This window comes from Pseudonocardia sp. D17 (assembly GCF_036984265.1).
GTDB classification, from domain to species: Bacteria; Actinomycetota; Actinomycetes; order Mycobacteriales; family Pseudonocardiaceae; genus Pseudonocardia; species Pseudonocardia benzenivorans.
The window spans coordinates 2,145-58,526 of sequence record NZ_BPRG01000174.1; the positions used below are offsets into that span (position 1 = coordinate 2,145).

Annotated in this window: 53 protein-coding genes and 1 pseudogene (1 of these 54 cut by a window edge); 19 read left to right on the forward strand and 35 right to left on the reverse strand. The window is 73.9% G+C overall.

The window, feature by feature from the left end:
• Positions 1-584 (forward strand): NlpC/P60 family protein (locus PSD17_RS24685; protein WP_339124713.1); only part of this gene is annotated, 584 nt, incomplete at its 5' end.
• 457 nt (positions 585-1,041) lie between these two features.
• Positions 1,042-2,646, forward strand: coding sequence for a C40 family peptidase (locus PSD17_RS24690; protein ID WP_339124714.1), 1,605 nt, complete (start codon positions 1,042-1,044; stop codon positions 2,644-2,646).
• 35 nt (positions 2,647-2,681) lie between these two features.
• Here PSD17_RS24690 and PSD17_RS24695 read toward each other — a convergent pair whose 3' ends face one another.
• The 11 genes and pseudogenes from PSD17_RS24695 to PSD17_RS24745 form a co-directional block, all read right to left on the reverse strand.
• Complete coding sequence (locus PSD17_RS24695) at positions 2,682-3,680, reverse strand: Gfo/Idh/MocA family protein (protein ID WP_013678201.1); 999 nt, start codon at positions 3,678-3,680, stop codon at positions 2,682-2,684.
• Positions 3,681-3,768: 88 nt separating this feature from the next.
• The gene (gene thpR / locus PSD17_RS24700) at positions 3,769-4,329 is read right to left on the reverse strand and encodes an RNA 2',3'-cyclic phosphodiesterase (protein WP_103381509.1); all 561 of its coding nucleotides are present in this window, start codon (positions 4,327-4,329) and stop codon (positions 3,769-3,771) included.
• A 1-nt stretch (position 4,330) separates the two neighbouring features.
• Complete coding sequence (locus PSD17_RS24705; protein ID WP_013678203.1) at positions 4,331-5,254, reverse strand: ribonuclease Z; 924 nt, start codon at positions 5,252-5,254, stop codon at positions 4,331-4,333.
• Positions 5,255-5,258: 4 nt separating this feature from the next.
• A complete protein-coding gene (locus PSD17_RS24710) occupies positions 5,259-5,708 on the reverse strand; it encodes a (2Fe-2S)-binding protein (protein ID WP_041762953.1) in 450 nt (149 codons plus the stop codon).
• Between the two features lie 21 nt (positions 5,709-5,729).
• Complete coding sequence (locus PSD17_RS24715) at positions 5,730-6,530, reverse strand: FAD binding domain-containing protein (RefSeq protein WP_013678205.1); 801 nt, start codon at positions 6,528-6,530, stop codon at positions 5,730-5,732.
• Between the two features lie 49 nt (positions 6,531-6,579).
• A pseudogene (locus PSD17_RS24720) lies at positions 6,580-7,363 on the reverse strand (enoyl-CoA hydratase).
• Positions 7,317-9,656: a xanthine dehydrogenase family protein molybdopterin-binding subunit gene (locus PSD17_RS24725; protein ID WP_339124715.1), complete on the reverse strand. Its 2,340-nt coding sequence runs from the start codon at positions 9,654-9,656 to the stop codon at positions 7,317-7,319. Before PSD17_RS24725 ends, PSD17_RS24720 begins: the two are co-directional and overlap by 47 nt.
• A gap of 23 nt (positions 9,657-9,679) precedes the next feature.
• A complete protein-coding gene (locus PSD17_RS24730; protein WP_013678208.1) occupies positions 9,680-10,444 on the reverse strand; it encodes an SDR family NAD(P)-dependent oxidoreductase in 765 nt (254 codons plus the stop codon).
• A gap of 11 nt (positions 10,445-10,455) precedes the next feature.
• Positions 10,456-11,250: an MBL fold metallo-hydrolase gene (locus PSD17_RS24735; protein WP_339124717.1), complete on the reverse strand. Its 795-nt coding sequence runs from the start codon at positions 11,248-11,250 to the stop codon at positions 10,456-10,458.
• Positions 11,247-12,776 (reverse strand): class I adenylate-forming enzyme family protein, encoded by a 1,530-nt coding sequence (locus PSD17_RS24740; protein ID WP_339124718.1) that lies wholly within the window; start codon positions 12,774-12,776, stop codon positions 11,247-11,249. The genes PSD17_RS24735 and PSD17_RS24740 overlap by 4 nt, the downstream gene beginning before the upstream one ends.
• Positions 12,777-12,829: 53 nt before the next feature.
• Positions 12,830-13,429, reverse strand: coding sequence for a TetR/AcrR family transcriptional regulator (locus tag PSD17_RS24745; RefSeq protein WP_013678211.1), 600 nt, complete (start codon positions 13,427-13,429; stop codon positions 12,830-12,832).
• Between the two features lie 124 nt (positions 13,430-13,553).
• Here PSD17_RS24745 and PSD17_RS24750 point away from each other — a divergent pair, with 124 nt between their 5' ends.
• Entirely contained in the window at positions 13,554-14,318 is a 765-nt protein-coding gene (locus PSD17_RS24750) for an SDR family oxidoreductase (RefSeq protein ID WP_339124719.1), read from the forward strand.
• 41 nt (positions 14,319-14,359) lie between these two features.
• On the opposite strand, the gene PSD17_RS24755 is transcribed toward PSD17_RS24750, so the two are convergent.
• The 5 genes from PSD17_RS24755 to PSD17_RS24775 form a co-directional block, all read right to left on the reverse strand.
• The gene (locus tag PSD17_RS24755) at positions 14,360-14,551 is read right to left on the reverse strand and encodes a hypothetical protein (protein WP_013678213.1); all 192 of its coding nucleotides are present in this window, start codon (positions 14,549-14,551) and stop codon (positions 14,360-14,362) included.
• Positions 14,552-14,726: 175 nt separating this feature from the next.
• The gene (locus PSD17_RS24760) at positions 14,727-15,788 is read right to left on the reverse strand and encodes an alpha/beta-hydrolase family protein (RefSeq protein ID WP_339124720.1); all 1,062 of its coding nucleotides are present in this window, start codon (positions 15,786-15,788) and stop codon (positions 14,727-14,729) included.
• A gap of 62 nt (positions 15,789-15,850) precedes the next feature.
• Complete coding sequence (locus tag PSD17_RS24765) at positions 15,851-16,738, reverse strand: alpha/beta hydrolase (RefSeq protein WP_339124721.1); 888 nt, start codon at positions 16,736-16,738, stop codon at positions 15,851-15,853.
• 90 nt (positions 16,739-16,828) lie between these two features.
• The gene (locus PSD17_RS24770; protein WP_339124722.1) at positions 16,829-17,494 is read right to left on the reverse strand and encodes a response regulator transcription factor; all 666 of its coding nucleotides are present in this window, start codon (positions 17,492-17,494) and stop codon (positions 16,829-16,831) included.
• Positions 17,491-18,771 carry a sensor histidine kinase gene (locus tag PSD17_RS24775; protein ID WP_339124723.1) on the reverse strand — a complete coding sequence of 427 codons (1,281 nt, stop codon included), beginning with the start codon at positions 18,769-18,771 and terminating at the stop codon, positions 17,491-17,493. Before PSD17_RS24775 ends, PSD17_RS24770 begins: the two co-directional genes overlap by 4 nt.
• 41 nt (positions 18,772-18,812) lie before the next feature.
• Here PSD17_RS24775 and PSD17_RS24780 point away from each other — a divergent pair, with 41 nt between their 5' ends.
• The gene (locus PSD17_RS24780; RefSeq protein ID WP_339124725.1) at positions 18,813-19,688 is read left to right on the forward strand and encodes a serine/threonine dehydratase; all 876 of its coding nucleotides are present in this window, start codon (positions 18,813-18,815) and stop codon (positions 19,686-19,688) included.
• Positions 19,689-19,710: 22 nt separating this feature from the next.
• Here PSD17_RS24780 and gcvH read toward each other — a convergent pair whose 3' ends face one another.
• Complete coding sequence (gcvH, locus tag PSD17_RS24785; protein ID WP_013678219.1) at positions 19,711-20,115, reverse strand: glycine cleavage system protein GcvH; 405 nt, start codon at positions 20,113-20,115, stop codon at positions 19,711-19,713.
• A 240-nt stretch (positions 20,116-20,355) separates the two neighbouring features.
• On the opposite strand from gcvH, the gene PSD17_RS24790 reads away from it, so the two are divergent.
• The 3 genes from PSD17_RS24790 to panE are packed head-to-tail and all read left to right on the forward strand — an operon-like array spanning position 20,356 to position 22,980.
• Entirely contained in the window at positions 20,356-20,976 is a 621-nt protein-coding gene (locus tag PSD17_RS24790) for a helix-turn-helix domain-containing protein (protein ID WP_013678220.1), read from the forward strand.
• A 54-nt stretch (positions 20,977-21,030) separates the two neighbouring features.
• The gene (locus tag PSD17_RS24795; protein ID WP_339124727.1) at positions 21,031-22,029 is read left to right on the forward strand and encodes an AIR synthase related protein; all 999 of its coding nucleotides are present in this window, start codon (positions 21,031-21,033) and stop codon (positions 22,027-22,029) included.
• A gap of 27 nt (positions 22,030-22,056) precedes the next feature.
• Positions 22,057-22,980 (forward strand): 2-dehydropantoate 2-reductase, encoded by a 924-nt coding sequence (gene panE / locus PSD17_RS24800; protein WP_013678222.1) that lies wholly within the window; start codon positions 22,057-22,059, stop codon positions 22,978-22,980.
• Positions 22,981-22,995: 15 nt separating this feature from the next.
• Here the strand turns inward: panE and PSD17_RS24805 are convergent, their stop codons facing one another.
• From PSD17_RS24805 to PSD17_RS24825, 5 genes are all read right to left on the reverse strand, one after another.
• Positions 22,996-24,042, reverse strand: a complete 1,047-nt coding sequence (locus tag PSD17_RS24805; RefSeq protein WP_339124788.1) for an LLM class flavin-dependent oxidoreductase — start codon at positions 24,040-24,042, stop codon at positions 22,996-22,998.
• Positions 24,043-24,062: 20 nt separating this feature from the next.
• Positions 24,063-24,617 (reverse strand): SRPBCC family protein, encoded by a 555-nt coding sequence (locus PSD17_RS24810; protein ID WP_339124730.1) that lies wholly within the window; start codon positions 24,615-24,617, stop codon positions 24,063-24,065.
• 48 nt (positions 24,618-24,665) lie between these two features.
• Entirely contained in the window at positions 24,666-25,844 is a 1,179-nt protein-coding gene (locus PSD17_RS24815; protein ID WP_339124732.1) for a phosphoglycerate kinase, read from the reverse strand.
• Positions 25,841-26,854: a type I glyceraldehyde-3-phosphate dehydrogenase gene (gene gap / locus PSD17_RS24820; protein ID WP_339124733.1), complete on the reverse strand. Its 1,014-nt coding sequence runs from the start codon at positions 26,852-26,854 to the stop codon at positions 25,841-25,843. Before gap ends, PSD17_RS24815 begins: the two co-directional genes overlap by 4 nt.
• Before the next feature lie 93 nt (positions 26,855-26,947).
• Positions 26,948-27,730: an HAD-IA family hydrolase gene (locus PSD17_RS24825; RefSeq protein ID WP_339124735.1), complete on the reverse strand. Its 783-nt coding sequence runs from the start codon at positions 27,728-27,730 to the stop codon at positions 26,948-26,950.
• A 360-nt stretch (positions 27,731-28,090) separates the two neighbouring features.
• Between PSD17_RS24825 and PSD17_RS24830 the strand changes: the two genes are divergently transcribed.
• Positions 28,091-29,104, forward strand: coding sequence for a class I fructose-bisphosphate aldolase (locus tag PSD17_RS24830; RefSeq protein ID WP_013678228.1), 1,014 nt, complete (start codon positions 28,091-28,093; stop codon positions 29,102-29,104).
• 211 nt (positions 29,105-29,315) lie between these two features.
• Positions 29,316-30,293 carry a carbamate kinase gene (locus PSD17_RS24835; RefSeq protein ID WP_013678229.1) on the forward strand — a complete coding sequence of 326 codons (978 nt, stop codon included), beginning with the start codon at positions 29,316-29,318 and terminating at the stop codon, positions 30,291-30,293.
• A gap of 85 nt (positions 30,294-30,378) precedes the next feature.
• Here PSD17_RS24835 and PSD17_RS24840 read toward each other — a convergent pair whose 3' ends face one another.
• On the reverse strand, positions 30,379-30,942 hold the full coding sequence (locus tag PSD17_RS24840) for a hypothetical protein (RefSeq protein WP_013678230.1): 564 nt from the start codon (positions 30,940-30,942) through the stop codon (positions 30,379-30,381).
• A 197-nt stretch (positions 30,943-31,139) separates the two neighbouring features.
• Here PSD17_RS24840 and PSD17_RS24845 point away from each other — a divergent pair, with 197 nt between their 5' ends.
• Positions 31,140-32,147 (forward strand): class I fructose-bisphosphate aldolase, encoded by a 1,008-nt coding sequence (locus PSD17_RS24845; protein WP_339124737.1) that lies wholly within the window; start codon positions 31,140-31,142, stop codon positions 32,145-32,147.
• Positions 32,148-32,206: 59 nt separating this feature from the next.
• Here PSD17_RS24845 and PSD17_RS24850 read toward each other — a convergent pair whose 3' ends face one another.
• Both PSD17_RS24850 and tkt read right to left on the reverse strand, forming a co-directional pair.
• Positions 32,207-33,154: a phosphoribulokinase gene (locus PSD17_RS24850; protein ID WP_339124738.1), complete on the reverse strand. Its 948-nt coding sequence runs from the start codon at positions 33,152-33,154 to the stop codon at positions 32,207-32,209.
• Positions 33,155-33,168: 14 nt separating this feature from the next.
• On the reverse strand, positions 33,169-35,202 hold the full coding sequence (gene tkt, locus PSD17_RS24855) for a transketolase (protein WP_339124740.1): 2,034 nt from the start codon (positions 35,200-35,202) through the stop codon (positions 33,169-33,171).
• Positions 35,203-35,362: 160 nt separating this feature from the next.
• Here tkt and PSD17_RS24860 point away from each other — a divergent pair, with 160 nt between their 5' ends.
• Positions 35,363-36,034 carry a response regulator gene (locus PSD17_RS24860; protein WP_013678234.1) on the forward strand — a complete coding sequence of 224 codons (672 nt, stop codon included), beginning with the start codon at positions 35,363-35,365 and terminating at the stop codon, positions 36,032-36,034.
• A gap of 25 nt (positions 36,035-36,059) precedes the next feature.
• The gene (locus tag PSD17_RS24865) at positions 36,060-37,325 is read left to right on the forward strand and encodes a GAF domain-containing sensor histidine kinase (RefSeq protein WP_013678235.1); all 1,266 of its coding nucleotides are present in this window, start codon (positions 36,060-36,062) and stop codon (positions 37,323-37,325) included.
• A gap of 239 nt (positions 37,326-37,564) precedes the next feature.
• Here PSD17_RS24865 and PSD17_RS24870 read toward each other — a convergent pair whose 3' ends face one another.
• Positions 37,565-38,590, reverse strand: coding sequence for a class I fructose-bisphosphate aldolase (locus PSD17_RS24870; RefSeq protein ID WP_013678236.1), 1,026 nt, complete (start codon positions 38,588-38,590; stop codon positions 37,565-37,567).
• Between the two features lie 171 nt (positions 38,591-38,761).
• Here PSD17_RS24870 and PSD17_RS24875 point away from each other — a divergent pair, with 171 nt between their 5' ends.
• The 5 genes from PSD17_RS24875 (at position 38,762) to PSD17_RS24895 (ending at position 44,057) form a co-directional block, all read left to right on the forward strand.
• A complete protein-coding gene (locus PSD17_RS24875) occupies positions 38,762-40,192 on the forward strand; it encodes a form I ribulose bisphosphate carboxylase large subunit (protein ID WP_013678237.1) in 1,431 nt (476 codons plus the stop codon).
• Positions 40,193-40,206: 14 nt separating this feature from the next.
• Positions 40,207-40,632, forward strand: coding sequence for a ribulose bisphosphate carboxylase small subunit (locus PSD17_RS24880; protein ID WP_013678238.1), 426 nt, complete (start codon positions 40,207-40,209; stop codon positions 40,630-40,632).
• Between the two features lie 3 nt (positions 40,633-40,635).
• Positions 40,636-41,664: a CbbX protein gene (gene cbbX / locus PSD17_RS24885; protein ID WP_339124744.1), complete on the forward strand. Its 1,029-nt coding sequence runs from the start codon at positions 40,636-40,638 to the stop codon at positions 41,662-41,664.
• A 36-nt stretch (positions 41,665-41,700) separates the two neighbouring features.
• The gene (locus tag PSD17_RS24890; RefSeq protein WP_013678240.1) at positions 41,701-42,597 is read left to right on the forward strand and encodes a LysR family transcriptional regulator; all 897 of its coding nucleotides are present in this window, start codon (positions 41,701-41,703) and stop codon (positions 42,595-42,597) included.
• A 371-nt stretch (positions 42,598-42,968) separates the two neighbouring features.
• Positions 42,969-44,057, forward strand: coding sequence for a hypothetical protein (locus PSD17_RS24895; protein WP_013678241.1), 1,089 nt, complete (start codon positions 42,969-42,971; stop codon positions 44,055-44,057).
• A 28-nt stretch (positions 44,058-44,085) separates the two neighbouring features.
• On the opposite strand, the gene PSD17_RS24900 is transcribed toward PSD17_RS24895, so the two are convergent.
• From PSD17_RS24900 to PSD17_RS24910, 3 genes are all read right to left on the reverse strand, one after another.
• Complete coding sequence (locus tag PSD17_RS24900) at positions 44,086-45,714, reverse strand: helix-turn-helix transcriptional regulator (RefSeq protein WP_013678242.1); 1,629 nt, start codon at positions 45,712-45,714, stop codon at positions 44,086-44,088.
• Between the two features lie 54 nt (positions 45,715-45,768).
• A complete protein-coding gene (locus PSD17_RS24905) occupies positions 45,769-46,881 on the reverse strand; it encodes a flavin-containing monooxygenase (protein WP_339124747.1) in 1,113 nt (370 codons plus the stop codon).
• A gap of 129 nt (positions 46,882-47,010) precedes the next feature.
• Entirely contained in the window at positions 47,011-47,448 is a 438-nt protein-coding gene (locus tag PSD17_RS24910; protein WP_013678244.1) for a hypothetical protein, read from the reverse strand.
• Between the two features lie 153 nt (positions 47,449-47,601).
• Between PSD17_RS24910 and PSD17_RS24915 the strand changes: the two genes are divergently transcribed.
• Positions 47,602-48,507 (forward strand): YhjD/YihY/BrkB family envelope integrity protein, encoded by a 906-nt coding sequence (locus PSD17_RS24915; protein WP_339124749.1) that lies wholly within the window; start codon positions 47,602-47,604, stop codon positions 48,505-48,507.
• A gap of 56 nt (positions 48,508-48,563) precedes the next feature.
• Here the strand turns inward: PSD17_RS24915 and PSD17_RS24920 are convergent, their stop codons facing one another.
• The 6 genes from PSD17_RS24920 to PSD17_RS24945 are packed head-to-tail and all read right to left on the reverse strand — an operon-like array spanning position 48,564 to position 55,506.
• Entirely contained in the window at positions 48,564-49,475 is a 912-nt protein-coding gene (locus PSD17_RS24920) for a sulfurtransferase (RefSeq protein WP_339124751.1), read from the reverse strand.
• The gene (locus PSD17_RS24925; RefSeq protein WP_339124753.1) at positions 49,468-50,841 is read right to left on the reverse strand and encodes an LLM class flavin-dependent oxidoreductase; all 1,374 of its coding nucleotides are present in this window, start codon (positions 50,839-50,841) and stop codon (positions 49,468-49,470) included. Before PSD17_RS24925 ends, PSD17_RS24920 begins: the two co-directional genes overlap by 8 nt.
• A complete protein-coding gene (locus PSD17_RS24930; protein ID WP_339124755.1) occupies positions 50,838-52,469 on the reverse strand; it encodes an ATP-binding cassette domain-containing protein in 1,632 nt (543 codons plus the stop codon). Before PSD17_RS24930 ends, PSD17_RS24925 begins: the two co-directional genes overlap by 4 nt.
• A complete protein-coding gene (locus PSD17_RS24935) occupies positions 52,462-53,451 on the reverse strand; it encodes a branched-chain amino acid ABC transporter permease (protein ID WP_013678249.1) in 990 nt (329 codons plus the stop codon). Before PSD17_RS24935 ends, PSD17_RS24930 begins: the two co-directional genes overlap by 8 nt.
• Entirely contained in the window at positions 53,448-54,329 is an 882-nt protein-coding gene (locus PSD17_RS24940) for a branched-chain amino acid ABC transporter permease (protein WP_339124757.1), read from the reverse strand. The genes PSD17_RS24935 and PSD17_RS24940 overlap by 4 nt, the downstream gene beginning before the upstream one ends.
• Before the next feature lies 1 nt (position 54,330).
• Positions 54,331-55,506 (reverse strand): ABC transporter substrate-binding protein, encoded by a 1,176-nt coding sequence (locus tag PSD17_RS24945; RefSeq protein WP_013678251.1) that lies wholly within the window; start codon positions 55,504-55,506, stop codon positions 54,331-54,333.
• A 404-nt stretch (positions 55,507-55,910) separates the two neighbouring features.
• Between PSD17_RS24945 and PSD17_RS24950 the strand changes: the two genes are divergently transcribed.
• A protein-coding gene (locus PSD17_RS24950; RefSeq protein WP_041760171.1) for a GntR family transcriptional regulator crosses the window boundary here: on the forward strand, positions 55,911-56,382 show its 5' portion. It continues 200 nt past the right edge of the window; only the first 472 of its 672 coding nucleotides appear in the window; its start codon is at positions 55,911-55,913; its stop codon lies off the right edge, out of view.

Here is a 56,382-nt window from a genome sequence, read left to right on the forward strand (position 1 = left end):
TCGCGAGGCCCGCGGCCGACACCCCGGTCGTGCCGCTGGCGTCGAACTACGACTCGGCGGCCGACGCCGCGGTCAAGAAGGTCGCCGAGGCGGCCGACAAGCACCGCGCCGACGCCACACAGATCATCGCCGCGGCCCACGCCCCGCAGCGCGGCACCAACGCCGGCCCGGGCGGCGCCAACGCCGGTGGCGCGAGTGCCGGTGGGGGCAAGGCGTCCGTGCCCGCGGTCACCGGCAGCAGCCGCGGCGCGGCCGCGCTGAAGGCCGCGATGACCCAGATCGGCAAGCCGTACGTCTGGGGCGCCGCGGGTCCGTCGGCCTACGACTGCTCGGGCCTGGTCATGTGGGCCTACAAGCAGATCGGCGTGAGCCTTCCGCACTCGTCGTCGGCCCAGTCGACGATGGGCACCGCGGTCAGCAAGGACCAGCTGCAGCCGGGCGACCTGGTGTTCTTCTACTCGCCGGTCAGCCACGTCGGCATCTACGCCGGCAACGGCATGGTCCTCAACGCCTCGACGTCCGGTCAGCCGGTGAAGATGTCGAAGTTGTCGTCGATGCCGTTCCACAACGCGCGTCGCCTCTGAGGTCGCGGTCGCGAACGTCCCCGGCGCGTGCCGCTCGTCGCGGCACGCGCCGCCGTTCGTCGTGACGTGATCGCTCCGCACGCCACGCGGAGAGCGCTCACCCGTTGGTGGGCGTGTGATCACAACCGGTCGTCGACGTCGGCGGTATACCGCGATGACCTCCACTCGATCGTGGCGATAGGGTCCGTGCCGTCGCCCGGATCGTCACCGGGCGGTGCGCCCGGTCGGCCGTCCTCATCGCCCCGCCGACCGCTCCCTGGGCGCCCGCGAGATCCCGGGGCGGAGGTGGGCGGCGCTGCCTGCGTGGACGGCGAGGACCGCCAGTGATCGTGCGCCAGCAGGCGAACCGTCGACCCAGCGCCCCGACCCCGGGTGCGGGCGCACCTGCGACCGCGCCCACTGACCATCGACGACGACTCCGCGCGCACGAGCAGCCCGCCAGGGGCGAGGCGCGGCGATGACCTCGCACGTCGACGTGCCGATGGCCGACGGGGTACCCGTTCGCCAGGTCGCGGACCTGATCCTCTCGTTCGGCCTCGACCTGCCCGCCATCCCCGGACCCGGCCGCGCCGCCGGGCCGGACGACCGGAGGCGGCAGCGGCGGGCCCCGCGCAGCACCGCACCGCACGTCCCCGCCCCGCGCGACGGGTCCGACGGGCCACGCTCACGCGCGCGCCACCAGCTCCGGGAGGACCGGCCGCCCGCCGCAGGCCACCTCTCGACCGGACACACGTCGTCCGGACAGTCCGCCACCGGGCGGCCCTCGGGCGGCCGGCACGGCCTGCGCGAGGACCCCGTGCGCGATGAGCGCCCCGTCGACCGGACCGTCGCCGTCTCCCCCGAGATCCTCGCCAGGGCGCGGCGGATGGCCTTCGACCCGTCGCACCCGTCGGCACGCACGACCCGGGCCCGCGTCACCCGGCCCTCGGTGCCCGCGCCCCGTCCTGCGGCCGACGAGATGTGGGCCCCCACGCCGCCGCGGCCGGCGCGCGACTCCCGGGCCGAGCCCGAGCTCACGACGGCGGTACGCGCGGCCTCTCGCGCCCGGCCGCGCGACCGCCACGCCGACGCCGGGTTCGCCCCGGACCGACCCGATGCCACCGCGCTCGTCCCCGCCTACGACCCCGGTGCCGAGCCGACCACGATCCGGCCGCTCGGTCCGCCGACGGAGCTGATCGGCGAGGTCACGAGGATCGTCTCCGGCGCCGCCCTCGCCCACGAGACGGCGGTCCGCGAGTCCGCCGCGGACGAGACGGCCGTCCGCGAGATCACCGCCCCGGCCCCACTCGCGCTGCGGTCGCGTGCCCGCACCGCGCGCCCGCTGCTGCTGGCGACGGCGTCGATGGCGTCGGTCGCGGTCGTCGGCGCCGCCGCGGCGGCCGCCATGAGCCTGACCGGCGGATCCGTGACACCGACCGCGAACACCGCCGCGGCCGACCTCGACGCCCGGTTGGCCGCCGCGAAGCCCCCGACCGCCCCGACGACGGCGAGCGAGGCGCACGCCGGAGCAGCGACGACCACCGCGGGCCACGGCGCCGGCGAGGCGCCGACGTCTCGGCAGGACACCACCTCGGCGCCGATCACGTCGGTCACCGACGGGTACCGGGACGCCACGCGGACCGTCGCGAAGGCACTGCCCGCGGCGATGCGGCAGAGCGGCGCCGAGCGCGTCGCCACCCAGGCCCGCGGCGCGGCCGCCCCCGCGGTCACCGGCAGCGGCACCGCGGCCGGCGCGGTGAAGGTCGCGCTGGCGCAGATCGGCACGCCGTACCGGTGGGGCGGGGCGAGCACGTCGGGCTTCGACTGCTCGGGGCTCGTCGTCTACGCGTTCAAGCAGCTGGGCATCTCGCTGCCGCACTCGTCGTCGGCGCTGTCGAAGATGGGCACGGCCGTCTCGAAGGCGAACCTGCGGCCCGGCGACCTGGTCTTCTACTACACCCCGGTCAGCCACGTCGCGATCTACATCGGCGACGGGAAGGTCGTCAACGCGACGACCGAGGGCGAGCCGGTGCAGATCTCCGACCTCGACGACTTCCCGATGCACAGCGCCCGCCGGATCTGACCGGCGCCGGGCCCTGGCGCGTCCCAGGCCGGCCGTCAGAGCTCGGCGGGCCCCTCCTGCGGCGCGACGCCGAGCTGGGCGGCCACCGCGCCCATGACGTCCTGCACGGCGATCGTGTCGTCGAGCGGCATGACCCGGCTCTCCGTGCGGCCCTCGAGCAGGCACGTCGTGACCTCGACCAGCTCGTGGAAGTAGCCGCCGCCGGTGGCGGGCGCGACGATCTCCTCGGGGGCGTGGCCGGTGCGCCGCAGGACGATCCGGTCGGGATGGTGGAACCGCGGCGGGACGTCGATCCAGCCGTCGGTGCCGACGACCCGCGCGTGCCCCGGGGTGAGGCACTGCAACGTGGCGAACAGGGACGCCGTGCGCCCGCCGGGGAACTCCAGCAGCACGGCCTCCTCGGCGTCGACCCCGGTCGGGGTGACGACCCCGCGGGCGACGACCGAGTCCGGGTTCCCGAGCACCATCTGCGCGAACGAGATCGGGTAGACCGTCAGGTCGAACAGCGCGCCGCCGCCCGCGACCGGGTCGTAGTACCGGTCGGCCGGGTCGACCGGCTGCCGCACCCCGAGGTCCGCCTGCACGGCGCGGACCTCGCCGATCGCGCCGTCGGCGACCAGGTCGCGCAGCCGGACGATGGCGGGCTGGAAGCGCGTCCACATGGCCTCCATCGCGAACACCCCCGCGGCCCGGGCCGCGGCGACGATCTCGCGCGTCGCCGCCGGGGTGACCGTGAAGGCCTTCTCCACGAGCACCGCCTTGCCCGCGGCGATCGCCGCCAGCGCGACGGCCCGGTGCTGCGGGTGCGGCGTCGCGATGTAGACGACGTCGACCTCGTCGTCCTCGATCAGGGCGCGGTAGGAGCCGTGGGCGCGCGGGATGCCGTGCTCGGCGGCGAACGCCGAGGCCCGCGCGGCCGAGCGCGACGCCACCGCGACCGGCTCCGCGCGGTCGAGATGGACGAAGTCGCGCACCACCTTGCCCGCGATGCGCCCCGGCCCGACGACGCCCCACCTGACGGTCTCGACTGCCATGGTCCACATCCTGGCGTGTCCCGCGACCCCGGCGGGAGCCGGTCCACAGGTGTGGAGGAACATGTGGACAACTCGAACGCGTGTTCGACTATCGTGCACCGCCGAGAAGCCACTCGGACACCGTCTCGTAACGAGGCGTTCTGTTCGGGCCCTGCCCGAGGTCGCTGCGCACCAGGCACATCCGGTCGACGACGTCCTCGGGCCCGTTGCGCAGCACCGGGTCCAACTCCGCGGCCGCCGGCCGGACCGACCGGGGCGGGCGCGCGGTCGCGAGCGTGAGGTGCGGGCGGAAGGCCTTGGCGTCCACCGGGATCCGGGCGCGGCGAGCCGCCGCGGCCGACGCCTGGGCCAGGCGGCGCAACCGGTCGCGGTCACCGGCGACGCGCGCCCACAGCGTCCGGTCGCCGAACCGGCCCGCCCCGTCGACGACCGTCCGCAGCGGCGCGGCACGCCGGGCGGCCCGGCCCAGCCGTTCCTCCAGGTCGTCGCGACGGTCGTCGGCGACCTCGCCGAGGAACGCGAGCGTGACGTGCCAGCGCTCGGGGGCCACCCAGCGCAGCGCGGGGTGACCGGCCCGCGCCGGTCCGAGCGCGGCGTCGAGCGTGGCCACGGTGTCGGCGGAGGGCCAGAGCGCCACGAAGAGCCGCACGTCAGACCGCCCCTCGCCGTGGCGGCAGCGGCACCCGCGCCAGGTCCGCCGCGACGACCGTCGGACCGTCGAACACCGCGGCCGCCTCGGTCGCGAACGCCGTCGGATCGGTGTAGCGCTGCGAGAAGTGGGTCAGCACGAGAGTGCCGACGCCCGCCCGGGCGGCGACCCCGGCCGCCTCCCGCGCGGTGAGGTGCCCGTGGTCGTGGGCGAGCGCGGCGTCGTCGTGCAGGAAGGTCGACTCGATCACCAGCATGTCGACGCCCGCGGCCAGCTCCTCGACGCCCGCGCACAGCCGGGTGTCCATGACGAAGGCGAACGACTGCCCGCGCCGCGGGACGCTGACGTCTTCGACCCGCACCGTGCGCCCGCCGACGGCGAGCGTCCCCTCCCTGACCAGCCGCGACACGTCGGGGCCGACGACACCGGCCGCGGCGAGCCGGTCGGGGAGCATGCGCCGGCCGTCGGGCTCGTCGAGGCGGTAGCCGTAGGACTCGACGGGATGGTCGAGCCGGCGGGCCGTCAGCGTCCCGAACGCGCCGGTGGCGATCGGCCCGTCGCCGCACACCGGCCGCTCCTGCAGGTCGGCGACCTCGTGGAAGGGGGTGGCGTGGCGCAGCCGGGCGAACCAGTGCGCGCCCGAGGCCGGGTAGTGCGCGACGACGGGGTGCGCGACCGCGTCGAGGGAGAGCCGCTGCACGACTCCGGGGACGCCGAGGCAGTGGTCGCCGTGGAAGTGCGTCAGGCAGATGCGGGTGATCGCGCTGCTCGGGACGCCGGCGAACAGCAGCTGCCGCTGGGTGCCCTCGCCGGGGTCGAACAGCAGCCCTTCGCCGTCCCAGCGCAACAGGTAGCCGTTGTGGTTGCGGTGCCGCGTCGGGGCCTGGCTCGCGGTGCCCAGGACGACCAGCTCGCGTGCCGACACCCGGTCAGCGTAGGCGGGCCGCCTCCTCGACCGCGTCGACGATGCCCATGTAGCCCGTGCAGCGGCAGATGTTGCCCGACATCTCCCGGCGGATCGTCTCGCGGTCGGGCTCCGGGTGCGTGTCGAGCAGGTGCAGTGCCGTCATCAGCATCCCCGGCGTGCAGAACCCGCACTGCAGCCCGTGGTGGGCGACGAACGCCTCCTGCAACGGGTGCAGCGTGCCGTCGTCGGACTCCAGTCCCTCGACGGTGCGCACCGTCGACCCGTCGGCCTGCACCGCGAACATGAGGCACGAACGGACGGGCTCGTCGTCGACGAGGACGGTGCAGGCGCCGCAGACGCCGTGCTCACAGCCGACGTGGGTGCCGGTCCGGCCGCACTGCTCGCGCAGCACGTCGGCGAGGGTGTGCCGGGGCTCGACGGTGAGCTCGACCCGCTCGCCGTCGACGACCATCGTGATCTCCACGCTGCCTCCTCAGATCCCGGCCGACGCCAGCGCGCGTCGGGCCATCTCGACGGCGACGCCGCGGCGGAACTCGGCCGAGCCGTGCAGGTCGCCGGTCGGGTTCAGCTCGTCCCCGACGAGTTGGGCGACCCGTTCCACCGGCTCCCCGATCGCGGCCTCCGCCGCCCGCGCGCGCAGCGGGACCGCCCCGACACCCCCGACGGCGATCCGCACCTGGCCCCGCACCTCCGCGACGACGACCGTGACCAGCGCGAAGTCGCCGTGCCGGCGGGCGAACCCGGCGAATCCCCAGCGCGTCGGAACCGGGACGTCGAGGCCGGTGATCATCTCGTCGGCGTCGAGGGTCGTCATGAGCGGGCCGGCGAAGAGATCGTCGGCGGCGACCCAGCGGTCGCCCCGCGCGCCGGCCGCGGTGACGGTCGCGCCCGTCGCGACGGCGACGACGGGCAGCTCCGCGGCGGGATCGGCGTGGGCGATGCTGCCGCCCGCGGTGCCGCGGGTGCGGATCGCGGCGTGCCCGATGTGCCGGGCGGCCTCGGCGAGCAGCGGGTGGGCGCTCTGCTCGGCGAGCGTCCGGTGCCGCACCAGTGCCCCGACGTGCACAGTGTCGCCGTCGCGCTCCACGGCGGCGAGCCCCTCAACCCTGTTGATGTCGACGATGACCGCGGGACGCGCCATCCGCAGCGCCATCACGGGCACGAGGCTCTGGCCGCCCGCGAGGATCTTGCCCTCGCCGTCGGCCGCGACGAGCGCGGCGAGCACCTCGTCCACCGACGTCGGCCGCACGTACTCGAACGGCGCGCACTTCATCCCGACCTCCCCCGTGAGCGGCGATGGTCGCTATCGCGACCATCGCGACTCACAACCCCTTGAACTGCGGCTTTCGCTTCTCCAGGCGTGCGGCCCGGCCCTCGGCGAAGTCATCGCTGGTCCAGCACGCCTCGAACGACCTGGTCAGCTCGGCCGCCGTCGCCGCCTCGAACTCCGGCTCGAACACGGCGTTGAGCACCTGCTTGGAGTACGCGAGGGTCAGCGGCGCGAGCTCGGCCATCTGCTCGGCCCAGGCGATCGCGTCGTCGACGGTGCCGAGCCGGTCGGCCAGCCCCAGCGCGTGGGCCCGGTCCGCGTCGATCTTCTCCAGGCCCAGCAGGGCGGCGCGGGCGGCGCCGTTGCCCGCGAGCAGCGCGAACCGGCGGATCGTCCACGGGTCGACGGCCAGCGCGTTGCCCGCGGTCGGGATCGCGAAGGCGGCACCCGGCGCGGCGACGCGCACGTCGCAGGCGATCGCGAGCTGGGTGCCCGCACCGATGGCCGGTCCGTTGACCGCGGCGACGACCGGGACCGGCAGCGCGGCGAGCGCGTGCAGCATCCCGTAGAGCGATTCGCGGAACGTCGCCGTAGACCGCGTCGAGGTCGGCGCCAGAGCAGAACGACGTTCCCTCCCCGGTGACGACGAGCGACCGCGCCCCGTCGGCCACCGCCGTGGTCGCCGCCTCGCGGATCAGGTCGCACAGCTCGATCGTCAAGGCGTTGCGCTTGGCCTGCCGCTGCAGCGTGACGACGGCCGTCCGGCCTCTCACCGACAGATCCACGAGCTCAGTCACTGTGTCGTCCTCCGGGTTCGACGGGGGTCTTCCCGGCATCCTCTGCGGCCCGGCGCGCCGCCGTCCACACCACCGACGGTGACAACGGCAACTCGTCGATCCGCACGCCGAGCGCGTCCGACACCGCCCCGGCGAGCACGGCGTTGGGGCCGAGCGTGCCGCCCTCCCCGACGCCCCGCACGCCGAGCGGGTTGGCCGCCGGCCGGGCCACGTGCCCGATCGTCAGCTCGGGGATCTCCGCGCTCGTCGGCATGAGGTAGTCGAGCAGGGTGCCCGTCGACAGGTTGCCGTCGGCGTCGTAGACGAGGTGCTCGTACAGCGCGCCGCCGATGCCCTGCGCGATCGACCCGGCGATCTGGCCGTCGACGATCTGCGGGTGCATCGCGCGGCCGGCGTCCTCGACGCAGGCGTAGCGCAGGATGCGCACCGCGCCGGTCGTCCGGTCGACCTCGACGGCCGCGACCTGCGCCCCCGCGGCGAAGGCGCCGCGGACGGGGTCGTAGAACTCGGTGGCCTCGAGCCCCGGCTCGATGCCGTCGGGCAGCCGGTTGGACTCCAGGTAGGCGACGCGCGCGACCTCGGGCAGGCCGATCGTCGTGTCCGGGGAGCCGACGACGGCGACGACACCGTCCTCGATCTGCAGGTCCGCGGGGTCGACCTCCAGCAGCCCGGCCGCGAGCCGCAGCACCTTCGAGCGCGCGGCCAGCGCCGACCGGTGTGCGGCCCCGCCACCGATGACGGCCTGGCGCGACGAGAACGCGCCGAACCCCCACAGCGACGCGTCGGTGTCGCCGATCCGGACGTCGACGTCGTCGTAGCGGACGCCGAGCGCGTCGGCGACGATCTGCGCGACGGTCGTCTCCAGGCCCTGGCCCTGCGACGTGACGCCGGAGAACACGGTGACCCGGCCGTCGGGGTTGACCCGCACGGTGCAGGCATCGTGCCCGGTGCGGAACGGCATCCGCGGACCCGCCGACGCGGCCCGGCCCAGCCCCGTCAGCTCGTTGTAGCAGGCGAACCCGATCCCGATCGGCGACTCGCCGGCGCCGCGGCGGCGCTGCTGCTCGGCGCGCAGCTCGTCGTAGCCGACGGCGTCGAGCGCCTTCGTCAGGCACTCGTCGTAGTGCCCGGAGTCGTCGACGAGCCGCGACGGCATCCGGTACGGGATGTCCTCGGGACGGATCACGTTGCGCCGCCGGATGTCGACGCCGGTCATGCCGAGCCGCGCGGCGGCGTCGTCGAGCAGCGTCTCCATCGCGAACACGCTGGCGGGCCGAGCGACGCCGCGGTACGGGCCCGACGGCGCGGTGTTGGTGGCGACGCCGCGCACCGTGGCGCGGTAGTGCTCCAGCTTGTACGGCCCGGTGAGCAGGCCGCCGGCCATGAGCGGCTCGATGCCGGCCGTCCAGGGGTAGACGGAGTAGGCGCCGACGTTGCACGTCACGTCGGCCCGCAGCGCGAGCAGCGTGCCGTCGGCGGCGAAGCCCGCGGTGAGCAGGTAGCGGTGGTCGCGCGCGTGGGTGGCGGCGGCGAGGTGCTCGACCCGGTCCTCCACCCACTTGACCGGCGTCCCCGGCAGCTGCAGCGCGATCGCGCACAGCGCGACGTCCTCGGGGTAGAGCACGGCCTTGACGCCGAACCCGCCACCGACGTCGGGCGCGACGACGCGGACGTTGCCCTCGGAGAGCCCGAGCAGCTCGGCGATCATGTTGCGCACCAGGTGCGGCACCTGGGTGCCCGACCAGAACGTGAGCCGACGGTCGGCGGGATCGAACAGCGCCACCCCGGCCCGGCACTCCATGGGGTTGCCGGCGTGCCGGTTGGTCACCAGCTCCCGCTCGACCGTCAGGTGGGCCCCGGCGAGCACGCCGTCCACGTCGCCCGCGTCGAACGTCCGCTCCAGCAGGACGTTGTCGGGCGCCTCGTCGTGCACGGCGGCGGCGCCCGCGTCCCACGCGACGGTCACCGGGGGCAGTGTGGCGTAGTCGACGTCGACCAGCTCGGCGCCGTCCTCGGCGCGGTAGCGGTCGGCGGCGACGACGGCCGCGACCGGCTCGCCCGCGAACCGCACCTTGCCCTCGGCGAGCGCGGGCTGACCCGTCTCCACATACGACGGCAGTGCGCTCTGCGCCCGCAACACGATCCCGCCGAGGTCGGCCTGGGTGAAGACGCGGTACCCGGCCTCGCGGGCGGGCCCGGCGTCCAGCGAGACGATCCGCGCGTGCGCGACGGGGCTGCGCACGAACGCGACGTGGCGCATCCGCGGCAGCTGCAGGTCGCCGACGAACCGTCCGCGCCCGGTGACGAGCCTGCGGTCCTCCTTGCGCGGCACGGAGGTTCCGAGCGGGGAGCCGTTCACGGCATCGCGTACCCGCCGTTGACCGACACCACCTGGCCCGTCGTCCACGACGACAGCGGCGAGGCGAGCAGCAGCACCATCGGCGTGACGTCCTCGGGGCGGCCGAGCCGGCGCAGCGGGTACATCGCGAGGATCTTGCGCATCTGCTCGTCGTCGGCGTTGCCGGAGTGGGCGTCGATGTTGTCGGTGCGGACGAGCGCGAGCGAGACGGCGTTCGCCCGGATTCCGTAGCGCGCCAGCTCCTTCGCGAGCGAGCGGGTGAGTCCGACCGTCGTCGACCGGGCGGTCGCGGTGACGAGCAGACCCGACTCGCCGACGCGCCCCGAGTCGCCCATCAGGTTCACGATCGCGCCGGCCTTGCGCTCGGCCATGCACGTCGCGACGGCGTGGGTGACCTGCAGCGTCCCGGTGACGGTGACGTCGACCTGCGGTGCCCAGTCGGCCGGCGTCGACTCCAGGAAGCGTTGCTTGCGCGTCGCCGCGGAGTTGTTGACCAGGACCCCGATGGGGCCGACCTCGGACTCGACGCGCTCGACCATCGTCGACACCGCCGCCTCGTCGCGCAGGTCCGCGCCCACGGCCAGCGCCTTCACCCCCAGCTCCGCGGCCTCGGCGGCGGCCTTCTCGGCGCCGTCCCCCGAGGTGTGGAAGTGGAAGGCGACGTTGGCGCCCTCCGCGGCGAACGCCATGCCGATCGCGCGGCCGAGCCCCTGGCCCGCACCGGTGACCAGCACCGTCGTGCCGGCGAGTCCGAGATCCATGCTGATCCTCTCTAGAGCGCCCGGAACCTGCGGTCCCCGTCGACCGTCACGACGCGGCCGAACCGCAGTCCCGGGAAGTGGGCGCCGACGACCAGGTCCGGGCGGTCGCGGACCTCCTCGGCGACGGCGTTGCGCGCGGCGCTCGCGGCGACGGGATCGACGTCGAACACCGCCTGCCAGTCGGGCTCGGCGAGCTCGACGACGGAGTGCACGACGTCGCCCAGCAGCAGCGCGCGCTGCCCGTCGTCGCCGGAGAGCACGTAGACCGTCGACCCCGGGGTGTGCCCGGGGGTGTGCCGGGCGTCGAGGCCGGGGGCGATCGTCACGTCGGAGTCGAAGGGCGCCAACCGGTCCCGCAGGGGCGCGAGCTTGCGGACCGCTCCCGGGGCGGCGTCGTCGGCCTCGACGAAGTGCGCCCAGTCGGCGGCGTGCACGCGGTAGGTCGCGTTCGGGAAGACGATCTCGCCCTTGCGCGTCGCCCAGCCGACGTGGTCGAAGTGCAGGTGCGTGAACAGCACGTCGGTGACGTCCTCGGGCCCGATCCCGTACGCGCGCAACGAGTCGAGGAAGTCCCCGCCGGTGTAGCCGTCGTTGCTGATCCCGCCGACACCGACGTCGACGAGCACGACCCGGTCCCCGGTCCGGACGAGGAAGCCGCCGAGGTCGAAGTGCAACCTGCCGTCGGCCTCGACCTGGCCCGGATGGCAGGCCCAGGGATCCTCGACCCCCGGTCTGGTGAGCGCGTCCTTCGACTCGTGGCCCACCCCGTCGAGTACGGGCCGGACGTCGAGCGATCCGATCTTCACGAGGGCTCCCCGGTGAGTCGCTGCTGCAGGCGGAACCTGAGGATCTTCCCCGAGCCGGTGCGCGGGATGTCGGCGGTGACGACGAGCCGGTCCGGCACCTTGAACGACGACAGCCGGTCCCGGCACACGGCCAGCACCTTCTCCGCGTCGAACGCGGCCGGGTCGCGCGGCACGACGAACCCGACCGGGACCTCGCCCAGCCCGGCGTGCGGGGCGCCGACGACCGCGGCGTCGGCCACCTCGTCGCTCGCGAGCAGCGCGTCCTCCACCTCGGCCGGGTACACGTTCTCGCCGCCCCGGATGATCATCTCCTTCGTCCGGCCGGAGATCCGCAGGTAGCCGTGCTCATCGCGGCGCCCGAGGTCACCGGTCCGGTACCAGCCGTCGACGAGCACGGCGGCCGTCGCGTCGGGCAGCTCGTGGTACCCGGGCGTGACGTTCGGGCCCTGCACCCACAGCTCGCCCTCCTCGCCGGGCAGCACGTCGCGTCCGGTGGCCGGGTCGACGAGCCGGACGGTGAGCCCGGGCAGCGGCAGCCCGCACGAGCCCATGACGCGGGTCCCGGTCGGCCAGTTCATCGTGACCATCGTCGAGGTCTCGGTGATGCCGTAGCCGTCGAGCAGCGGCACCCCGAACGTCGCCTCGAACTCCGCGTTGAGCGCGGCGGGCATGATCGCGCCGGCCGACATGCAGACCCGCAGGTCGGTGGCGCCGAGTCCGGAGTCGCGGGCGCGGTCGAGCAGGTAGTGGAACATCGTCGGGACGCCGGGGAAGACCGTCACCGGACCCTCCGGGCCGGGCTCGCGCAGGCGCCTGAGCACCGACTCGACGGAGAAGCGCGGCAGGAGCCGTTCCGACGCACCGGTCGCCGCGACCGCGAGCACGCACAGCACCAGCGCGTAGGAGTGGAACAGCGGCAGCGGCGAGAGCAGCACGTCGCCGGGGCCGACGCCGAGGATCGGCGCGAAGCACGCGGCGACGACCCACAGACAGCCGCGCTGGGTGAGGTACACGCCCTTCGGGCGACCGGTGGTGCCGGAGGTGTAGAGCATCCAGGCCGGGTCGTCGAGGGCCAACCCGTCGCGCGGGCGCACGTCGGTGGGTTCGAGGAGCGCCTCGTAGGACTCCCCGACGACGATCAGCCGCACGTCCTCGCCGACGAGGGTCCGTGCGGTGTCGACGTGCGCGGCGTCGGTGATCACGAACCGCGCGCCGCTGTCGGCGAGCATGTGCGCGACCTCGAGTGCCGCCGACGCCGGGTTCACGCAGACGGCGATCCCGTCGGCCCGCGGCACGGCGAGGTAGGCCTCGACCGTCTCGACGGAGTTGTCCAGGTACAGCAGCACGCGGTCGCCGGGATCGAGCCCGAGGCGCTGCAGGTTGCCGGCCAGCGCGGCGGTGTTGCGCGCGAGGGTCGCGTAGTCGTCCGCGCGCCGGTCGTCGACGAACGCCGTCACGTCGGGCCGGACGCGGGCGTGCTCGGCCAGCAGATCCGGCAGGGGCCGGATCAGGTCCGTACGCAGCATCGCGCCTCCTCGACGGGTGCGCCTCCTCGGGGCGCGGCCGACGTTAGCTAACGCTAGTTAGTCGCGCAACCACGGGCGACGCTCACCGCGAAGTCCGCGTACTGGTCGGCGACCTGGTCGGCCGAGAGCGGACCGTCGTCGGAGAACCAGCGGGCCACCGACACGCACATCTCCCGGATCGCGAACGACGCCAGCCGCGGCGACTCGACCATGAAGACCCCGGCCTCGACGCCGTCGGCGATCAGACCGCGGATCGCGTGCTCGTGCTCGCGGCGACGTTGCTGCAGCTCCGTGCGGTGCGGCTCCTCGAGGCTCCCGGTGTCCCGGTTGACAACGAGCGCCTCGCGGCGGTGCGTCGCGTGCCGGTGCGCGTAGACCCGGGTGGCCCGGCGCAGCCGCTCGACCGGGTCGTCGACGTCCTCGACCGCCTCGTGGAAGTCGGCCAGCACCGCGGCCGTCGTCCGGTCGACGATCACGCGCAGCAGGTCGTGCTTGGAGCGCATGTGGTTGTAGAGGCTCGGCGTGCGGATGCCGAGCGCCTCGGCGATCTGGCTCAACGCCGTCCCGTGGTAGCCGCGTTCGGCGAACAGGGTCAACGCCGTGTCGACGACGGCCTCGCTCGTCACCGTCGCCCGCGCCTGCGCCGCCGTCACGCCCCCACGGTAAACCCGATCCGCGACCCACCCCGTGCGTGGCGATGGTCGCCATGGCGGCCATCGCCACTCACGACCGCTCCCGCCGTCGCGGACGTCGTCACCTGGGACCTACGTTGCTCGCATGACCGACCCGGAGAAGCCCGCCCGCATCGCGCTCGTCACCGGTGCGGGCGGTGGCATCGGACGCGCCGTCGTCGCGACCCTCGCCGCACGCGGCCACGCCGTCGTGGCCTCCGATGTGGACGCTCCCGACGCGCCCGGGGCCGCCGCGAACGTCGCGCTCGACGTGACCGACACCGCGGGTGTCGAACGGGTGGTCAACGACGTCGAGACCACGCACGGCCCGATCGACGTGCTCGTCTGCACCGCCGGCATCATCCGGCCCGCACGGCTGCTCGACACCACCGACGACGACTGGGCCGCGGTGCTCGACGTCAACACCACCGGGGTGCTGCGGATGCTGCGGGCCGTGGGGCGGCGGATGGCCGGGCGGCGGCACGGGTCGATCGTGGTCGTCGCGTCCAACGCGGGGAGCGTGCCGCGCACCGGGATCGTCGGCTATGCGACGTCCAAGGCCGCGGCGATCCACCTCACGCGCTGTGCCGGGCTGGAGCTGGCCGAGTTCGGCGTGCGCGCCAACGTCGTCTCGCCGGGCTCGACCGACACGACGATGCTGCGCGCCCTGCCCGTCGCCGGCGCCGTCGACGACGCCGCCGAGAAGGCGATCGCGGGCTCGCTGCCCGACCACCGCGTCGGCATCCCGTTGCGCCGCGTCGCCGATCCCGCCGACATCGCGGAAGCCGTCGCCTACCTGGCCTCCGACGCGGCCCGGCACGTCACGATGCAGGAGCTCTACGTCGACGGCGGCGCGTCGCTGCAGACCTGACCGGACCCGCGCCGAACCACCGGCGGGAGACCGCCGACGGGTCAGCCCTGCCCGGGGGCCTTCAGCCCGAGCATCGCGAGCAGCTCACGGCAGTCGTCGGCATCGGTGGCCTGCGCGGCGACGACCCGCACCGCCTGCCGGTCCTGGGCCGCACAGCTGTCGCGGAGCGCGATCTGCGCGTCGGCCCACTCGCCTGCCGCGACACGGTTGCTGTGACCACGCAGTCCTGACATTCGGTATGTCCTTCGCGGGCGGGGCCGCCGCAGCGACCGATGATCCAGACGGCGATCCGGGCCGGAAGACCGGCACCGGGGCGTTGCCCGCCCGACTGACCTCTCCACCGTAGCCCGGATCGCACCCGCGTGCCGGAATGCGCGGATCGGACCGGTCGAACGGTCGCCCGTGGACTCACCCGTCGATCGCCCGGCCGACCGCCGTGACCGTCGCGGCTGCCGGTTCCGGGACCGCGCCCGCGTCGACGAACCCCTGCGCGAACCCGCCGCCATAGCGGTGCCCGTGCCCCGCCGGGACGTCCTGCGCACCCGGCAGACTGCCCGTGACCTGCCAGAACGTGACGATCGGCAACCAGGGTCCCGGCCCGTCGGGCGCGACGAGCAGCCGCGGCGACCAGTACCCGACGGGGTCGTCGGCGTTGAGGATCGTCGTCGCGTGCGGCGGCGCCGGCCGGTTCGCGCTGCCCGGCAGGCCCGCGAGCAGGGTCGCGTCGGCCCGGTCCGCGACACCCGCCGCGGCGATCGCGCCGAGGCTCTCGCCGAACAGCACGAGCCGCGGGCGCGGTCCGGCGGGCAGCGCGTCGAGCGCGGCACGGACGGCGGTGACCAGCGCCGCGGCGGACCGCTCGGCCGGCCCGGTGCCCTCGAGGTACTCGACCCAGCTCGGACGGTCCGCGTACTGCACTGCGACCGTCGCGACGTTCCCGCCGGTCAGGTACTCCACCGTCGCGACCGCGGCGGGATCGACCCAGCCCGACCCGGTCGGCGCGGCGACGAGGATCGTCGAGCGGGTGAACCCGCCGTCGCGCCGCAGGTCGTCGACGGCCGCGGCGGCCCGGGCGGCGTCGGTGCCGCCGTCGCCGAGCGAGGCGTAGGCGCGGATCGGCTCCACCGCGGGGGCGCCGGTGACCTGGGTGATCCGGGCGGGTGCCGTCGCCCCGGCGACGAACTCGGCGCCGGCGACGGAGAGCCCAGGAGGCGCGGGCGGCGCGGCGGGCGCGTCCGGCGTCCCGGCTCCGACGAGCGGCGCGGCGGCGAGCACGGCGACGCACAGCGTGGCGTGCAGCCGCCGCGACCGCAGCCGGATGACGAGGTGCACGACCATGGCCGGGATCGCGAACAGCAGCCGGATCTGCAGCGCGACCAGCACGGCGACGACCAGCCGCAACGCCACGCCGGGATCGAGGACGTAGGGCATCGCGAGCGACGCGACGCCCCCGGCCGCGCCGGCGACCACGCCTGTCGCACGGAGCGTGGGCCGCGCCGGCCGAGGCAGGGGCCGGCCGAGGGGCAGCGCGGTCACGCCGCCACCGCCGCGGCGGGCGACGACGTGACCGTCGCCTCCGGCGAGGACGCGACCGCCGCATCCGGCGAGGACGCGACCGCGGCGACGGCGTCCAGCGTCGCGCTGCCGGGAGCCAGGTAGCGGTCGTGCGCGGTGACGCCCGTCGTCGGCAGCAGGGTGGCGCCGAACGACGGTGAGGCCGGGTCGGCGCCGTGCCCGAGGTCGCCGATCTCGATCGACGGCACCCACCGCATCCAGTCCGCGGGAGCACGGGCGGCGAAGACGTGCGCGCGGGTGTGCAGGTCCGCAACGTCGTCGGCGCGGGCGCCGGGGCTGGCGAGCAGGACGAGGTCGTCGGCGTCGAGGTCCGGCGCGGCCAGTGCGGCGACGACCGCGCCGTAGCTGTGCGCGACGACCGTCAGGTGCGGCGGGCCGGCGACGTGCGCGGCGCGCACCGACTCGACGAACGTGTCGAGCGCGGGGGCGGCTGCCCGGGCCAGCGCGCCGGACGCGGCGTCGAGCCCGAGCCCCTGCGGCGTCCGGTACCCGACCCAGACGACGACCGCGGTGTCCGGTCCCGCCGCCGCCCGCAGCGCGCGGGCCCACGAGAGCGGCTTCGCGATCGAGTGCAGATCCGTGTCGGAGCCCGGGACGATCACGGCGACCGACCGCGCGGTGGCCGGGTCCCCGAGCGCGACGACGGCGAGCCCGCGCCCGGCGGGGTCGCAGCCGAGGACCCGGAGGTCGTCACCCTGGGTGTTCGCGGCGGCGAGGGACGCGGCACATCCAGCGTCCCGCGGAACGGCCGCGGCCGGCGCCGCCGACGCGGGCCACGCCAGCGCCACGAGCAGCCCGAACAGGATCGCGGCGGCGGCGAAGGGGTACAGCCAGCGGAAGGTCACGCTGGTCGACGCTAAGAACGAAACGGTCCGGGATCGTCACGCTACGGAGCCGTCTTCGACCCCCTACCGGGGTCCCGTGGGAGTGGGGTCCTACCCCTGCGGTCGCACGAGCCCGCACTCGTAGGCGACCACGACGGCCTGCGCCCGGTCGCGGAGCCCGAGCTTGCCGAAGATCCGGCTGACGTGCGTCTTCACGGTCTGCTCGGCGAGGACGAGGACGTCCGCGATCTCGGTGTTCGACAGTCCGCGGGCGACCAGACCCAGTACCTCGGTCTCACGGTCGGTCAGCGGCGCGAGCCGGTCGGGGCGCGGTCCGGCGGCGGCCGGGTCGGGCCGGGCGGCGACGAAGTGGGCGATGAGCCGCCGCGTCACCTCGGGCGCGAGCAGGGCCTCGCCCGCGGCGACGACGCGCACCGCGTGGAGCAGGTCGGTCGCGGGCGCGTGCTTGAGCAGGAACCCGCTCGCGCCTGCCGCGAGCGCGTCGAAGATGTAGTCGTCGAGGTCGAACGTGGTCAGGACGACGACCTTCGGCGGGTCGGGTTGTGCCAGCAGCAGCCGCGCCGCCTCGAGTCCGTCCATCTCCGGCATCCGGATGTCCATCAGCACGACGTCCGGATGTCGCGTCGCGGCGACGGGCAGCGCCGCCCGGCCGTCGCCCGCCGTGCCGACGACCTCCATGTCCGGCTGGGCGTCGAGCAGCGCGGCGAAGCCCTCCCGCACCATCGCCTGGTCGTCGACGACGAGCACCCGGATCACGGCCGTCCCCCGATCGGCAGCTCGGCACGCAGCCGGAAACCCGCGTCCACCGGTTCGGCGTGCAGGGTGCCGCCGTGCACCTCGACACGTTCCCGCATGCCGCGCAGGCCCTGCCCGCCGCCGGGGACGTCGGGCCCGGTGCCCGCGTCGTTCTCCACGACGACGACCAGCACGTCGGCCGAGCGCGCGACCCGGACCCGCACCGGCGCACCTGCCGCGTGCTGCGCGGCGTTGGCCAGTCCCTGCTGGACGATCCGGTAGACGGTGAGCCCGAGCGGCGCCGGGACGGGTCCGCCGGGGTCGATCTCCCAGCTCACGTCGGCGCCGGCGGCGCGGGCGTCGGACAGGAGCGTCTCCAGCTGGTCGGTGCCGGGCTGCGGCGCGCGCTCGGCCCCGTCGGCGTTGGACGAACGGAGCACCCCGAGCAGGTTCTGCAGGTCCCCGAGCGCCTCCCGCGCCGCCGCCGCGACCTCGGCGAGCTCCGCGCGGGCGTTCTCGGGCAGCTCACCGAGCCGGTAGGGCGCGGTCTCGCAGCGCACCGCGATCATCGACATGTGGTGGGCGACGACGTCGTGCATCTCCCGCGCGATCCGCGCCCGCTCGGCCAGCGCCCCGCGTTCGGCCTGCGCCTCGGCGACCCGGATCCGCTCCGCCTCCAGCGCCCGGCGGGCGTCCCAGCGCGCCCCGAAGGCCATCCCGACGGCGACGACGACCGCCACGACGAGCACCGAGCCCCACAGGTACGACGCCTCCACGGGCCACGGCGAGACGAGGGTGAGCACACCGAGCAGCGCGACCGTCAGCCCGCCGACGGCCAGCGACACCCCGGCCGGTCCGGCCCACGCCGCGAGCAGCACGACCGGGACGACGAACAGCCACTCCCACACCTCGAGCACCGGCACGCTCGGCACCGGCGGCCCGACGAGGAACGGCAGGACGAGCACCCAGGCGGCCATGAGCCGCCACGCGTCCAGCGGCCGGCGGTTGACCAGCCACAGCGCGGCGACGAACGGCAGCAGCATGAGGAACGCGAGGCCGCCGACCATGCGGGCGTCGTCGTTGAAGACCGCCCCGGCCGCGGCGCCGGCGACGATCAGCCCGTAGACGACGAAAAGCACCGTCAGCCAGCGGGTCAGCCGCCGCCCGCGCGGGTAGGGCCAGCGGGCGTCGGATCGCGGCCCCTGCCAGATCACGGCCGCGACGGCCCGACCGGCGACGCGCAGGATCCGCTCGCCGACCTTGGCGGCGGGCGACGGCGCGCGGTCGTCCGTGGTCATCGTCGCCGAGACTAGCGACGGGCGAGGTCCATCATGGGGACGTGAGTCCTTCTCCCGCCGACGTGGCCGCCGCCGCGACCCGTGTCGCCCCGCACGTCCGTCGTACGCCGCTGTTCGCCACCGAGGTCGACGGCCGCCCGCTGCTGCTCAAGCTCGAGCACCTGCAGCGCAGCGGTTCGTTCAAGATGCGCGGCGCGACGAACGCGCTGCTGTCGGGTGAGCGCCCCGACCGGGTCGTGACGGCGTCGGGCGGCAACCACGGGCTCGGGGTCGCCACCGCGGCCGCCCGGCTGGGCGTCCCCGCGACGGTCTACGTGCCCGAGTCCGTGCCCGAGGCCAAGGCGCGACGCATCGAGGCGGCGGGGGCGAAGCTCGTCCGCCACGGCGACACCTACGCCGAGGCCGCCGCGGCCGCGCTCGCCGAGCAGGGCGGCCGCTACCTGCACGCGTACGACCAGCCCGAGGTCGTCGCCGGCCAGGGCACCGTCGCCGCGGAGATCGTGGCCGACGCGCCCGACGTCGACGCGGTCGTCGTCGCCGCGGGTGGCGGCGGGCTCGCGGCCGGGACCTCGCTCGCGATCGGCGGTCGGCGCATCGTCACCGTCGAACCCGAGCACTGCCGGGCGGTCCACGCGGCACTCACCGCCGGGGGACCCGTCGACGTCGGGGTCGACTCGGTCGCGGCGTCGGCGCTGGGTGCGACCCGGATCGGCGATCTCGCGTTCGCGCTGCTCGACGCGGCCGACACGGTCCCGGTACTGGTGTCCGACGCCGAGATCCTCGCCGCGCGCGACCTGCTCTGGAACGAGTTCCGGCTGCGCGTCGAACCGGCCGCCGCCGCACCGTTCGCGGCGTGGCTGGCCGACCGGATCCCTGCCCGGAACCCGTGCCTGGTGCTCTGCGGCGCGAACGACTGACCCGGGTCCCGCAGGTGCCGGGTCAGGCGTCCTCGGCGTTGGCCGCGCGGTAGGCCTCGGCGGTCATCAGCTCGCCCAGCGCCGTCACCTCGACGGCGAACAGCCAGCCCTCCCCGTAGGGATCGGTGCCGACGACGGCCGGGTCGTCGACGAGCGCGGTGTTGACCTCGGCGATCGTCCCGGTCGCCGGGCTGAACAGCTCCGAGACCGACTTCGTCGACTCGATCTCGCCGCACGGCTCGCCGGCGGTGACCGCGGCGCCGACCTCCGGCAGGTCGACGTAGACGATCTCGCCGAGTGCCTCCACCGCGATGGCGGAGATGCCGACGCGGACCGGGCCGGCGGGTGCGTCGGAGCCGGGGGCGGCGGCGATCCACTCGTGCTCGGCGGTGTAGCCCAGCGAGTCGGGGAGCTCGATCTCGGACAAGGCGGTTCCTCTCGGGCGCGGACGAGTGCGGCGGCGATCCTACGAGACGGGACCGGTGTCGCGGGTCGGGCGTGCGTCGCGGCGACCGCATGGTCGAGGCCGCCGTCGTGGAGCGGGCGCAGACCTGTCCGCGTCCCGGCCTCGACCTGCGGTCACGCCGCGCGGGGAGAAAAGTCGTCCACGATAGGTGGAAGGCGTTTATGATGCTGGACGACCTGCGAGCGACGGAGGACTCACACCATGGCCACCCCGGACGTCCGCGCCGACGGGAAAGCCGACGTCGCGAGCTGGGAACCGATCGTCGGCGCCATCGGCCCGAAGGTCCGTGAGGTCCGCCAGCTGCTCGGCCTTTCGCTGCAGCAGCTCGCCGGGCGTTCCGAGGTCTCCGCCGCCGCGATCCACAAGGTCGAGCGGGGCGACATGGTCCCGACGATCACCACCCTGCTCAAACTCTCCGCCGCGCTCGGCCGCCCCATCGGGTTCTTCGTCGACGACGCCGACTGGGCGGGACCGGTCGGCGTCCACGTCCGGGCCGGCGAGCGTCCCGCGGCGCCGGGCGACTGGGCACCCGCGGCCTCCGGTGTCGACGCGGCCGCGATCGCCCTGCCCGGCGAGCGGCTGCGCGGCGCCGGCGTGTGGGCCGAGATCGAGCCCGGCGGTGGCAGCGGCGACGCGCGGTCCGTCCGTACCGGCGAGGAGCTCGTGCTGGTCACGGCGGGTGTGCTGGCCGTCGACGTGGCCGGCGAGCGCTACCGCCTCGAGGCGGGCGACTCGCTGCACTTCCCGGCCGACCGCCCGCACAGCTGGCACAACCCCGGCCCGGAGACCACGACCGCCGTCTGGTGGCTCCTGCGCGGCTGACGCGGGCCCCCGAGAACGCCGAAAACCGCCCCGAGAAGAAGGCACGATACGTACGTGACGCAGTCCGACACCCCCACCGACGCACGCGTGCTCGATGAGCTCGTCGAGTCCGTGCTGGCCAATCCGGGCCTGCACGCCAAGGCCGACATCGCCGTCGTCGGCGACGTGCTGGGCAGGACCGACTGGGTGGCCGGGCCGGGCGACGACGGCGCCGTCCTGCCGCTGGCCCCGACCGTCGGCTCGGACGCGGGTGTCGTCGTCTGCGGCGAGGCGATCTTCCCCCCGTTCGTGAAGGCCGACCCACGTGGCGCGGGCTTCGCCGCCGTCCTCGCCAACGTCAACGACATCGCCGCGATGGGCGCCGTACCGATGGGCATCGTCGACACGATCGCGACGAGCCCCGAGGCCGGCCGGCTCGCGCTCGCCGGCATGCGTACCGCGGCCGGGCTGCTCGACGTCCCGATCGTCGGCGGCCACCTCACCGCGCACGACGGCGAGCCCGCGATCTCGGCGTTCGCGGTCGGGTCGGTGACCGACCCGGCGCTGGCGCTGTCGGTCACGCGGGCACAGCCGGGGCAGTCCCTCGTCGTGGCGGCGGCCACCGTCGGCACGATGAACGCCACCTTCCCGTTCTTCCGGGCCTTCGAGGAGCGCGGCGACCGGTGCGCCGGCGACGTCCGGCTGATGCCGCGGCTGGCCCGCGAGGGCGTCGTCGTCGCGGCCAAGGACATCTCGATGGCGGGCCTGGTGGGGTCGCTGGCGATGCTGCTGGAGGCCCGCGGGTTGGGCGTGACCGTCGACGTCGACGCCGTGCCCGCCCCCGCCGACGTCCCGCTCACCCGGTGGTTCAACTGCTTCCCCAGCTTCGGCTTCCTGCTGTGCGTGCCACAGGGCCGCGAGGACGAGTGCCTCGCCGCGTTCGCCGGGCGCGACCTGTCCGCGGCGGTCGTCGGCACCCTGGACGACACCGGTGAGCTCGCTCTCCGACGCGGTGACCAGCGCCGTCTCGTCATGCAACTGAACGAGTTCCTCGTCACCGGGCTGCCCCGGTAGCCCCTGCTCGCGCACTAGGTTGGCGCGGTGAGAATCCTCGTCCTGGGTGCCGGTGCCATCGGCGGCTACTTCGGCGGCCGGCTGGCCGCTGCGGGTCGCGACGTCACCTTCCTGGTCCGTCCGGCCCGCGCCGCCCTCCTCGCGCAGAACGGGCTGCACGTCCGCAGCCCGCACGGCGACTTCGCCGTCGCCGCCCCGACGACGGTCACCGCCGACGCCGTGCGGGACCCGTACGACCTGGTGATCCTCGGCGCCAAGGGCTACGACCTCGACTCCGCCGTCGACGCGATCGCGCCCGCCGTGGGCCCGGACACCGCCGTGCTGCCGCTGCTCAACGGCATGCGCCACATCGACGTCCTGGACGACCGCTTCGGCCCGGAGGCCGTACTGGGCGGGACGTGCCTGGCGCCCCTCGTGCTGCGTGCCGACGGCTCGATCGACCACCTCGGCGAGCCGCACACCCTGACCCACGGTGAGCTCAAGGGCGGCACGTCCGCCCGGTCCTCGGCCATCCAGGAGGAGCTCACCGGGGCCGGCTTCGACGCGGTCGAGTCGGCCGACATTTTGCAGGACATGTGGGAGAAGTGGGTCTTCCTCGCCTCCGCCGCCGGCATCACCTCGCTGATGCGGGCACCTGTCGGCGACATCGTCGCCGCAGGCGGGACCGCGCTGGTCGAGCAGCTGATCGCCGAGGTCGCGGGCATCGCCGAGGAGCAGGGCCGGCCGCCGCGGGCGGCCGCACTGGCGCAGACCCGCGCGGGCCTCACCGCGCCCGGCTCGCCGATGACGGCGTCGATGATGCGCGACATCGACGCCGGCCACCGCACCGAGGTCGACCACATCATCGGCGACCTGCTGGCGCGCGCCGGCGACCGCCCGGTCGACCTGCTGCGGACGGTGTTCGTGCACGTCAAGACGTACGAGGCGCGCCGGGAGCGCGAGGCGGGCTGACGCCCCGGCGACGGTTCAGCCGATCCCGCGCACGAGCTCGACCGCGCGGGCGAGCGTCGTCAGGCGGGCATCGAGATCGTCCCCGGCCGGGTAGAGCCGGACGGTGTCGACGCCTGCCGCGCGCCAGACCCGCAGCCGCGCCCTGACCATGTCCTCGGTGCCGATCAGCGTCGTGGCCAGCACCATCTCGTCCGTGACGAGTGCGGCGGCGCCGTCGCGGTCACCGGCCTGCCAGCGCTCGTGGACCCGTGCCGCGACGTCGGCCCAGCCCTGCCGGCCGTACGCGGCGTTGTAGAAGTTGGTCGACGACGAGCCCATGCCGCCGAGGCTGAACGCCAGGCCGCGCCTGCGGTCGGCGACGATCGCGGCGAGCTCCTCCTCGTCGGCCGCGAAGCAGACCTCGGCGCCCTGACAGACGTCGAGATCGGCACGCGTGCGCCCGGCGGCGGTGAGCCCGGCGTCGAGGTGGGCGAAATAGGCCTCGGCGGCGCCCTCGGGGACGAAGCTCGTCCCCAGCCAGCCGTCGGCGAGCTCACCGGTCAGCGCGAGCATCTTCGGCGACATCGTCGCGAGGTAGAGCGGGATGTCGGGGTTGGGCCGCGCCGAGAGCCGCATCGGCCGCGACTCGCCGGGCAGCGGGATCGTGTGCGCCGCACCGTCGTAGCGGATCTTCTCGCCGGCGAGGGCGCTGCGCAGGATCTCGATCGTCTCGCGGGTGCGGGTCAGCGGTCTCGCGAACGGCACGCCGTGCAGGCCCTCCATCACCTGCGGTCCCGACGTGCCGAGCCCGAGTAGGAAGCGGCCGTCGGACATGTCGGCCAACGTCAGGGCGGCCTGCGCGAGCGCGACCGGGGACCGGGTGCCCACCTGCAGGACCCCGGACCCGAGCAGCAGCCGGTCGGTGCGGGCCGCCAGATAGCCCAGCACCGAGACCGCGTCCGAACCCCAGGCCTCGGCGACCCTGCAGACGTCGAGCCCCAGCTTCTCGGCCTCGACGACGAACGTGACGGTCTCCTGGAACGACGCCGCCCCGGACCCTTCGACCGTCGTCGCGGTACGCATCCGCGACGACCGGCGACCGGTCACCTCGCCGCCTCGGCACGCTCCTTGACGGCCGCCAGCGTCCGGCGGATGCCCGCCTCGAACTCGCGGAGGCGCACGAAGACGATCTTCTGTTCCTTGTCGGGCATGGCGTCGATCGCGAAGCTGAGCCCGGAGCGGCCCGGGCCGAGCTGCACCCACTGGCTCAGCCGCGTGCCGGCGCCCTCGGGCCGCAGCGTGAACCGCCACCGCGCCGAGGGGTCGTCGGGATCGGTGACCGCCCAGGCGAGCGTCTCCGGCGCGGTGCACTCGACGACATAGGACGTCGTCGACCATTCGCCCAGAGCGTCGTGCTTGCTGTACCCGACGAACCGCGCACCGACGGCCGGTCCGGTCGCGCCGTCACACCACTCGACGGCCCGCAGCTCCTCGCTCATCGAGGGCATCTCCTCGACGGCGGCGACGATCTCCCACACCCGCTCCGGCCGCGCGTCGATCCAGATCTCGTCCTCGACGGTAGGTGTGTCGGCATACCTGGCACCGGTCCATCCACGGCTTGCGACGCTAGCCCGTGGGCGCGCACCCGACCAGGCCACCGGAGAGTGGCGTCACCGGCCATGACCGGTGACGCCACGCACGGGTGGTCAGGCCCCGAGGACCGCCAGCCCCGGCAGCGTCCTGCCCTCCAGGTACTCCAGCGACGCGCCGCCGCCGGTGGAGATGTGGGAGAACCCGTCCTCGGGCAGGCCCAGGGCGCGCACCGCGGCCGCGGAGTCGCCCCCGCCGACGACGCTGAACGCGCCGGCGGCGGTGGCGTCGACGATCGCCTGCGCGACACCGCGGGTGCCCTCGGCGAAGGGAGCCAGCTCGAACACGCCCATCGGGCCGTTCCAGAAGACCGTCCGCGCCCCGTCGAGGGCCTTCGTGAACACGGCGACGGACTCGGGGCCGACGTCGAGGCCCATCCACCCGTCGGGGATCGCGTCGACCGGGACGACGCGGGTGCGCGCGTCGACGGAGAACGCGTCGGCGACGACGACGTCGACGGGCAGCACGATCCTGCCGGAGTCCAGCAGCGCCCTCGCGTTCTCGACCTGCTCCTCCTGCAACAGCGAGGCACCCACCGAATGCCCTTGCGCGGCGAGGAAGGTGAAGCACATCCCGCCGCCGACGAGCAGGCTGTCGACCCGCGGGAGCAACGCCTCGATGACGGCCAGCTTGTCCGACACCTTCGAGCCGCCGAGCACGACGGCGTACGGCTGGGCGGACCGCTCGGTCAGCCGGGCGAGGACGTCGGCCTCGGCGGCGACGAGGGTGCCGGTGTAGGCGGGCAGCCGGGTCGCGACGTCGTAGACCGACGCCTGCTTGCGGTGCACGACCCCGAACCCGTCGGAGACGAAGGCGCCGTCGGCGCCGGCGAGCGCCGCCAGCGAGTCGGCCAGCGCACCGCGCTCCGCGTCGTCCCTGCTGGTCTCGCGGGGGTCGAACCGGATGTTCTCCAGCAGGACGACGCCGCCGTCCTCGATCGGGGGGACGGAGTCGAGCATCGCCAGCACGACCGACGACCCGAGCAGCTCCGCCAGCCGCGCCGCGACCGGTGCGAGCGAGAGCCGCGGGTCGGGACCGCCCTGCGGCCGGCCCAGGTGCGCGGTCACGACGACGCGCGCCCCGGCCCCGGCGAGCGCCGAGATCGTGGGGACCGACGCGCGGATGCGGCCGTCGTCGGTGATCCGGTCGCCGTCGAGCGGGACGTTGAGGTCGGAGCGGACCAGGACGGTCCGACCCCGGACCCCCTCGGCCAGCAGGTCGTCGAGCGACCTCACAGTGCCGAGCCGACGAGCGCGGTGACGTCGACGAGGCGGTTGGAGTAGCCCCACTCGTTGTCGTACCAGCCGACGATCTTGACCAGGTTGCCCGACACCTTGGTCAGGCCCGCGTCGAAGATGCAGGAGTGCGGGTCGGTCACGATGTCCGACGACACGATCGGGTCCTCGGTGTACTTCAGGACGCCCGCGAGCGGGCCCTCGGCCGCGGCCTTCATCGCGGCGTTGACCTCCTCGGCGGTGGTGTCCCGGCCGACGGTCGCGGTGAGGTCGGTGGCCGAGCCGGTGGGGATCGGCACCCGCAGGGCGTAGCCGTCCAGCTTGCCCTTGAGGTGCGGCAGCACCAGCGAGATCGCCTTGGCCGCACCCGTCGAGGTCGGGACGATGTTCAGCGCGGCCGCCCGGGCCCGGCGCAGGTCCTTGTGCGGGCCGTCCTGGAGGTTCTGGTCCTGGGTGTAGGCGTGGATCGTGGTCATGAGGCCACGCTCGATGCCGAGCAGGTCGTCGAGCGCCTTCGCCATCGGCGCCAGGCAGTTGGTGGTGCAGGACGCGTTGGAGACGACGACCTGCGAGCCGTCGTAGTCGCCGTCGTTGACGCCCTTGACGATCGTGATGTCCTCGCCGGTGGCCGGAGCGGAGATGACGACCTTCTTCGCGCCCGCGTCGAGGTGCTTGTCCGCGCCCTCGCGCGTGGTGAAGATGCCGGTCGACTCGACGACCACGTCGACGCCCAGGTCCTTCCACGGCAGCCGCGCGGGGTCGCGCTCCGACAGCACCGCGAGCGGCCTGCCGTCGACGACGATGTCCTCGCCGGAGGTGCCGACCTCGTGGGGCAGCCGGCCCAGGATCGAGTCGTACTTCAGCAGGTGCGCGAGCGTCGCGGTGTCGGTGAGGTCGTTCACCGCGACGATCTCGATGTCACCGGTGCCCGCGGTGCGCCGGGCGTCGACCGCCCGCCAGAAGTTGCGGCCGATGCGACCGAAGCCGTTCACGCCAACCCGAAGCGTCACGCTCACTCCATTCCTGTACCGGCGGCCGCACCCTGCGGCCGGGGTGAATCCGTCCGGCCACGCCGTCGGTGACGACGCCCGCGGCCGGCATGGTCAACGGGCCCGCCACCACGCGGTGTGCACGTCGATCGCGCGCTGCGCGGTCAGCGGCCCGGAGCCGCCCTGCGCGGTCCTGTCGCCGGGACCGCCGCCGGGGCTGCCGTCATAACCCGGCAGCACCAGCGCGGCGCCGGTGAAGTCCTGGCCCACGGTGTAGCCGTTGGTGACGACGACCGTCGCCAGTCCCGCCCCCGTCGCCGCGCGGACGCCGACGCCGGAGTCCTCGACCGCCAGCGCGGCCGAGGCGTCGAGCCCGAGACCCTGCAACGCGAGGAGATAGGCCTCGGGGTCCGGCTTGAGCCGCTCGACCTCGTCGCCGGTGACCACGACCTCGACGACGTCGCCGAGCAGGTGCCGCACCAGCGGGACCGCCCAGTCGCGGCGGCCCGTCGTGGCGACGCCGATCCGGACGCCGGCGGCGACGAGGCCGTCGACGAACGCGGTCAGGCCCGGACGGGGCACGAAGGCGCCCGCCTGCACGCGCTCGACGAAGAGCGCCGTCTTCGTCCGGTGCACGTCGAGCGCGGTGGCGGCGGCGTCGTCGGGGTCCCACCCGCGGCCGGTGAGGTCGGCGGCGACGCGGCGGCGGCCGCCGGTGATCCGCAGGAGCGAGCCGTAGTGCTCGACGTCCCACTCGACGTCGATCCCGTGCCGGACGAACGCCTCGTTGAACGCGGGGCGGTGCCCGTCGCGTTCGGTGTCGGCGAGCGTGCCGTCGACGTCGAAGATCACCGCCTGCAGTCCGCCGACCGCCGCCACCCCGTCCGTGCCCCCCACCGCAGCCCCACCTCCCGCGCACCGCGCACACCTGTCCGGCGGGCCCGTGACAGGCCCGGCACCGGCACGGAGTGTTCGTGCCGGCCCCGGACGACCCATCCCCCACGAGGGGGGCGGATCGGGTGCGGTGGCGCCCCGGCGGCCGGACCTCCCCCGGTTGCCCACGCCTATCCCCCGCCCGGGGGGTGCGGCTCGACCGGGGCAGGCGCGACCCTGCCCGTTCCGGATGTGGGAGCACCGCGGCCGTCGCCCCGGCGCGGGCGTCCCCGCGGCGGCGCACGCGATCGACGCGAGGCACATCGAGGCACGTGCGCGGCGGCCGGTGGCGATCCGCCCGCGATCGTTCGACGGAGGTGCGGCATGGACGCGTTGCGACGGCGGACCCGGCGGATGTTCGCGTTCCGCAAGGCCGTTCTCGCGCTCGACACCGACCCGGCACGGCTCAACCGCCGGTTCAGCGCGGTCGGTGCCGAGTCCGGTCCCACCGGTGCGGCCGCCTACCGGGACATGGTGCTCGGCTCCCCCGACCTGTCGACGACGGCCAGCGCCGTCGTCCTGCCGCCGGAGGCGTTCGGCGCCGCCGCCGCGACGTCCGACCGGCTCGGCACCGCTCCGGCGGCCACGGGCGCCCGCAGCCGCGGTCTGCTCGACCGGCTCCGCGCGGCCGGGGTGCTGGTCGGGGTGCGCGCCGACACCGGGGCGGAGCCGCTGTCGTCGGACCGCGAGGAACGCATCACCTCCGGGCTCGACGGGCTGGCCGACCGGCTGCGCCGGCTGCAGGCGCTCGGCGCGACGTTCGCGGTGTGGAGCATGTCGTCGGGCTCGGCGATCGACTACGGCGCGCTGCGGACGTTGACCGTCAACAGCCAGGCCGCCGCGCGCTTCGCCTACACCTGCCAGACCGTCGGTGTCGTGCCCGTCGTCCGCGTCGGTACCCGGATGCGCGATGGCACACCTGCGCAGCGCAGCGCCGCCCGTGCGGCCGCGCTGCTCAGCGTCTGCGGCCACCTCGAGGACATCGAGGTCGATCTGCCGTCCGTCGTCATCAGCACCGAGGCCGAGTACGTCGCCGGCACCGACCCCGTCACCGGAGGGCCGCTCGTCGCGCTCCCCGGTCGCCTCGGTGGCGTCGCGCTCACCGCGGGCGACGCGTCGCTGCACACCGCGGCCGCAGCGGTCGGGGCCGTCCGGGAGGCCGACCCGCCGTGGCCGGTCACGTTCTACCTCGGCCGCGAGGTGACGCGTCCGGCCCTGTTGGCGTGGCGCGGACGCGGCGGCTCCGTCCGCGCCGGGCAGCAGGCGCTGCGCGACGGGCTCGCCACCGCCTGCTCCTCGCTGGGCGCCCGGCCGCTCGCCGCGGTCCCCGGCTCCTAGGGACCGCTCGTGTGGTCCGGCTCCTGAGGACCGCTCGTGGGTCCCCGGCTCCCGGGGACCGCGCGTGTGGTCCACGCAACATCCCTGCAACGACGCAGGCCACTCTGCATCTCAACGACCCCGTACGCCAGGGCCGGCTCGACCCGAGCCGGGAATGCCGGACCGACCGGGCCACGCCCGGCACGCCGGTCACGGAGGAAGAAGGAACCGCATGTCGAGGACCGCAGTCGTCGCCCTCGGGGGGAACGCGTTCACCCGCGAGGACCAGCAGGGCACGTTCGCCGAGCTCGCGGAGAACGCCCGCGCCATGGCCGAGACGGTGCACGCGCTGCGCCGCGCGGGCTGGAACGTCGTGATCGTGCACGGCAACGGCCCGCAGGTCGGCAACCTCGCCATCCAGCAGGAGGAGGGCGCGTCCGTCGTCCCGGCACTGCCGCTGTCCGCCCTCGGCGCCATGACGCAGGGCCAGCTCGGCAGCCTGATCTCGATCTCGCTGCGGCAGACGGCCCGGGCGGGCGAGGACATCGACGTCGCGACGATCGTCACGCACGTCGCCGTCGCCTCCGACGACCCCGCGTTCGACGACCCGCGCAAGCCCATCGGCCCGTTCTTCCACGGTGACGCCGTCACCGAGGCGGTCGAGACCCGCGGCTGGACGATGGTCGAGGACTCCGGCCGCGGCCACCGCCGCGTCGTCCCCTCCCCGAAGCCGCAGGCGATCCTCGAGGCGGCGTCGATCCGCACGCTCGCCGACGCCGGTGTCGTCGTCGTCGCGGCGGGTGGCGGCGGCGTCCCCGTCGTCGACGAGGGGAACGGGCTCGCCGGGGTCGACGCGGTCATCGACAAGGACTACGCGGCCCAGCAGCTCGCCAACCAGCTCGGTGCCGACGCGCTCGTCCTCGTCACCGGTGTCACGAACGTGATGGTCGACTTCGGCAGGCCGACGCAGCGCGCCCTCGACGAGATCGGGGTCGACGAGGTCGAACGCCACCTCGCCGACGGCCAGTTCCCGGAGGGTTCGATGGGCCCGAAGGTGCGCGCCGGTATCGCGTTCCTGCGCAACGGCGGCTCGACCGTCGTCGTCACCACCCCGGAGTTCGCGGCCACCGCACTGGCCGACGACGAGAGCTCCCGGATCGGCACCCGCATCGTCGCCGACATCGTCGGGGCACCGGCGGCCGAAGCCTGATCCGTTTTACATCGCAGTAACTCGGCAGAAACAAAAGGAGGGGCCCGCGCAATTCGCGCGGGCCCCGTCCTTGCCGCTCAACCGATCACGGAATGGCGGTGCCGGTGGCGAGGAAGACCACGGGCAGGAAGAACGTGTAGAGGGCGGTGAGGAGCAGGATTCCGCCGAGGGCCTTGGCGCCGAGCTTGCCGTAGACGGTCGCGGCGACCGCCAGGAACGCGACGACCCACACGACGAGGATGGAGCGGAACAGCCAGCCGCCCTGGAAGGGAGCGAAGTTCCACCAGAAGAGCGGAACGATGCCGACGGGGATCGCCAGGTTGGCGATGGGGCGCAGGTCGAGACCGAGGAAGGCCGCGGTACCGACCGAGGTGAAGAACAGGCCGTAGAAGCCGACGAGGCCGCCGAGCAGCACGGGGACCGAACCGCCGCCGCCGCCGGCAGCACCGAGGTCGGCCGAGGTCCGCTGGGTGACGATGTAGACGGCCGAGATGAGGTCGACGACGCCGGCTGCGATGGCGATCGCACCCACGGTCTTGAGCGGGTTCGAGCCCGAGTCGTCCGCCTTTGCGCCCCAGCCGAGGAAGAAGCTGGAGATGACAAAGAGCGCACAGCCGGTCACGGTGAATACGAGAACGATGGGCGGCATGGCCTCCCCTTCGGTGCGAGGTGTCCTGAACGTTCGCTGAACGTGTCGGATCGTAAACGCGAGCCGTACTATAGTCCACAATTGCAACTTTGCGTTACTGAACCGTGACGGGTCTCCGAGAACCCGAAGATCGGCCGGACAACCTCTCGCATCCGCCTCGTTGTCCGCAATTCCACGGTCGTGTGGTGATCCGGATCATGTCCTCACCACGCGTGTTCAACACCTTCCGGGAGGCCCAGATGGGTGACGTCTTCACACCGCCAGGACCAGCGCCGGCTCCGACGCGTGGCCTGCTCGCGCTCGATCAGCCCGACTCGAATCTCGCCGAATTGTTCCGTGCCGGGAGCGTTCCGATCTCGACCTCGACCGCGGCCACATTCCGCGACGTCGTCCTCACGACGCCCGGGCTCGACCGCGCGGTGGGCGGGGTGCTCGTCGATCCCGTGACGTTGCACGGGTCGGGCGCGTCGCGAACTGCACTGCGCCGCAACCGAATTCCGATCGGGGTACGGATGGGCGACGGCACTCGCCGCGGCCACGACATCGCCGGATCCGTCGACGACCTGGACGACGAGATCGCCCGGCACGTCGCGGCGGGCGCGAGCTTCGCGCGCTGGCAGGTCGTCGTCTCCGGCGCGGGGGCGCTGACCGAGCTGCGGGCCACGGCACGGCTGGTGGCGGGGTGGTCCGCGGTGTGCCTCGGCCGCGGTCTGGTCCCGCTCGTCGACGTCGTCGTGCGACCGGGGTCGCGCGACGACCTCGCGACGGTCGGGTCGGTGCACACCGCGGCGGTCTCGACCGTGCTCGACGCCGTGCGGGTCACCGGCGTCGACACCGCGCGGATCGTGCTCGGCTGCACCCTCGTCGCACCCGGCGACCGGCACGTCGCGACCGCCGACGACATCGCCCGCGCGACGCTGGGCAGCCTGCGCGGCGCGGCCGCGGTCCCGCTCGCCTGCGTCGTGTTCACCCCGGCCGGCCGCCCCGACCGGCTGACGGCGCACCTCGCCGCGACGACCTGGCTGAACCCGCCGTGGCCCATCGGGTTCTGTCTCGGCCGCAGCACGCTGGTGCACGTCGCCCGGACCTGGGCCGGCCGGCCCGACCGCGTCGCCGCGGCACGCTCGGAGCTGCTCGGCAGGCTCGGGACACCCACCGCGGTCGGGCGGGCCGCCCGGACCGAGATCACCCGCCGGGCGGGCTGACCTCGACGAACGCCCCGGACGGCAGTCGCGTCCGGGGCGTTCGGGAGCCGGCGGGCGGTCTAGCGGCTCGCCTCGACGAGGTGGTGCAGCAGGAGCAGCTGGGTGATCGCGAGCGGCTCGCTGCGGCCGGCGCTCCCCAGCCGTCCCAGGCACTCGGGGGCGCCGGACATCGGTTCGCCGATCGAGGCCCAGATCGCCTTCTCCACCGCGACGCTCTCCTCCCGCTCGACGTACCCGTGCACGTGCAGGGTGTCGACGGGCCTGCCGTCCGTGTCGCGGTCGAGCCGCAGGTGCACGGCGCGGTGCACGCCCGGTTGCGCGATCTCGTCGAGGTCGGGATGGCGGATCGTCGGACGCAACAGCAGCTCGGCCGACAACGGCACCCCCGGGTCGTCGCGCCCCTCGACCGGGGCGAACCGGACGACGATGTCGGCGTGCCTGCGCTGCGGCCGGATGTAGGCCTGCGACTCCGGCTCACGCCGGTCGAGCTCGGCCAGCACCGCGGCGGCGTCGTACCCGCGGCCACGCGTGTCGCGCTCGACCTTCCACCCCCGCCGGGTCGGCTCGTCGGGATCGAGGAAGACGGTCACGTCGAAACACGCCCTGGCCAGCTTGCTGTGCAGCGGCAGCAACCCCTCGACGATGATGAAGTCGTTGGGCTCCACCAGCTCCGGGCGGGTGAGCCGGCCGGTCGCGTGGTCGTAGACCGGCTTGAGGACCGGCTGGCCACTGGCCAGCAGCTGCAGGTGCTGCTCCATGATGCCGAGGTAGTTGCAGTCGGGATGCAGCGCCGTGAACGGCTTGTCCCTGCGCTCCTCACGGTCGTAGCGGTGGTAGTCGTCGGTGCACAGCGACACGCACCGCTGCGGGCCGATGGCCTCGACGAGCCCCGCGGCCAGCGTCGTCTTGCCCGCCGCGGAGTCCCCGGCGATGCCCAGCATGACGGGCCGCCGGTTGACCGGCGACCGGCCGGCCGCCCTGGTGATGCGCAACGTCTTGTCCGGCACCGAGATGCCGCCTCCTAAGCTCCCGCTTCCGCCGCGGCCAGTGCGACCCGGGCGACCGCGGTCGCGGAGAGCCCCAGGTGGTCGGCGACCTCGTGGCCCGGGCCGCTCTCGCCGAACCGGTCGATGCCGACGACGGCGTCACGCGGTCCCGCCAGCGCCCGCCACCCCGTCGTCACACCGGCCTCGATCCAGACGACCGGCGCATCGGGCAGGGCGAAGCCGCCGTCGCGGAGCGACGCCTCGAGCCGCTCCCGCCAGGGCACCGAGACGACCGTCGCCTCGACCCCGCGGGCGGCCAAGAGCTCGGCGGCCACCAGTGCCAACGACACCTCCGAGCCGGTCGCCGCGAGCACTACGGCCGGGGTCCCCGCCGCCGTGCGGACGACGCGGGCGCCGTGGGCACGCACGTCGTCGAGCCCGGCACCGCCCAGGTCGGGCAGGTCCTGGCGGCTGAGGATCAGCGCCGTCGGGCCGTCGAGCCTGCCGGCCGCGATCTCCCAGGCCACCGCGGTCTCGGCCGAGTCGGCGGGGCGCAGCACCGTGAGGCCGGGGATGATCCGCAGCGACTCGATGTGCTCGACCGGCTGGTGCGTCGGGCCGTCCTCGCCGACGTGCACCGAGTCGTGGGTGAGGATGTGCACGACCGGTTGCTTCATCAGGGCGGCCAGCCGCAGCGCCGGACGCAGGTAGTCGGCGAACACCAGGAACGTGCTGCCGAAGACGCGCAGCCCACCGTGCAGCGAGATGCCGTTCATGGCCGCCGCCATGCCGTGCTCACGGATGCCGAAGTGGATGGTGCGGCCGGACGCGTCGTCGGCGGTGACCGCGCCGCCCGGGATGGCGGTGTTGGTCGACGCGGCCAGGTCGGCCGAGCCGCCGACCAGCGCCGGGTACACCGCGGCCAGCGCGTTGAGCGCCGCGCCGGAGGCCTTGCGGGTCGCCGTCCGTCCGGTGGCCGTCGCCTCGTCGGCGAGCGGGGCCAGCGCCGCGGCGGCCTCGTCCGCCACCGGGATCCGGCCCAACGGGAAGGCCGCCGCGGTCTCCGGGTTGGCGGCCGCCCACTCGGCGTGGGTGCGGGTCCAGTCGAGCCGGGCCTTCGTCCCCACGGCGACCCGCTCGGCGGTCGCGAGCCGGACCGCCGTCGGGACGTGGAACGGGGTGTCCGGCCAGCCGAACCGCTCGCGCATCGCCGCGATCGTCTCGGCGCCCAGCGGGCTGCCGTGCGCCTTCGACGTCCCCTCGACGCCCGGGGCGCCGTACCCGATCGTCGTCTTCACGGTGATGAACGTGGGCCGGTCCTCGGTGGCGGCCGCCTCGGCGAAGGCCCGGTCCAGCGCCGCGACGTCGTTGCCGTCGTCGACCCACAGGGTGCGCCAGCCGTAGGCGGCGAACCGGGCGGCCGCGTCGTCGGTGCAGCTCTGCCGGGCGGACCCGTCGATCGTGATGTCGTTGTCGTCGTAGACGACGGTGAGCCTGCCGAGCCTGAGCTTCCCGGCGAGGGAGGCCGCCTCGTGGCTGATGCCCTCCATCAGGTCGCCGTCGCCCGCGAGGACCCACGTCCGGTGATCGACGACGGTGTGCTCGGCGGTGTTGCAGCGCGCGGCGAGCATCCGCTCGGCCACCGCCATGCCGACGGCCGTCGCGAGGCCCTGGCCCAGCGGGCCCGTCGTCGTCTCGACGCCGACGGTGTGCCCGTACTCGGGGTGCCCCGGGGTGCGCGAGCCGAGCCGGCGGAACCGGGCGAGCTCGTCGATCGGCAGGTCGTAGCCGAAGACGTGCAGCAGGCCGTAGAGCAGCATCGAGCCGTGGCCCGCGGACAGCACGAACCGGTCGCGGTCGGGCCAGTCCGGGTCCGCGGGGTCGTGCTTGAGGTGGCGCGACCACAGGGTCCAGGCCGCGGGTGCGGTGCCGAGCGGGAGGCCGGGGTGACCGCTGTTCGCCGCCTGCACCGCGTCGGCCGCGAGGAACCGCAGGGTGGCGACGGCGAGCTCGTCGGGGTCCGCCGACCGGCCGGCGCGCTCGGCCGTCACGCTGGGGGCGGTAGTCATGCCGCAACCTCCGCTGGGTAGGAAGGCACGCGGCGCGAGCGGCGCCACGTGCCCGGGATCGGGAGCCGACGCTAGGACCGCCGTCACGCCCCGCCCTCCCCGACGCGGGGGAAGTCAGGGTTGAAGCCGGGGACCGGTCCGGAGCGCCTAGAGTTCCTGCATGAGTACGCCCACGTCAGGAGGTCCGCTGCGGATCGTCCTCGTCGACGACCACGAGATGGTGATCGCCGGCCTGAAGGCGATGCTGGCGCCGTTCCGCGGCCGCGTCCGCGTGGTCGGCGAGGCGATCGGGGCCGACCAGGCGGTGTCGACGGTCGCGAGCCTGACACCCGACATCGTGCTCTGCGACGTCCGCATGCAGGGCGCCAGCGGTCTCGACCTGTGCCGCACCCTGCGCGAGCGCGATCCGGAGGCGAAGGTCGTCCTGCTGTCGGTCTACGACGACGAGCAGTACCTCTTCCAGGCCCTGCGAGCCGGCGCCTCGGGCTACCTGCTCAAGAAGATCAGCGGCGAGGAGCTCGTCCGGCAGCTGGAGCTGGCGCACACCGGCACCACCGTCATCGACGCGTCGCTGGCCGGCCGGGCCGTCGACACCGCGGCGCGGCTGCAGAGCGACGAGTTCTGGCCCGGCGCCCGGCAGGGCCTCACCCACCGCGAGTCCGAGGTGCTGTCGTTGATGGTCACCGGGCTGTCCAACCGGGGGATCGCGACCCGCCTCGTCGTCAGCGACGAGACCGTCAAGAGCCACCTGCGTTCGATCTACCGCAAGCTCGGCGTCGGCGACCGGACGGCCGCCGTCGCGACGGCCCTGCGCGAAGGGATCTTCCAGTGACCGTGCCGGCGAGCGGGCGAGCCCGATGAGCCCGCTCGGCCGCGAGCCCGGGCACGCCCTGCTCAACCCCTACGGCGACGGCACGGTCCTGGGCCTGACCTCGCCCGAGCGCGCCAACGCCCTGCTGCTCGGCATCATCGAGGCCGCGTCCAGCGGACCGCACGTCGAACCGCTGGCGGCGGCCGTCGCGCGGCTGATCACCGACGCCACCGCGACCGACGTCTGCTTCGTCCACGTCCTCGACGACACCGAGCGCTCGCTGACCCTCGCGGGTGCGACGCCGCCGTTCGACGAGCACGTCGGGGCGATCCACCTGCCGATCGGCTCCGGCGTCGCGGGCTGGGTCGCGAGCCACCGCGAGCCCGCGGTGATCGTCGAGCACAAGGAGGCGGACCCGCGCTACGTGCCGATCCCGGCGCTGCGCGGCACCGACTACACCTCGATGGCCTCGGTCCCGATGGAGACCGGACCGTCGGGCCTGGTCGGGGTTCTCAACGTCCACACCGTCCGGCGACGGGAGTTCACCGACCGCGACCTGCAGCTGCTCGGGGTCATCGGGCGGCTCGTCGCCGGCGCCCTGCACCAGGCCCGGATGCACCGCAAGCTCGAGGCCCGCGAGCGGGCGCACGAGCGTTTCGCCGAGCAGGTCATCGCGGCGCAGGAGGCCGAGCGCCGGCGCCTCGCGGGCGACATCCACGACGGCATCTCGCAGCGCCTGGTGACGTTGTCGTACCACCTCGACGCCGCCGGCCACAGCATGCAGTCCGACCCCGGACTCGCCGCCGAGCAGCTCGGGCTGGCCCGGGACCTGGTCGATCTCACTCTCGACGAGGCGCGTGCCGCCATCGGCGGCCTGCGCCCGCCCGTCCTCGACGACCTCGGGCTCGCCGGTGGGCTCGCCAGCCTCGCGAGGTCGTTGCCGCACTTCGAGATCGAGCTCGAGCTCGACGACGAGCGGCTCCCCGAGCACGTCGAGATCGCGCTGTACCGGATCGCGCAGGAGTGCCTGCAGAACATCACCAAGCACGCCCGGGCGACGCTGGCACGCGTGCGGTTCCGGGTGCACCGCGGCACCGCCTGGCTCGAGGTGATCGACGACGGCGTCGGGTTCGACGTGCCCGGCACACCGCCGGGCAGCAGCGGCTCGGGGGGCTACGGCATGCAGTCGATGACCGAGCGCGCCGAGCTCGTCGGCGGGAGACTGCGGGTGATCTCCCGGCGCGGCTCGGGGACGACGGTCATCGCCACCGTCCCCCTGTCCTCCCAGGACGCCGCCACCGACCGCGCCTGACCCCCTGCTCTGCTGCGCCCGGGCACCGACGCCGACGTCGCGCCCAGAACCTCGGCCGCAACCCCACCGCTCCCCCGAGCCCCTGCGACGACCGTCAGGTTGCGCCCAGGTTCTCGCGCGCAACCCCACCGCTCCCCGCCGCCCGCAACACGACGGTGAGGTTGCGCCCGGGATTGCGCGCCCCGACGCGACACGGCCGGCCCCCGGAGCAGGGACCGGCCGTGTGCTGGAGCAGCGGGTCAGGCGGGCTGGAGCTCCGCGCGGCGACGCACCGCGGCGGCGTTGGCGGCGACCCGCGCGGCCAGCGCGTTCTGCCCGTCGACGACCTGCTCGTCCTTGCCCACCCACGCTGCGAGGGCCGGGTCGACCAGCGCGCGGCCGAACGAGAACGTCAGCGGCCACGGGGTGGCGATGGCCTGCATGGCCTCGAGGTTGGCGGTGGCCCGCTCCGGCGACTGCCCACCTGAGAGGAACGCGACGCCCGCGAGCTCGGCCGGCCACGCGCGCAGCACCTCGACGGTCGCGGCGGCGACGACCTCGGGCGCGGACGGCACGGAGGTGCCGTTGCCCTCGACGACCATGTTGGGCTTGAGCACGATGCCCCCGAGGTCGACGCCGAGCAGCGCAAGCTCCTCGCGGACCGCGGCGTGCACGTCGGCGGTGACCTCGGCGCAGCGCTCGATCGAATGGGTGCCGTCCATCAGCACCTCGGGCTCGACGATCGGCACGATGCCGGCGGCCTGGCAGGCGGCGGCGTACCGGGCCAGCGCGTTGGCGTTGGCCCGGACGGCACCCGCGCTCGGGGTCGCGTCGGAGATCACGTACACGGCGCGCCACTTGGCGAACGCGGCGCCGATCCCGGCGTACTCGGCGAGCCGGGCGGGCAGCCCGTCGAGCCCCTCGGTGATCGTCTCGCGCTCGAGACCGCCGGGCAGCGGCTTGGCGCCGGCGTCGACCTTGATCCCGGGCAGGATGCCGAGCGCATGGACGGCCGTCGCGAAGGGTGTCCCGTCGGCGAAGGTCTGCCGCAGGGTCTCGTCGCAGAAGATGATGCCGGACACGCCGTCGGCCAGCCCGGGCGTGGCCGAGAGCAGCTCCCGGTAGCGGCGCCGGTTCTCGGCCGTGGCCTCGACGCCTGCCTTCTCCAGGCGCGCCGACATCGTCGCGATGCTCTCGTCCGCGGCGAGTACGCCCTTGCCGGGCGCGACCATGCGCTCCGCGATCTGCCTGCACGCGCTCGTCGGTTCGCTCGCGAGCTCACTCATGTCGAAGTCCTCCCGTTGTGGCACCGGCGGGCACCGTAAGAGCGCGTCGAGTGCGCACGACTCCCCCGCGAGGTGGAGAGCGGGGGTGGGCGTCGATACTTGAGTATTTACTTCAGAATCAACTGATAACTCTTGATAGACAGATTCACGATCGTCGACCAGGCTCAGGGCATGGCAGATCGCTGGAACGCAGGTGTCATCCCCTACGCGGAGATGGGGTACTGGCAGCCCGACTACGAGCCGAAGGACACGGACATCCTGTGCGCCTTCCGCATCACCCCGCAGGACGGGGTCCCGCCGGAGGAGGCCGGCGCGGCCGTCGCCGGTGAGTCGAGCACCGCGACGTGGACGGTCGTGTGGACCGACCGCCTCACCACCTTCGAGCACTACCAGGCGAAGTGCTACAAGGTCGACCCGGTGCCGAACACCCCCGGTCAGTGGATCGCGTACATCGCCTACGACATCGACCTGTTCGAGGAGGCGTCCATCGCCAACCTCACCAGCTCGATCATCGGCAACGTCTTCGGCTTCAAGCCCCTCAAGGCGCTGCGCCTCGAGGACATGCGCATCCCCACCCACTACGTGAAGACGTTCCAGGGCCCCGCGCACGGCATCGTCATGGAGCGCGAGCACCTGGGCAAGTTCGGTCGGCCGATCCTGGGCGCCACCACCAAGCCGAAGCTCGGCCTGTCGGCCCGCAACTACGGCCGCGTCGTGTACGAGGCCCTCCGCGGCGGCCTGGACTTCACCAAGGACGACGAGAACATCAACTCGCAGCCGTTCATGCGCTGGCGCGACCGCTTCCTGTTCTGCATGGAGGCCGTCAACCGCGCCCAGGCCGCGACCGGCGAGATCAAGGGCCACTACCTCAACGTCACCGCCGGGACGATGGAGGAGATGTACGAGCGGGCGAACTTCGCCGCCGAGCTCGGCTCCGTCATCGTCATGATCGACCTGACGATCGGCTACACCGCGATCCAGTCGATGGCCAAGTGGGCCCGCGACAACAACGTGATCCTGCACCTGCACCGCGCGGGCCACGGCACCTACACCCGCCAGAAGAACCACGGCGTCAGCTTCCGCGTGATCTCGAAGTGGATGCGCCTGGCCGGGGTCGACCACATCCACGCGGGCACCGTCGTCGGCAAGCTCGAGGGCGACCCGATGACCACGGCCGGCTTCTACGACACGCTCCGCAAGGACAGCATCAAGGCCGACCTGTCGAAGGGCCTGTACTTCGACCAGGAGTGGGCGTCGATGCCCGGCGTCATGCCGGTCGCGTCCGGCGGCATCCACGCCGGCCAGATGCACCAGCTCATCCACTACCTGGGCGAGGACGTCATCCTCCAGTTCGGCGGCGGCACGATCGGGCACCCGATGGGCATCGCGGCCGGCGCCGAGGCGAACCGCGTCGCGCTCGAGGCCATGATCAAGGCCCGCAACGAGGGCGTCGACTACTACAAGGAGGGTCCGGAGATCCTCAAGAAGGCGGCCTCCCGCAACCGCGCGCTCGACACCGCGCTCGCGACCTGGGGCGACATCACCTTCAACTACGAGTCCACCGACACCCCCGACGTCGTCGCGACGCCGACGAACGCCTGATCGGAGCCACGACGATGCGGATCACGCAGGGCACCTTCTCGTATCTCCCCGACTTCACCGACGAGGAGATCACCGCCCAGATCAACTACGCGCTGACCAACGACTGGCCGCTGTCGGTCGAGTTCACCGACGACCCGCACCCCCGCAACACGTACTGGGAGATGTGGGGGCTGCCGATGTTCGACCTGAGGGACCCGGCGGGCGTGCTGATGGAGGTCAACGCCTGCCGGGCGGCGAACCCGAACGCCTACGTGCGGCTCAACGCCTACGACGCGAGCCTCGGCCGGCAGACGACCGCCCTGTCGTTCATCGTGCAGCGTCCCGCCGAGGAGCCCGGCTTCCGCCTGGACCGCGCGGAGGGCAGGGGTCGCGCGATCGGCTACACGACGCACTCGTACGCGACCGAGCGCCCGGTCGGCGACCGCTACACCCAGGGCTGAGCCGTGCCGACCGGAACCGATACCGACCGCAAGTCCTTCGGATTCACCCCGGGAGCGGGATCCGGTCCGCAGCTGGCGCCGGACGTCTCCGACGAGCCCGCGGTCGAGCACCTCCCGCCCGACACCGTGGTCGACCTGGCCGCGCTCCATGCGGAGTCGGGGATCGACGAGGTCCTCGGCAAACTCGACCGGGAGCTCGTCGGGCTGGCACCGGTGAAGACGCGCATCGCGGAGATCGCCGCGCTGCTGCTGGTCGACCGCACCCGGGCGAGGTTCGGCATCACCGCCCCGCAGCCGACCCTGCACATGAGCTTCACCGGCAACCCGGGCACCGGCAAGACCACCGTCGCGATGCGGATGGCCGACCTGCTCCACCGGCTCGGCTACCTGCGGCGCGGCCACCTGGTCGCGGTCACCCGTGACGACCTGGTGGGCGAGTACGTCGGCCACACCGCGCCGAAGACCAAAGAGGTCATCAAGCGGGCCATGGGCGGCGTGCTGTTCATCGACGAGGCGTACTACCTCTACAAGGTCGAGAACGAGCGCGACTACGGCGGCGAGTCCATCGAGATCCTGTTGCAGGTCATGGAGAACAACCGCGACGACCTCGTCGTGATCCTGGCCGGCTACAAGGACCGGATGGACACGTTCTTCGCCGCCAACCCGGGCATGCAGTCCCGGGTGGCGCACCACGTCACGTTCCCGGACTACACCGTCCCGGAGCTGGAGCAGATCGGTGTCCTGATGACCGAGGACATCGGCTACACCTTCTCCGCCGAGGCACGTGAGGTGCTCAACCGCTACCTGGAACGACGTGTCGGTCAGCCCTGGTTCGCCAACGCCCGCAGCGTGCGCAACGCCGTGGAGCGGGCCCGTCTGCGGCAGGCCAAGCGCCTGCTGGAGACCGGCGACGCCAAGGTCGACCTCAAGGCCCTCACCACCATCGAGGCGTCCGACCTGCTCGCGAGCCGGGTCTTCGACACCGCCCCCGACGAGGTGCTGACGGCCGAGGAGTTCGGCGTCAGGGGCTGATCCCCCTGCGTCCCGCACGATTGCCATGATGACTCGGTGACGACGAACGCACGCCTGCGTGCCCTGGTCGAGCTGGCCGCGACCGGCTCGGTCCGCGCAGCGGCACAGCGGCTCGTCGTCACCGAGTCGTCGGTGTCCTCGGCGATCTCCGCGCTCGCCGCCGAGATCGGGGTTCCGCTCGTCGACCGCGACGGGCGCGGCGTGCGGCTCACCCCCGCGGGCGAGCGCTACGCCGACTACGCCCGCCGCATCCTCGGACTGCACGCCGAGGCCGTCACCGCAGCCCGGGGCGAGGCGGACCCCGAGCACGGCACCGTCCGCATCGCGGCGGTGACCACCGCGGGCGAGCACATGCTCCCCGCACTGCTGACGTCGTTCCGCAGCCGCTACCCGCACGTCGCGCTGGGCCTGGAGGTCGGCCCGCGCGGGGTGGTGTGGCCGATGCTCGCCGCGCACGAGGTCGACCTCGTCGTCGCGGGCCGCCCGCCCGACGGGCTCGACGCACGGGTCCGGGCCGTCAGCCCGAACACGCTCGTCGTCGTCGGGCCGCCGGCGCTGCGCGACGACTTCGACCCCGGCCACACCACGTGGTTGCAGCGCGAGAGGGGTTCGGGCATCCGCGCGACCGCGGTGTCGCTGCTCGACACCCTCGACGTCGCTCCCCCGCAGCTGTCCCTCGGGTCGCACGGCGCCGTCGTCGCCGGGGCCGTCGCCGGCCTGGGCGTGACGCTGGTGTCGCGGCAGTCGGTGCGGCGCCATCTGGAGTCGGGCGCGCTCGTCGAGCTGCCGGTGCCCGGCACGCCGATGCAACGCGCGTGGCACGTGGTGAGCCAGCCGACGGCGACCGCCGCGACGAACCTGCTCGTGCGGCATCTGCTGACGCACCGCGACCTGGGCTGGCGGCCGGCCGACCGGCCGGCGGGCGACGACTGACCTGCGGGCGGGACCGGGCGGCCCACCGCTCGTGACGAAACTGCCGATCATTGTTTCGTCACGTTCCCGCTCCGTGAAACCCGCACGTAGATCGTTACGCTCGGCAGCCGGTTCACCACGGCAACGATCGTTGACAGAGAAATGAACTGCGGAATATCGTGTTCCCCGCTGCAACGGCCGCAGCCGGCGGCCGGAGGCGGCTCGACGAACCGGCCGCACGATCCCGCCCACCGACGGGCTCACATCTTCATGGTCCCGAGCGGGCCGGCAGCGGCCCGACCGCCACGGCACATCCCCCACGATCGCGGCGCGACCCGGGGCGCGCGTGCCGGCGGAGATCTCCACGCGTACCAGCCCGAGAGGAGACGACGATGTCTGCAGGGGTCCACCTGGTCGGAAGTGTCCCGCTGGAGTCCACCGAGGCGGTCTTCCGCGCTGCCACCACCGCACTGGGGGACCTGATCGGTCGCCTTCCCGACGGCGAGACCGGCGACCGCACGGGCTGGGTCGGCTTCCAGCTCCCGCTGTTGCAGAACCACCCCGACTTCGTCATGGCACCGCGCCCCGGGGCCGAGAGCGCCGACGACGTCGAGAAGGCGATCCGGGCCGAGAGCGAGGACTACGAGGTCCCGGTGTTCCGGCTCAGGGACGGCGCCGATCCCGCGCGCCTGACCTTCGGCGACCTCGGTTACGCCCGGGCCGCGCTGGACTCCTGGAAGGTCTTCAGCGCGATGCAGGACGCCGGGGAGATCGGTGCCGGGGTCCGGTTCCAGGTCTGCCTGCCCACACCCCTCGCGCCGCTGCTGCTGTTCGTCGACGAGCGCGACCACCTCCGCGCCGAGCCCGCCTACCGGGCCGCCATGCTGCGCGAGCTGGACGCGATCTGCGCGGCCGTCCCGCACGAGCGGCTCGCGGTGCAGTGGGACGTCGCGCCCGAGCTCGCCCTGATCGAGCGCGCGTGGCCCTCGGTGTTCGGCGAGGACGTCGAGCGGGAGGTCGTCGACCGGGTGGCCGCCGTCGGTGCCGCGGTTCCGGACGACGTCCAGCTCGGGTTCCACTTCTGCTACGGCGATCTCGGCCACCAGCACTTCGTCGAACCCGCCGACATGCGGATTCTGGTCGATCTGTGCACCGCGGTGCGGCGCGGCGTCCCGCGTCGGATCGACTGGGTGCACATGCCCGTGCCGCGATCCCGCGACGACGACGCGTACTTCGCGCCGTTGCGGGATCTCGAGCTCGACGGCGCCACCGAGCTCTTCCTCGGGCTGGTGCACGCCACGGACGGTCTCGACGGGGCGGCGCGCCGGATCGCCGCCGCGCGCCGCGCGACCACGACCGAGTTCGGCGTCGGCACCGAGTGCGGGTTGGGTCGTCGGGCCCCCGAATCGGTCCCCGCGCTCCTGGACCTGCACCGCGCCGCGGCCGGCCTGGCGGCCGAGGCCCGCGCCGGGCGTCGCTGAGAGCCTCCCGGCCGCGGGCGTGCCGGCCTCACAGCAGCCGGTGCTCGAACGCGAACGCGGCAGCGGCGGTCCGGCTGCCGACGTCCAGCTTGACGAACATGTTGGACAGGTGCCGCGCCACGGTCTTCTCGGCGATGACCAGTTCCGCCGCGATCTCCGCATTGCTCCTGCCCGCCGCCACGAGCCGGAGGACCTCGAGCTCGCGAGGGCTCAGCCCGCCGGGGACCGCGCTGCGGCCCAGCAGTTCCGCGGCCTCCTGCTCGGCCGGTCCCGCGCCGAGCTCGGCGAAGGCGTTCCGCGCGGCCGTGAGCTCGGCCGCGGCCGACTCCTCGTCGCCGAGCAGCGCCAGCGCCCGTCCGATCAGCACCCTGCTCCGCGCCAGGTCGTACGGGGCCACCAGGCGGGCCCAGCCGCCGGCGGCCCGGCGCGCCGCGCCCAGCGCCGTGGCCGGGTCCGCACGGGCCAGCGCGACCGTGCCCACGGCGTGGCAGGCCGCCGCCTGGAGGGCCGAGCATCCGAAGGAGTCCCCGATGGCCGTCAGCTCCTGCGCCAGGGGTTCGGCCTCGTCGGCCGCGCCGCCGTCGACCAGGACGTCGACCGCGGCCGCGAGCAGGCCGGAGCGGTGGACCGGCGAACGCTGCTCGGCCAGCAGCCGACGCATCGTCGCCACCGCAGGCTCGGTCCGGCCGCGCGCGAGCCACAGCAGCGCCCGCCCGGGCTGCGCCTCGTTCCCGAGCCGCACCGCCTCCAGGTAGGCGTCCTCCGCGGCGTCGTAGTCCCCGAGGATGCGCAGCACGTCGCCGCGTTCGCGGTGGGTGAGGCCGACCGCGGGGTGCCCGCCCGCCTCCGCGTACCTGCGCGTCGCCCGCTCGAACTCGTCCAGCGCGTCCTCATACGCGCCGTGCAGCCGCATCAGCTGCCCCCGGTGCACCGCACACTGCCCGGTGAAGGCGACCAGACCGGGCTGGGCGTCGCACCACGTGGTGAGGGCATGGGTCCACTCGCCTGCCCGGCCGAAATCGGAGATCTCCTGACAGGCCTCGATCACCGAGCAGTAGACGATGCCGGCGTAGATGGGCGACACCTCACCTGCCACCACACCCACCATCGCCTCGTCCAGCAGCCGCAGCCCGTCGGCGACGCGTCCGGAGTAGATCGCCATCCGGCCCTCGCCGTGCAGGCCCAACGCGAGGAGGTCGGGATCGTGGAAGCGCCGCCCGTACTCGACCACCCGGGGCCCGACGACGAACGCCTCGTCGAACCTACCGGCGACGACGTGGCCGAAGAACATCATCTCGAACAGGTACCCGCGCTCGACGACGTCGCCGTCCACGTCGTCGAGCAGGCGTTCGGCGCGGCCGACCCACGCGTTCGCGATCGCGATCTCCCCACCGAGGAACAGCACGGTCGCCAACCAGAGCGCAGAGCGCACCGCGGCCGGCGAATCCGCCCGGTCCAGGTTGGCCTGGAAGGCCCGCTGCAGCGCCTGGATGCAGTCGTTGCGCCGACCGAGCAGGTGGGCGACGGTGGCCAGTGCCGCGAAGTCGTCGGCCGACAACTCCCTGTCACCGGCGTCGGACAGCCCGCCGTACGCCGCCACCCAGTCGCGGCGCTCGAAGGCCTCGCGGGCCCGGATCAGCTCGTCGACCACGCCCATCGCGCATCATCTCCGCCACCGACGATGGTGACGTGAACCACGTCGGATGTCGACTCATCCCGCGGTTCGTGCGGCGACCGGGCTGCGGTTCCGGCTGCGTTCCGCGATCGCCCTGGCGACGTACCCGGCGTCGCGGCCGACGCCCGGCAGGATCATCGAGCTGAACGCGTACTGGAACGACAGGCCGCAGAAGAACAGCCCCGGTGCCGCCTCGACGACCCCGCGGTACTCTGCGGGCCAACCGTCCTCCCCGAACACCGGCAGGTCGATCCAGTCGAACACCTGTCGGAAACCGGTGCACCACACCACGTTCGCCACGTCGAGCACGCGACCGTCGTCGAGCTGCGGCTTCCCGTCCACGACGCCCGTCACGCGGCCCTCGATCCGCTCCACCCCGCGCGCGGCGAGATGGTGGCGCTTGACCCGCAGCATCGGGCCCCCGTGCTTGCGCTCCTCGTGCATCTCCTTGCGTCCCATCGGCGTGCGCCGGGTGAGCACGTGCCGCCACACGAACAGCAGCACCGGGAACGCCAGCCGGATCCGTCGCGAGTTCCACTCCAGCGGGATCTGCCCGCAGTCACGGCCGACCAGGATCGTGGGCCGGTCGGCTGCGACCTCGAGGGCGACGTCGCAACCGGAATGGGACGCCCCGACCACCAGCGTCGGTCCGGCGGCGAGCTGGGCGGGGCGGCGGTACCGGCTCGAGTGCAGCTGCCGGATCGCCGGGTCCAGCTCCTGCGCGAAGGCCGGTACGTCGGGTGTGCGCCCGAACGTCCCGGTGGCCACGACGACGTTGTCGCACGTGATCGTCTCGGCGCCGAGGTGGGCGACGAACCCGCCGCCGTCCCGGGCCTCCAGCCGGTCGACCCTCGTCTTCGTGCGGACCGGGAGGTCCGCGTGCAGCGCGTACTGCTCCAGGTAGTCGGCCACGTCGTCCTTGCCGGGACAGGACCAGGGCTCGCCAGGGAACGGCAGGCCGGGCAGCCCGTTGTACCTCACGGGCGTGTAGAGCGTGAGGGTGTCCCACTGCTGCCGCCAGTTGTCACCGACCCGGTCGTTCCCGTCGACGATCAGGAACTCCCGGCCGCGACGACGCAGCTGCCAGCCCGTGGCGAGCCCGGCCTGACCGGCGCCGATGATGAGGGTCTCGATGTGTTGGGTGTTCACGGCACGCCTCCTTCGTCTCGCCGGGGGACGCTAGGAGCGCGCGGGGTGCGTGAGCATCGGGCACGATGCCCAACCGCGGCGGGCGGCCGATGGGTCGATCGACGCATCCCGTCCGGGCCGCCGAGTCGTTCAGCCGTCGCGCGGGGCGCGCTCCAGCAGGAGGCGGACCGCCGCCCTGGCGAGCAGGAGGGTCACGACGAGCAGCGTCACCGAGAAGAAGCCGCCGAGGCCGACCCGGTCTCCGAAGACGAGATCGACCGCCTCCAGCACGAGGAACTTGCTCCCGAACGCCACGGCCCAGACCATGACCCCGGCGACGACCTTGCCGGTGCGTGTCGACGCGGCCCGGAACCGCCCGACGACCCGCTTCTTGGCCACGAGGACGACCTCGAGGACCACCTTCAGCAGTACCGCCGTGAGCAGGGACAGCGTGAAGGTCTCGCTGATCACGCCCGGGAGGTACTCGACGAAGAGGTTCAGGACGACCGTGTAGACGAACAGGTCCACCACCGCCCCGACGACGGCACCGTCCACACGCGACAGGCGCGTGTCGGCCTGCTCGGCCATGGGTCACCACCAACGTCTCGTGGTCGCGTCCCGGCACCCCGGCGGTCGGCGACCCGTGGTCGAGTTGCGGGCCACGTCACGCGCGACCCGGGAAGGACGATATGCCGTCCGCCTCGCCACCGGCGAGATCACGACCTAGGCTCGCGCTCCACGATGACCGGAGCCGTCCGCGGAACCGCCCGCCTGCTGCGGCAGCGGGCCACCGGGCTGCGCGACCGGTGGCCGGCGCTGGACCACCTGCGCCGCACCGGTCGCCGCTACTTCGCGCAGCGGGGCAACCACCTGGCCTCGGCCGTCGCGTTCACCACCGTCGTCGCGGCGGTGCCGCTGCTGATGGTGCTGTTCTCCGCCGCGGGCTTCCTGCTGTGGCTGCGCCCCGAGCTCGTGGCCGACCTGGAGTCGTGGGTCCTCGGCGGGTTCCCGGCCCCGGTGGCCGCGGCCGTCGGACCCGTCGTCGAGAGTGCCGTGACGAGCCGGGCACCCGTCGCGTCGATCGGGACGGTGGCCGCGGTCTGGGCCGGGAAGACCTGGGTCACGGTGCTCCGTGAGGCACTGGCCGCGATGTGGGAGATGCCGCCGCGCCCGCCCGCGTCGGTGCGCCGGGTCCTGCGCGACCTCCTCTCGCTACTGGCCCTGATCATTGCCGTGTCGACGTCCATGGCGCTCATGGTCAGCGCCACCGGCGGGCTCGGCGCGGTCCTCCGCCTCGTCGGGCTCGCCGACCACGCCGCCGCGTACGCCCTGGTCTCCGGGGTCGGCGTCGTGCTGGGGTGGGCGATCGGCTGGGGCGTGCTCGTCTGGCTGCTCGGCAGGCTCCCGGGACACACGCTGCCGTTGCGGACCGTCGCGCCGGTCGCGGCGATCGGGGCACTGCTGATCGAGGCCCTCACCGTCGTGACCACGCTGACGATCGGCGCCACCGCGGGCTCGGTCGGCGGTGTCGTGTTCGGCGGCCTGCTCGCCGGGCTGGCCTTCCTGTTCGCCGGTGCCCGCATCGTCCTGTCCCTGGCGGCGTGGCTGGCCACCGCGGAGCCCACCGCGTCGGGTCCTGGTCCGTAGAGCGCCGCGCGTTCCCGCCGGGCACGGCCGGCGCGCTGACCACCGACGTCGGGACGTCAGGAGGCTCCGCCCGTGTCGAGCGGCCGCTCGGGGTCGGCGGTCCACTCCTCGAGCGAACCGTCGTAGATCCTCAGCCCGGTGTACCCGGCGCCGGCGAGGCCCAGTGCGAGCCCCGCCGCGGAGACCCCCATGCCGCAGTAGAGCGTGATCGGTTGCGGGCCCGGCGGACCGAGGACGGGTTCGGCGACGGCCCGGACGAGGTCGGCGTCGGCGAGCCGGCCGGCCTCGTCCCGGACGCGGTGCGCGGGCAGGTTGACGCTGCCCGGGATGTGGCCCGGCCGGGGGTACCGGGTGGGCTCGACCCCGGCGAACTGGCCTTCCCCGAGCGCGCACACCAGGGTGCCCGGTCCCCCGTCGACGACCGTCCGCACGTCGTCGATCGTCGCCCAGCCGCGGGCGGTGCCCGGCAGCACGAGCGGGGCGGATGGATCGGCGACGGGTTCAGCGGGCCCGCTCACGACGTCGAACCCGGCCGCCCGCCACGCCGCCAGGCCACCGTCGAGGACGGACGCGGGCACGTCGAAGCCGCGCAGGATCCACCACAGGCGAGCGGCCCAGGACCCGTCGCCGGAGTCGTAGCAGACGACGCGCGCGCCGGGCCGCACGCCGACCGCGGCGAGCGCCGCCCCCATCCGCGGTGCGGCGGCGACCGACAGGTGGAAGCCCGCACCGGGATCGGACAGCGCGTCGACGAGGTCGACGTGGCGCGAGCCGGGGATGTGCGCGGCCTCCCACAGCGCGGCGCCGGAGTCCAGCGGGTAACGCCGCTGCGGGGTCGGCGGACCCAGCTGGGCGGTCGCGTCGAGGACGACGACGTCGCCTGCCGCGACGTCGTCGGCCAGCGCGGCGAGCTCCGACGGGTCGAGGGTCGGCCGGGTGCCCGGTCCGCGGTCCCGGCTCTCAGCCACGGCGGTACTCCGTCGCGGGGTGTCCCGGCATGGTCCGGGCGTGGCCCGGCCCGTAGAGGTGCTCGCGGAACGTCGCCCCCTCGTAGGAGCTCCACACCCGGCCCCGCCGCCGCAGCTCCGGGACCACGAGGTCGACGAAGTCGGGGAACGTCACCGACGAGAGCGTGTCGGAGATGTTGAAGCCGTCGACGTCGGCCTGCTCGACCCACTCCTCGAGCTGGTCGGCGACCGTGGTGGGGGACCCGACGAACAGCGCGCCCATGCTCGACACGCTGAGGAACTCCCCGATCTCCCGCGGCGTCCACTTCCGGGTCGGGTCGGCCTTGGTGAACACCGACAACGAGCCCTGGATCCCGTCGCTCTCGACGTACTCCAGCGGCTCGTCGGGATCCAGCGCCGCCATGTCGACGTGCACCAGCGCGCTGAACCGGGCCAGGTTCGCCTCGGACCGGCTGTGCGCCCGGTACTCGTGGTACTTCTCCCAGGCCAGCTCGTCGGTCTCGGCGGTGACGACCGTCGAGAGCGGGAAAACCTTCAGGTCCCCGGGTGGCCGGCCGGCCTCCACGGCCGCGGCGCGCAGCTTGCGCACGGCGTCGCGGACCATGTCCATCCGCGGGAACGAGACGAACACGCCCTCGGCGTGCCGGGCGGCGAACGCGACGCCCGCGGTGGAGCTGCCGGCCTGGTAGAGCGCCGGGGTGCGCTGCGGGGACGGCTCGCAGATGAAGATCCCGGGCACGTCGAAGTACTTCCCGTGGTGCTCGATCCGGCGGACCTTCGCGGGGTCGACGAAGACGCGCCGCTCGCGGTCGTGCACGACGGCGTCGTCGTCCCAGCTGCTCTCCCACAGCTTGTACACGACGTCCATGAACTCGTCGGCGATGCGGTACCGCTCGTCGTGCGGGATCGGCTTCGACATCCCGAAGTTCTCCGCCTCGCTGCGCGACGACGACGTGACGATGTTCCACCCGACGCGCCCGCCGGTCACGAGGTCGAGCGTCGCGAACTTGCGGGCCAGGTCGAACGGCTTCTCGTACGTCGTCGACGCCGTGACCGCGAACCCGAGGTGCTCGGTCGCCGCCGCCATCGCCGAGACGAGCAGCATCGGGTCGATGATCGGGATGCCGAGCGCCTCGCGCAGGGTGACGTCGGTGGAGCCCTGGTAGACGTCGATGACGCCCTGCGCGTCGGCGATGAACAGGGCGTCGAAGCAGCCGCGCTCCAGCGTGCGTGCGATGCCGGTCCAGTAGTCCAGGCGCCCGTAGTCGCGCACCGCGTTGTCGGGGTGGGTCCACAGGCCGAGCGCGGTGTGGCCGATCGTCGCGGACTTGAAGCCGTTGAGCATGATCCGTCGGTTGCTGGTCATGACGAGAGGTGCTCCTCCTCTATGAGCGACGGCCCGGTGCGGGCCGGGGCGGTCGCGGCGAGGAAGACCTCGTGCGCGGCGGCGCCGTCGAAACGTTCGGTGGGTCCGCTCCAGACCGGGGCACCCGCGCGCAGGCCGAGGATCGTCGAGCACGTCGCCCGCACGAGGCCGAGGTTGTGCTCGACGACGACGACCGCGACGCCGTCGGCGCGCAGCCTGGCGAGCGCGTCGGCGAAGGGAGCGACGAGCACGGGCGCCAGGCCCGCGGTCGGCTCGTCCAGCAGCACGACGCGCGGTCCGGCCACCAGCGCCCGCGCGATGGCGAGCATCTGGCGCTGTCCGCCCGAGAGTGCACCCGCGGGGTCCTTGCGCCGGTCCGCGATCTCGCCGAACAGGTCGCCGACCCGCTCCATCGCCTCCGCGAACGACTGTGCCCGGGAGCCGGCGAGCCAGCCGAGCCGCAGGTTCTCCTCGACGGACAGGTCGACGACGGCGGTGAGCGTCTGGGGGACGAACCCCAGCCCGTGCCGGAACCGGTGCGGGGTCGCGGTGCCGTCGAGCCGTTCCCCGGCCAGCCGGACGCTGCCGGTCGCGGTGAGCAGCCCGGCGACGCCGCGCAGCACCGTCGACTTCCCGGCCCCGTTCGGCCCGACGATCCCGAGCCCGTCGCCCGCGGCGACCGTCAGCTCGACGCCGTCGACCGCAGGCACCGCACCGTAGAAGACCCGCAGGTCGCGGACCTCCAGGACGGCCGTGCGGTCGGCGTGCACGTCGGGCGGCGCGGACACCGGGGTGTGTGCCGCCACGGGCGGACGCGACGGACGCGCGTCGTCGAGGCCGCCGCCGATCTCCAGCTCGATGTCGCCGATGTAGCGGCGGACGACCTCCGGGTCGGCGAGGGTCTCCTCGACCGGTCCCGCCGCGAGGACCCGTCCCGCGTCGAGGACGACGACGCGGTCGGCCAGCAGCCGGACCTGCGCCAGGTCGTGCTCGACGAGCAGGACCCCGACCCCGTCGTCACGCAGGTTCGCGACGAGCGACGCGACGACCTCGCGGGCGGTCCGTGACAGGCCGGAGAACGGCTCGTCGAGCAGCAGGATCCGCGCACCGGACGCGAGGCTCCTGGCCATCTCGACCAGCCGTTGCTGCCCGAGGCTGAGCTCGCCCGCCCGCATCCCGGCCCTGTCCGCCAGACCGACGCGGGCCAACGCGTCCTCGGCGGCGCGGCGCCGCGCACCCGCCCGGCGGCGGCTCGTCGGCAGGCCGAGCGCCTCCAGCCAGGCCCCGCGTGGCGCGGGCACGCCCAGTTCGACGTTCTCCCGCGCGCTCAGGTCGGGGACGAGACGCGCCGTCTGGAACATCCGCACGATCCCCAGCCGGGCCCGGGCCCGTCCCGGAGCGCCGTCGAGCCGATGAGAACGTCCGTTCTCGACGACGGTGACCGTCCCGGCATCCGGCCGGACGGCGCCGCTGAGCAGGTTGAGCAGGGTGCTCTTGCCCGCCCCGTTCGCCCCGACGACGCCGACGCACTGCCCCTCGGCGACCTCGAGGTCGACACCGTCGACGGCCCGCAACGCACCGAACGCGACGGCGAGGCCCTGCGCGTCGAGCGTGGTCCGGTCAGCCATGACGCCTCCGTCCCACCCGGGCGACGAGACCACGGACGAGCTGGTGGATGCCGCCCGGCAGGAAGAGCGCGACGAGCGTGACGAGCACGCCGTACACCGCGAGCCGGTACTCGTCGAGGAACCGCAGGTACTCGGGAGCGGCGATCACCACGATCGCGCCGACGACGGGGGCCCACCGCCAGCCGCGCCCGCCGATGATCGGGATGACCAGCAGGCTGATCGCCGCCGTCGTCGAGAACTGGTCGGGGAAGGCGCCGCCGGCGAGCTGCGCGACCAGCGCCCCACCGACCGCGGCGGAGACCGCGCTGAGCACGAACGCCGCGACCCGGGTCCGGGACACGTTCACGCCCAGGGCGTCGGCGACCGGCGGGTCGAACCGGCCGACGATCATGGCGAGCCCGAGGGGCGACGTGCGCAGCGCCTCCTGCAGGTACAGGAACACCGCGAGCAGCAGGACGGCCGCGGCGAAGATCGACGACACCCCGGTGAGACCGAAGAGCTTGAGGTAGCCGGCCCCGGTGATGCCGGCGTCACCGTTGGTCACCGACGTCCAGTTCCGCATCACCACGGTGCCCAGCGCGCCGAGCGCCAGGGTGCCGACGGCGAAGTAGTAGGCGCGCAGCCGCAGCAGCGCGAGCCCCGCCAGCACGGCGATGACGACCGCGACGACGACGCCGGCGAGCAGCGCGACGAGCGGTCCACGTGGCACCGCCAGGATCGCCCACGCGTAGCCGCCCGCCGCGAGGAACAGCGAGTTGCCGATGGAGACGACGCCCGCGAAGCCGACCAGGACGTTGAAGCCGACCGCGGCGATCGCGTACGCCGCGACCAGGGTCAGGACCCGCAGGTCGAACGGCCCCGGGCGGACGACCAGCAGCACCACCGCCCCGACGAGCAGCACGATCGCGGGCTGGGTCCACCGCCAGTGCCGCGTCGTGCGCACGCTCGGCGCCGGCCGGGGCGGGGATGCGACGACCGTCATGCGACACGCACCGTTCGGGTCCGGCCGAGCAGCCCACCCGGGCGCAGGATCAGCACCGCGAGCAGCACGACCGGGGCCACGGCCTGCCTGAGCGTGTCGTTGAGGTAGCCGCCCGCGAGCGCCTCGGCCACCCCGATCAGCAGACCACCCACGACCGCGCCTGCCGGGCTCGCGAGACCGCCGATGATCGCGGCGGCGAACCCGTTGACGCCCAACGGCAGCGCGGCCTCCGGCGCGATCGGGACGACGGAGGCGACGAGCACCCCCGCGACCCCGCCGACGAGCGCGGCGATCGTCCAGGCGACGACGAGCATGCGCCCGACGCGCACCCCCGCGTCCCGCGCGGCGGGCACGCTGCTCGCGACCGCGCGCAGCTGCAGGCCGACGTCGGTGTGCCGGTGGAACCAGTGGACCGCGCCGAAGACGAGCGCGGCGCCGGCGAGCAGCAGCGCGTAGTGCGCCGGGACCTGCAGGTCGCCGATCGGGATGAACGCCCCGGCCAGCGGGCTGTCGAGGCGCTGTGGCTGGCGTCCGAACCAGATCCCGCTGAGGGTCGTCATCGTGGTCGCGACCCCCAGCGTCCCGATGATCACGACGTCGACGTCGACCCGACGGTGGCGCATCGGGAGGGTGAACAGGCCGCCGAGGACGAGCCCGGCGGCCGCCACCACGACGACCGCGGCGGCCAGCGCGGGCAGGTAGCCGAATCCCGCGCCGACCACGTTCACCGCGACCAGTGCGCCGAGCACCATGAAGTCGCCCTGCGCGAAGTTGGCCAACCCCGAGCCGGCGAACAGCGTGACGATCCCGAGCCCGGACAGCGCGTACACGGAACCGACGCCGAGCCCGATGACCACGAAGTACGCCGCCTGGGTCATGTCAGGAACCGTCGGCCAGCCGGACGGTGCCGTTGTCGTACTGCTTCCACACGAGGTTGCCGCCGACGAGTCCGACGTGGTTGGTCGGGCTGTACTCCCAGACACTGCCGATCCGTCCGGACAGCAGGTTCGGGTTGCGGTAGGTCTCGAGGTGGTCGCGCAGCTTCGCCCGGTCCGGGCCGACCGCACGGATTCCGTCGACGATGACCGTCAGGATGTCGTGGGCGGAGAGGGCGTCGCTGGGCACGGTGCCGCCGAACTCACCGGACCACTTCTCGACGATGGCCTTGACCTGTGGCTTCTCGCGGTTCACCGCGTCCTGGAAGAAGATGTTCGTCGCGGCAGGTCCGGCGAGGCGGGCGACCGCGGGGTCGGCCGCGGAGGCCGTCCCGACGATCGGCAGGCCGAGGCCGACCTGCTCGGCGCCCTTGGCGAGGGTCGCATAGGGCGGCCCGACCGTCCAGGCGATGACGTGGTCGGCGCCGGACTGCTTGGCCTTCAGCAGCACCGCGGACAGGTCGGTGGCGTCGACGGCGAAGGTGTCGGACAGCACCGGGGTGAGCCCGGCGGCGGCGAGCCCCTGCTCCAGGACCGGCTTCGCACCCGCCCCGAAGGCCGTCGTGTCGGTCAGCAGCGCGGGCTTGGTCAGGCCCTGGCTCTTGAGCCGGGCGACGATGCCGTCGATCTGGCCGAGGTCGGTGGGCCCGGTCTGGAAGACCCACGGGTTGTTCTTCTTCGTGATGGCGGAGCTGATCGCGAAGGCGAGCTGCGGGATCTGGGCGCGGGCGACCGCGTCGGACTGCGCGAGGACCACCGGCGAGTTGTAGGTGCCGGCGATGGCGACCGCGCCGTTCTGGACGAAGCGGTCGACGAGCGCGACGCCGGTCGTGGGATCGCCCGCGTCGTCCTGGATGTCGAGCGCGATGGGAGTGCCGTTCACCCCGCCCGCGTCGTTGATCTCCTTGGCCGTGAGCTCGAAGCCCTTGCGCATGCTCTCGGCCGGGGCCGCCGAGGGACCGGACAGGGGCAGGTCGATGCCGATCGTGATGGCGTTGCCGGGCGCGGCGGCCGCCGGCGTGGGCTGGGTGGACGCGTCGGTGCCGGTCGAGCACGCGGCCAGGACGGCCGCGGCCGTCAGCACGGCGGCCGCGAGGCCGGTTCGTCGGAGGGGTCGCACGGGTGACGTCCTTCGGAGGGGAGGGTGACCGTCGAGGCCGCTGCCTGCTGCCGGTCGGGGACACACGCGACGGCGGCGCGCACGCTCTGGGGCCGTCCGGTCGAGGTCGAGACCGGGGCGGCCGCGCCGCGGCCACCGGACAGGGGTGATCAGCGGCGGTGCGGGCGCGCCCGGCGACAGGACGCGCCCGGCGCGAAGCCGTGGTGGGCGAGGCGGCACCGGCGGAACGGGCGCGCGGGTCGCCCGACGCTGCGCACCACGGTCGCCTCCACGGCCCGGGACTCTAGGAGAGGATGAATCCGGTTGGCAACGCTTTGTCCAATTTCTGTGCTCTGTGTATCCACGCGGATACGTCACGGCGAGCAGCTGCGGCCGGCGCGCGCATCATCTGTCACAATGCCCCGGTGAGCCGGCACGGGGAGGCGGGGACGGATCCGGAGCCGACGGGTCGCGCCGCCGACTCCGACGGTCGGCCGTACCGGTTGCTGCGGCAGGAGATCCTCGACGGCGCCATCCGCCCGGGCGACCTGCTCCTGGAGACGGCGCTGAGCACCCGCTACGAGGTCTCGCGGACCCCGATCCGGGTCGCGCTGGTCCGCCTCGAGCACGACGGGCTCGTGGAGCGGGCGAGCCGCGGCTTCCGGGTCCGTGTCGGCAGTGCCGAGGACGTGCTCGACATCTACGAGGCGCGGATCGCGCTGGAGTCGACCGCGGCGGCGGGCGCCGCGCTGCGTCGCACGGACCTCGAGCTCGCGCGCCTGACGCACCTGCACCAGGAGTCCGTCGGGGCCGACGTCCCGGTGGCCGCCGACCTGCATCGGCAGTGGCACGAGGTGCTGTGGACGGCCAGCCACAACCTGGCCATCGCGTCCACCC

What these genes read in the sequence shown, in the direction of transcription:
- PSD17_RS24790 (WP_013678220.1), top strand. Translation starts at nt 20,356, where the DNA reads ATGGCCACCCCGGACGTCCGCGCCGACGGGAAAGCCGACGTCGCGAGC.
- PSD17_RS24880 (WP_013678238.1), top strand. Translation starts at nt 40,207, where the DNA reads ATGCGGATCACGCAGGGCACCTTCTCGTATCTCCCCGACTTCACCGAC.
- PSD17_RS24930 (WP_339124755.1), bottom strand. Translation starts at nt 52,469, where the DNA reads ATGGCTGACCGGACCACGCTCGACGCGCAGGGCCTCGCCGTCGCGTTC.
- tkt (WP_339124740.1), bottom strand. Translation starts at nt 35,202, where the DNA reads ATGACTACCGCCCCCAGCGTGACGGCCGAGCGCGCCGGCCGGTCGGCG.
- PSD17_RS24830 (WP_013678228.1), top strand. Translation starts at nt 28,091, where the DNA reads ATGGACGCGTTGCGACGGCGGACCCGGCGGATGTTCGCGTTCCGCAAG.
- PSD17_RS24710 (WP_041762953.1), bottom strand. Translation starts at nt 5,708, where the DNA reads ATGGTCGTCGACGGCGAGCGGGTCGAGCTCACCGTCGAGCCCCGGCAC.
- PSD17_RS24910 (WP_013678244.1), bottom strand. Translation starts at nt 47,448, where the DNA reads ATGGCCGAGCAGGCCGACACGCGCCTGTCGCGTGTGGACGGTGCCGTC.
- PSD17_RS24730 (WP_013678208.1), bottom strand. Translation starts at nt 10,444, where the DNA reads ATGGATCTCGGACTCGCCGGCACGACGGTGCTGGTCACCGGTGCGGGC.
- PSD17_RS24940 (WP_339124757.1), bottom strand. Translation starts at nt 54,329, where the DNA reads ATGACCCAGGCGGCGTACTTCGTGGTCATCGGGCTCGGCGTCGGTTCC.
- PSD17_RS24690 (WP_339124714.1), top strand. Translation starts at nt 1,042, where the DNA reads ATGACCTCGCACGTCGACGTGCCGATGGCCGACGGGGTACCCGTTCGC.
- PSD17_RS24805 (WP_339124788.1), bottom strand. Translation starts at nt 24,042, where the DNA reads ATGCGTACCGCGACGACGGTCGAAGGGTCCGGGGCGGCGTCGTTCCAG.
- PSD17_RS24925 (WP_339124753.1), bottom strand. Translation starts at nt 50,841, where the DNA reads ATGACCAGCAACCGACGGATCATGCTCAACGGCTTCAAGTCCGCGACG.
- PSD17_RS24895 (WP_013678241.1), top strand. Translation starts at nt 42,969, where the DNA reads ATGTCTGCAGGGGTCCACCTGGTCGGAAGTGTCCCGCTGGAGTCCACC.
- PSD17_RS24750 (WP_339124719.1), top strand. Translation starts at nt 13,554, where the DNA reads ATGACCGACCCGGAGAAGCCCGCCCGCATCGCGCTCGTCACCGGTGCG.
- PSD17_RS24870 (WP_013678236.1), bottom strand. Translation starts at nt 38,590, where the DNA reads ATGAGTGAGCTCGCGAGCGAACCGACGAGCGCGTGCAGGCAGATCGCG.
- PSD17_RS24840 (WP_013678230.1), bottom strand. Translation starts at nt 30,942, where the DNA reads ATGCCGCCCATCGTTCTCGTATTCACCGTGACCGGCTGTGCGCTCTTT.
- PSD17_RS24715 (WP_013678205.1), bottom strand. Translation starts at nt 6,530, where the DNA reads ATGAAGTGCGCGCCGTTCGAGTACGTGCGGCCGACGTCGGTGGACGAG.
- PSD17_RS24845 (WP_339124737.1), top strand. Translation starts at nt 31,140, where the DNA reads ATGTCCTCACCACGCGTGTTCAACACCTTCCGGGAGGCCCAGATGGGT.
- PSD17_RS24775 (WP_339124723.1), bottom strand. Translation starts at nt 18,771, where the DNA reads ATGACCACGGACGACCGCGCGCCGTCGCCCGCCGCCAAGGTCGGCGAG.
- PSD17_RS24755 (WP_013678213.1), bottom strand. Translation starts at nt 14,551, where the DNA reads ATGTCAGGACTGCGTGGTCACAGCAACCGTGTCGCGGCAGGCGAGTGG.
- PSD17_RS24835 (WP_013678229.1), top strand. Translation starts at nt 29,316, where the DNA reads ATGTCGAGGACCGCAGTCGTCGCCCTCGGGGGGAACGCGTTCACCCGC.
- PSD17_RS24915 (WP_339124749.1), top strand. Translation starts at nt 47,602, where the DNA reads ATGACCGGAGCCGTCCGCGGAACCGCCCGCCTGCTGCGGCAGCGGGCC.
- PSD17_RS24860 (WP_013678234.1), top strand. Translation starts at nt 35,363, where the DNA reads ATGAGTACGCCCACGTCAGGAGGTCCGCTGCGGATCGTCCTCGTCGAC.
- PSD17_RS24935 (WP_013678249.1), bottom strand. Translation starts at nt 53,451, where the DNA reads ATGACGGTCGTCGCATCCCCGCCCCGGCCGGCGCCGAGCGTGCGCACG.
- PSD17_RS24695 (WP_013678201.1), bottom strand. Translation starts at nt 3,680, where the DNA reads ATGGCAGTCGAGACCGTCAGGTGGGGCGTCGTCGGGCCGGGGCGCATC.
- PSD17_RS24865 (WP_013678235.1), top strand. Translation starts at nt 36,060, where the DNA reads ATGAGCCCGCTCGGCCGCGAGCCCGGGCACGCCCTGCTCAACCCCTAC.
- PSD17_RS24875 (WP_013678237.1), top strand. Translation starts at nt 38,762, where the DNA reads ATGGCAGATCGCTGGAACGCAGGTGTCATCCCCTACGCGGAGATGGGG.
- PSD17_RS24740 (WP_339124718.1), bottom strand. Translation starts at nt 12,776, where the DNA reads ATGCTGCGTACGGACCTGATCCGGCCCCTGCCGGATCTGCTGGCCGAG.
- PSD17_RS24900 (WP_013678242.1), bottom strand. Translation starts at nt 45,714, where the DNA reads ATGGGCGTGGTCGACGAGCTGATCCGGGCCCGCGAGGCCTTCGAGCGC.